Source organism: Phytohabitans rumicis (assembly GCF_011764445.1).
GTDB lineage: Bacteria > Actinomycetota > Actinomycetes > Mycobacteriales > Micromonosporaceae > Phytohabitans > Phytohabitans rumicis.
Genome location: NZ_BLPG01000001.1, coordinates 8425402 through 8480251, shown reverse-complemented (window position 1 = coordinate 8480251; position 54850 = coordinate 8425402). Strand labels below are relative to the sequence as shown.

Below are 54850 nucleotides of genomic sequence, written 5' to 3'. Positions count from 1 at the left end.
CTCGCCGCCGCGCAGCACCGTACGGGAGTCGACGAAGATCTGGATCCGGTGCTCGTCTTCCACCGCGACGGGCTCGGCTGGGACCGCTCCGATCGCGATCGTCCCCTCACCACCCTCGACCAGGTCGCGGACCACCTCCAGGAGCCGAAACGCGTGCGGGCTCAGCGAGTCGCCGGACAGCGGCACCGTGAAGGTGACGGTCAGTGCCGGTCGGGGGCGGCCGGAAACAGGTGCCTTCGCTGCGGGAGGGCGACGATGGTCATGGGGTACTCCTCGTGTTACGGGGTGTGTCGCCTCACGCCCGTTGTGCGGGCGGTGCGGCGTTGAAGATTGCGTAGACGTCCGCCGGGCCGAAGGACGGCAGCCCGGCCTGTCGCCACGCGGCGAACCCACCGGCGATGTCGGTGGCGCGGTGCAGGCCGAGATCCAGGAGGGCGGCCGCCGCGAGCGACGACGTGTAGCCCTCCTGGCAGAAGATGATCACCGGCAGGTCGTACCGGCCGGCGATGGGGAGCCGGGCGTCGCTGCGCGGGTCGAAGCGCCACTCCAGCACGTTCCGCTCGATGATCAGGGCGCCGGGGATCTCCCCGTTGGCGGCGCGCTGGGCGGCCGGCCGGATGTCGACCAGCACGGCACCGCGCCGGTGCGCGAGGTGGGCCGCCTCCGGTTCCACCCGGTGCAGCCGGGCCCGCGCCTCGGCAAGGATCTGGTCGATCCCCCGCCCACTGCTCGGACAGCTCAACGAAGTCCTCACCAGCTCACTCCCGCCTTCTCCACCTCGGCCACGCGCAGCTTGCCGCCGTCGAGGCGGTAACGGGTCATCGAGCGCAGCGCCGGGGCGTACGCGTGGATGCTGATCGCCGGCTCGGTGCCGTGGTTGGTGACGCCGTGTACGTGGTGCGCCCCGAACCGCCGCCCGGTCCCCGCCGGCAGCGTGGTGTGCGCCACCCGCCCGCCGCTCACCGTCCGCTCGACCAGCGTGCCGGAGACCACGACGAACGCCCCCGCGGAGCCCCCGTGGTCGTGCCAGTCCGTCTCCTGACCAGGCAGCCAGGTCAACAGCCAGACCTCGTGGTCCGCGGTGTCCGCCATCCGGGCGTACCACCGCTCCACCGGGTCGTACTGGGGTCGGACCGTCCACTGGCCGGGCTGCGCTGCCCAGTCCCGCGCGACGGAGAGCAAGTCGAGTCTCATGCCGCCACCCTACCCCATAAACCCCATCGGTCTAGTAGGGATGCGCTCACGAGTTTGGCGAATCTTGCGCCGGTGATCATGAAGTTAGCAGCACGGAGAGCGCTCCCTTTGTCGCTAACTCCATGATCACCGCAAGGGTGGCATGAGGGGGCGCCCCCGCTCACGCAGTGCGCGGGGGCGGGGGCGCCCCTGCTCAGGCCCGGAGCCCTACGCGCCGCCCTCGTTCAGGGTCACGGTCGTTGGTTGGAAGGAAGTCCCGGCCACGTCGGTACCGGACGACTTCAGGGAGTCGATGGCCTTCTGGACGTACTCGTTGGTGTAGGCCGTGCCCTCGGGCTGCTTGGTGATGACTGTCTGGCCGTCCTGGTTCTTGGTGGTCAGGGCCAGGTCGACGGTCTGCTTCCAGACGGTCTCGTCGAGCAGGCCGATGCCGTTCGGCGACGGCCAGATCAGCTTGTTGACCTCGTTCATCTGCCAGAGCTGGTGGCTCGCGCCGAGCTTGGAGCCCTTCTTCACGACCATGTCGCGGCACTCCTCGACGTTGTCCCGGCAGTACGCCCAGCCCTTGAGCGTGCCGGTGAGGAACTTCACCGCGGTCTGCTGGTACGCCGTGTCGTTGGCCAGCTTCTCGCTGTTGGCCCACACCGCGTCCTGGAGCATCGCGGTGCCGACGTCGTTCCAGTTGAGCACCGTGAAGTCGGACGGCTGGTAGAGCTGGCCGGTCTTCGGGTTCTTGGCCTCCAGCAGCTGGGCGTACTCGTTGTAGCTCATCGCCTGCGCGGCGTCGATGTCGCGGCGCAGCAGGGCCTGCATGTCGAACTGCTGCTGCACCAGCGTGACATCCTTGCCCGGGTCGAGCCCGGCCTTGGTCATCCCGGCGAACAGCTCGAACTCGTTGCCGAAGCCCCAGTTGCCGACCTTCTTGCCCTTGAGGTCGGCCGGCGCCTTGACGCTGCTGTCCGCGAACGACACCTGGTACGTCCCGGACCGCTGGAAGATCTGCGCGATCTCGGTGATCTGCGCACCCTGCTCCCGCGACGCGAGCGCCTTGGGCACCCAGGAGACCGCGAAGTCGGCCTGCCCCTGGGCCAGCACGGTCTGCGGCACGATGTCCACGCCGCCCTCCAGGATCTGCACGTCCAGGCCCTGCTCGGTGTAGAAGCCCTTGTCCACCGCCGCGATGTAGCCGGCGAACTGGGCCTGCACGAACCACTGGAGTTGCAGCTTCACCTTGGTGACGCCGCCGGTGGCGTCACCGCCGCTCGGCTCGTCCTCGTCGGCCGTGCCGCAAGCGCCGAGCGCGAGGACACCCGCGAGCGCCGCGCCTATCATCCTTCTCATCAAATCCTCCGGATTGGTTGAGTCATCCGGAACGGCTGGACCGCCACGGAGTGGCGAGCCGTTCCAGTCCGAGCGCGGCGGCGTAGAACACCAGGCCGAGCACGCACGCCCCGACCACGAAGGCCCAGGCGCGCGGGTACGCGGTGTTGGCCGCCGCCGAGGTGATGCGGGAGCCCAGGCCGTCCTGCAGACCGCCGAAGTACTCCGCGACCACCGCCGCGATCACCGCCAGGGAGGACGCCTGGCGCAGACCGGTGAAGACGAACGGGAGCGCGCCGGGCAGCCGTACCAGCCGGGTGAACGTCCAGCCGCCCGCCGCGTAGCTGTCCATCAGTTCCCGGTGTGTCGGGTTGACCTCGCGCAGCCCGCGCAGCGTGTTGATGAAGACGGGGAAGAACACCACGATCGCGACGACCATCCGGCGCGGGATGCTGCTGGTCGACTCGAACATGTTGTTGAGGATCGGGGCCAGCGCGATGATCGGCAGCGCGTTGAGCGCGGCGGCGACCGGCACCGACGCCTCGCCGAGGAACCGGAAGCGGCTGGACGCCATCGCGGCGAGGATGCCGACGACCGCGCCGACGACCAGGCCGACGAGCGCGTTCGCGCCGCTGGCCAGGCCGGTCTTCCAGATCACCTCGCGGCTGAGCCAGAACTGCTCCCAGATCGCCGAGGGCGCCGGCAGGATGAACGGCGCCACCTGGCCGGCCTTGACGATCAGCTCCCACAGCGCCAGCCCGCCGAGCCCGACGGCGATCGGCGGGAGCAGGCGCAACCCGCGACTCACGCCGAGACCTCGGCCTCATCGAGTACGGCCGCGGCGGCGGACGGGCGCCGCAGCGCCTTGCGGACCTTGGTGATGCCGGCGAAGAACCCGGCCGACTGGCGGGTTGCCTCGGAGCGCGGCCCCAGGTCGATCTCGATGACGTCGGTGATCCGCCCGGGGCGCGGCGACATCACGACCACCCGGTTGGACAGGTAGACCGCCTCCGGGATCGAGTGCGTGACGAAGACCGTGCTGGTGCCGGTGCGGGCGCAGATCCGCAGCAGCTCGTCCTGCAGGCGCTCGCGGGTCATCTCGTCCAGCGCCCCGAACGGCTCGTCCATCAACAGCAACGGCGGGTGTACGGCGAGCGCCCGCGCGATCGCCACCCGCTGCTGCATGCCGCCGGACAGTTGGGGCGGGTAGTGCTTGGCGAAGTCGGCGAGCCCGACCAGTTCGAGCATCTCCTCGGCCCGCTCGCGCCGCTCCTTGCGGCTGGCGCCACGCAGCTCCAGCGGCAGCTCCACGTTGCGCTGCACGGTCCGCCAGTCGAACAGGCCCGCCTGCTGGAACGCGATGCCGTACTCCTGGTCCAGCCGGGCCTTGCGGGCCGGCTTGCCGGCGACGGTGACCGAGCCGCCGGTCGGCGGGATCAGGTCGGCGACCAGCCGCAGCAGCGTGGACTTGCCGCACCCGGACGGGCCGATCAGGGACACGAACTGTCCACTCTCGACGGTCAGGTCGACGCCGGTCAGCGCGACGACCTCGCCCGGCCGGCCGGCGTTGAACACCTTGTCGACGCCCTTGAGCTCCACGGCCGCGGTCATGTTGTCACCCTCCGGCGGTTCACGGCGAACTCCGCTGCCGCGACCAGCGCGGCCACCGCGAGGCCGAGCAGCGCGGCGCCGACCATCGCGGTGTAGACCTTGGCCGGGTCGGCGGTCGCCTCCCGGGAGTACTCGATGACCAGCCGGCCGATGCCCCGCGGGTACCGGTCGAGATCTCGCCCACCACCGCGCCGACCACGGCCGCGGCGCCCGCGAGCCGCAGGGCCGGGAAGAGGTACGGCGTGGAGGCCGGCAGCCGCAGCTTCACCAGCGTGTGCCACCAGCTGGCGGCGTAGCTGTGCATCAGCTCCTCGGCCACCGGCGGCGGCGACTGGAGCCCGCGCAGCATGCCCACCGCCACCGGGAAGAACGCCAGGTACGCCGCGATCGTGGCGACCGACATCCACGGCTGCCACGGGTACGAGCCGAGCGACAGCTTCCCGCCCCAGCCGGCGATGGCCGGGGCGAGCGCGATCAGCGGGACGGTCTGGGACAGGATCACGTACGGCAGCAGCCCCCGCTCGACCACCCGGAAGCGCTGCATCACCACCGCCAGCACCAGCCCGATCAGCGCCCCGACGCCGAAGCCGACCGCCACGCTGCGCAGCGTGAACAGGCACGACTTGAGCACCACGAGCCCGATGGGGTCACCGCCGGCCAACTCGGGCTCGCCGAAGCGGCGTACCACGTCCAGCACGTGCGGCATCGCGGCGTCGTCGGCCCGCGGCAGCACCCGTACGCCGAAGACGCTGGTGCCGTCCGGGCTGCCGACCGCCTTGTACGCCTCCCACAGCAGCGCCGCGAGGACCACCGCCCCGACCGCGGCGACCACCGTGCGGACCCGCTGGTTCATGCGCGCGCCGGTGCGGTGCTGAACACCGGGATGACGTGCTCCCCGTACGCGGCGAGCGTGTGCTCCTTGTCGTCGTGCTGCAGGTACAGCGCGAACTGGTCCACGCCCAGCTCCTTCAGCTGCTGGAGCTTGGCCAGGTGCGCCTCGATCGGGCCGAGCAGGCAGAACCGGTCCACGATCTCGTCCGGCACGAAGTCGGTGTGCGTGTTGCCGGCCCGGCCGTGCTCGGCGTAGTCGTACCCCTGCCGGCCCTCGATGTAGTCGGTCAGCGCCTGCGGTACGGCTCCGGAGCTGCCGTAGCGGCCCACGATGTCGGCCACGTGGTTGCCGACCATGCCGCCGAACCACCGGGTCTGGTCGCGCTGGTGGGCCAGGTCGTCGCCGACGTACGCGGGTGCGGCCACGCAGAACTTGATGGCCGCCGGATCGCGCCCGGCCTTCTCCGCCGCGGCCCGCACCGACGAGATCATCCACGCGGCGATGTCCGGGTCGGCGAGCTGCAGGATGTACCCGTCGCCCACCTGCCCGGTCAGCGCGAGCGCCCGCGGCCCGTACGCGGCCACCCACACCTCCAGTGAGCCGTCCTTGACCCATGGGAAGTGCACCTCGGTCCCCCGGTACGCGGCGGAGCGGCCGTTGGCGAGGTCACGGATGACGTTCACGCACTCGCCCAGCTCCTTGACCGTGGTGGGCGGGTAGCCGAGCGTACGCAGCGCCGAGTCGCCCCGGCCGATGCCGCAGACCGTGCGGTTGCCGTACATCTCGTTGAGGGTGGCGAACAGCGACGCGGTGACGGTCCAGTCCCGGGTGCCCGGGTTGGTCACCATCGGACCCACGACCACCCTTTCGGTCTGGGCGAGGATCTGCGAGTAGATGACGAACGGCTCCTCCCACAGCAGGTGGGAGTCGAACGTCCACACGTGACTGAACCCGGCCGCCTCGGCCTTCTTCGCGAGGTCCACGACCGCGGACGCGGGTGGGTCACACTGGAAGACGACGCCAATGTCCATTGTGGTCGTCACCTCACCTTCGGGAAGCCGAGGTCCACCTCGGACGTCGCTGGATCTGGCCACCTCGATGTGACCACCTTCGTACGCGTGTAGAACTGCAACCCCTCCGGGCCGTACATGTGCAGGTCGCCGAAGAGGGACGCCTTCCAGCCGCCGAAGCTGTAGTACGCCACCGGCACCGGGATCGGCACGTTCACGCCGACCATGCCGCACACCGCGTCGTACTGGAAGCGCCGGGCCGCGCCGCCGTCCCGGGTGAAGATGGCCGTGCCGTTGCCGTACGGGTTCTCGTTGACCAGCTTGAGCGCCTCGTCGTACGTGTCCACCCGGACGACCGACAGCACCGGACCGAAGATCTCGTCGGTGTAGTACGCCGACCCCGTCTCCACGTGGTCCACAAGGGATGGTCCGAGGAAGAAGCCGGGCCCGACCGCGGCCGGCGCCTCCCGGCCGTCCACGACGACCTGCCCGCCTTCGGTCGCGAGGTAGGCGGCGACCCGATCGCGATGCGCACCGGTTATGAGCGGACCCATTTCAGCGTCCGGGTCGCTGGCCGGCCCTACCCGGATCTTGGCCAGGCGAGAAGCGATGGCCGGCACCAGCGCGTCGCCCGCGGCGCCGACCGCGACCACGACGGAGACGGCCATGCACCGCTCCCCCGCCGAGCCGAAGCCGGCCGACACGGCGGCATCGGCGGCCGCGGCCACGTCGGCGTCGGGCAGCACCACCATGTGGTTCTTCGCGCCGCCGAGCGCCTGCACCCGCTTGCCCGCCCGGGTGCCCGCCTCGTAGATGCTCCGCGCCACCGGCGTCGAGCCCACAAAGGACAGTGCCCGCACGTCCGGGTCGGCGATGAGGGCGTCCACGGCGGACTTGTCGCCCTGTACGACGTTGAACGCCCCGTCCGGCAGCCCGGCCCGGCGCAGCAGGTCGGCCAGCAGCAGGGACACCGACGGGTCCTTCTCACTGGGCTTGAGCACGAACGTGTTGCCGGCCACCAGCGCGTTGCAGAACATCCACATCGGCACCATCGCCGGGAAGTTGAACGGCGTGATGCCCGCGACGACGCCCAGCGGCTGCCGGATCGAGTACACGTCGACCCCGGTGGCCGCCTGCTCGCTGTAGCCGCCCTTGAGCAGGTGCGGCGCGCCCGCGGCGAACTCGATGTTCTCCAGCCCGCGGGCCACCTCGCCGCCGGCGTCCGCCACGGTCTTGCCGTGCTCGGACGACAGCAGCGACGCGATCTCCTTGCGGTTGGCGTCGACCAGGTCGCGGAACCGGAACATCACCTCGGCGCGGCGGGACAGCGACGCCGCCCGCCACCCGGGCTGCGCGTCGAGGGCGGCCCGCACCGCGGCGCGTACCTCCTCGTCGGTCGCCGCGACCACCTCGGCCTGGGTCTCGCCCGTGGCCGGGTCGTAGACCGGCAGCCGCCGGTCCCCGCTGCCGTCGACGAAGGCTCCACCGATGAAGTGCTTTACGGTACGCATCGCCATCACACCAGGTAGCTCGACAGGCCACGGGGCAGGTACTTACCGCGCCCCTTGGTGCCGTGGTACGCGCCGCCGGACACGATGACCTCGCCGCGGGACAGCACGGTGTCCACCTTGCCGGCGATCTCGTACCCTCGTACGCGGAGTAGTCCATGTTCATGTGGTGCGTCTCCACGCCGATCCGGGTGCGCCCGTTCGGGTCGTACAGCACGATGTCGGCGTCCGAGCCGGGCGCGATGACGCCCTTGCGCGGGTACAGGCCGAACATCCGGGCCGGCGTGGTGGCGATCGTCTCCACCCACCGTTCGAGCGACAGCTTGCCGTCGACGACGCCCTGGTACACCAGGTCGACCCGGTGCTCGACGCCGCCGATGCCGTTCGGGATCTTCGAGAAGTCGCCGAGCCCCAGCTCCTTCTGGTCCTTGAAGCAGAATGGACAGTGGTCTGTGGACACGACGGCCAGGTCGTTGCTGCGCAGGCCCTTCCACAGGTCGCGGTGGTGGTTTTCGTGCTTGCTGCGCAGCGGCGTCGAGCACACCCACTTGGCGCCCTCGAAGCCGGGCGCGCCCAGCTGGTCCTCCAGCGTCAGGTAGAGGTACTGCGGGCAGGTCTCGGCGAAGACGTTGCGCCCCGCGTCCCGCGCCGCCGCGACCTCCTCCAGGGCCCGGCTGGCCGACAGGTGCACGATGTAGAGCGGGCAGTCCTGGGCCACCTCGGCGAGCGCGATGGCCCGGTGGGTGGCCTCGGCCTCCAGGGCCTCGGGCCGGGTGATGCCGTGGTGGATCGGGTCGGTCTCGCCCCGGGACAGCGCCTGCTGGATGAGCACGTCGATGGCGATGCCGTTCTCGGCGTGCATCATGATCATGGCGCCGTTGTCCCGGGCCTTCTGCATCGCCCGCAGGATCTGGCCGTCGTCGGAGTAGAACACCCCCGGGTACGCCATGAACAGCTTGAAGCTGGTGACCCCCTCGTCGGCCACGAGCTGGTCCATGGCCTTGAGCGAGTCGTCGTCCACGCCGCCGAGGATCATGTGGAACGCGTAGTCGATGTGGCAGTTGCCGCCGGCCTTGGTGTGCCAGGCGGCGAGCCCGTCCTGGACGACCTCACCGGTGCGCTGCACGGCGAAGTCGATGATCGTGGTGGTGCCGCCGTGCGCCGCCGCCCGCGTACCCGTGTCGAAGGTGTCGCTCGCGGCCGTCCCGCCGAACGGCAGCTCCATGTGGGTGTGCGCGTCGATGCCGCCCGGGATGACGTACTTCCCGGTGGCGTCGAGCGTCTCGACGCCGGCGGGGCCGGCGCCCGGCGCGAAGATCGCGGCGATCGTCTCGCCGTCGACCAGCACGTCGGCCGGGACCGCGCCGCTGGGGCCGATCACGGTGCCCCCGGTGATCAGCAAAGTCATGGGGTTGCTCCTTCTCAGGGCTGGGTGAGCGGACCGTAGGCGTCGGGGCGGCGGTCGCGATAGAACGCCCACCTGTCCCGCACCTCGGCGAGCAGGCCGAGGTCGAGGTCGCGCACGATCAGCTCGGGCGCGTGCGCGTCGCCGGTCTCGCCGACGAACTTGCCCTCCGGGTCCACGAAGTACGACGTCCCGTAGAAGTCGTTCTCGCCGAGCGGCTCGATGCCGACCCGGTTGATGGCGCCGACGAAGTACTCGTTGGCCACCGCGCTGGCCGGCTGCTCCAGCTTCCACAGGTACGACGACAGGCCGCGGTGGGTGGCCGACGGGTTGAACACGATCGTGGCCCCGCCGAGCCCAAGGGCGCGCCAGCCCTCCGGGAAGTGCCGGTCGTAGCAGATGTAGACGCCGATCCGGCCCACGGCGGTGTCGAACGTGGGATAGCCGATGTTGCCGGGACGGAAGTAGAACTTCTCCCAGAAGCCCTTGACCTGCGGGATGTGGGTCTTGCGGTACTTGCCGAGGTACCGGCCGTCGGCGTCGACCACCGCGGCCGTGTTGTAGAGGACGCCGGGCTGCTCCTGCTCGTACATGGGCAGCACCATGACCATGCCCAACTCGGCGGCCAGGGCCTGGAAGCGCTCGGTGGTGGGGCCGGGGATGGACTCGGCGTACGAGTAGTACTCCTTGTCCTGCACCTGGCAGAAGTACGGCCCGTAGAAGAGCTCCTGGAAGCAGATCACCTTCGCACCCTGGGCGGCCGCCTGGCGGGCGTACTCCTCATGGGCCTTGATCATCGACTCCTTGTCGCCGGTCCAGTTCGTCTGGACGAGAGCGGCGCGGATGAGGTCTGCCATGATCGTCCCTCAACTTCTGCTGTTGGCTTTTCGCTGTCGATGGCGTAGGACTTTAGTGACACAGGTCCGGGCGGACAATGGCCATTTTGTTACAGGATATTGCGTAGGAGTAACATGCTCCAGCTCATCGCCGGTGCGGTCAACGACCGCACCGCGCGCGGCATCGCCGCCGCCGTGAGCCGCCTCGTCCACACCGGCGAACTGCCCGCCGGGTCCCGCCTGCCCACCGTCCGCTCGGTCGCCCAGGCGCTCGGCATCAGCCCCACCACCGTCAGCGAGGCGTGGCGCTCGCTCGCCAGCGCCGGCGCCATCCAGACCCGCGGACGCTCCGGGACGTTCGTGCTCACTCCGGCCCGTCCGCGCCAAAAGCTCCGGTACGCCCGGCTCACCGCCAACCCGGCCACGCTCCCGCACGACTTCTCCACCGGCGTACCCGATCATGATCTGCTCCCGGACCTGGCGCCCGCGCTGCGCCGGATCGGCGACACCCGGCTGACCACGTCGTACCTGGAAGAGCCGGTCCTGCCCGGGCTGGAGGCGGTGCTGCGGGAGCGGTGGCCGTTCGCGCCGCAGCAGCTCACCGTGGTCGACGGCGCCCTGGACGCGCTCGACCGGCTGGTCGCCGCGGTGGTCCGGTTCGGCGCGCACGTGGTGGTGGAGAACCCGACGTTCCCGCCGATTCTGGACCTGCTGGAGACGGTCGGGGCGGTGCCGGTGCCGGTCGCCCTCGACGCGGCCGGCCTCGCGCCCGCCGCGCTGGCGGCCGCCCTGGAGTGCGCGCCCACCGCCGTCTTCCTCCAGCCGCGCGCGCACAACCCGACCGGCGTCTCGATGACCCCCGCGCGGGCCGCCGCGCTCGCCGCGGTGCTCGCCGAGCACCCGGCGGTGGTCGTGATAGAGGACGACCACGTCGGCGACATCGCCACCGCGCCCGCCGTGTCGCTCGGCACCCACCTGCCCGACCAGGTGGTGCACGTGCGCAGCTTCTCCAAGAGCCACGGCCCCGACCTGCGCCTCGCCGCCGTCGGCGGCCCCGCCGGGCTGATCGCGGCCGTCGCCGACCGCCGCCTGCTCGGCCCCGGCTGGTCCAGCCGCGTCCTCCAAGCGGTGCTGCTCGACCTGCTCACCGACGCCGCGACGGTCAAGGCCGTGGGCGCCGCCCGCCTGGAGTACGGCCGCCGCCGCGACCTGCTGCTGTCCGCGCTCGCCACGCACGGCGTCGAGGCGTCGGCCGGCGACGGCATCAACATGTGGATCCCGGTACGCGACCAGCAGTTCGCCCTGCTGACCCTGGCCGCGCACGGCATCGGGGTGGCCCCGGGCGCGCCGTTCGAGGTGCATCCGCTCGGCAGCGACCACATCCGCGTGACGGTCGGCCTGGTCCGCGACGGCTTCGACGACCTCGCCGGCGTCCTGGCCGACGCCGCCGGCACCCGCCACCGAACCAGCGGCCCCCGCACCCACTCCCTACACCGCGGCACCCGCTAACCCCCGCCCTCCGCGCCCCCCGCCCCCCTTTTTCGCGTCGATCAAGGGCATACGGCCGTGCTTTGATCTCTTTTCCACGACCGTATGCCCTTGATCGGCGAGAGATCCCTTGATCGACGACGCAGCCGCGGACGGCCTGCGCGGCCGGCGCCCTCCGTGACTGGAACACCAGTGCTGTCAAAGAGCGCCCATAACAGCACTGGTGTTCCAGTCACGGGTGGCCGGCCGCCCGCGGCGTGGCGCCGGCCCCATAGGGGTCCCCATCGGCGGGCGGCGCGTGAGTAGGGCGTCCCCTGTTCACGCTATGGCGGGTACCGGGGCCCTACTCACGCGCGCAACTCACGTGCGCCACGCCAGCGCCAGCGGCGACGGGGCGAAGGCGACAGCGATGGCGGGGAGGTCAGGGGAGGTTGAGGAGGGCGGGCTGGTCGGCCAGGGAGCGGAGGTGGTCGGCGGGGGCGGCCAGCATGCGACGCCGGTCCAGGTCGAGGATGCCGGCGACGGCGGTGACGCCCGCGGCGAGGGTGCCGTCCACCCGCCGGATCTCCTGCGCCATCCGGAACGTCTTGCCCGTCCCCCACTCCAGCGCGCACGACACGTCGACCTCGTCGCCGGCGTGCAGCTCGGCGAGGTAGCGGATCGTCGTCTCCAGCACCACCGGGCCGGTGCGGCTGGCCTGCAGCTTCGCGGCCGTGACGCCGGCGGTCCGCAGCAGCTCCCACCGGGCGTGCTCGGCGTACTGCAGATAGACGGCCTGGTTCAGGTGGCCGAGCACGTCCAGCTCGTAGCCCCGTACCCCCACGCGCACAGTGAACACCCGCAACACCCTAAGGCGAGGCCCAGCGGCGGGCCAGTACGGCGCAGACGACGAGTTGGATCTGGTGGAAGAGCATCAGCGGCAGCACCATCAGCCCGACGCTGGCCGGCGTGAAGAGCACGGTCGCCATCGGCAGGCCGGTGGCCATGCTCTTCTTGGAGCCGCAGAACACGGCCGTCACCCGGTCGGGCCGGTCGAAGCCGAGCAGCCGGCCCGCCCAGTACGTCAGGCCGAGCACCAACGCCAGCAGCACCGACAGCACGCCGACCAGCGCCAGCAGCCGGCCGGGCGAGACCTCGTGCCAGACGCCCGCCACCACGCCGGCGCTGAACGCCGCGTAGATGACGAGCAGGATCGCGCCGCGGTCGGCGTACCCGAGGATGCGCTTGCGCCGCTCCATCCAGCCGCCGATCCACGGCCGCAGCGCCTGTCCGGCCGCGAACGGCAGCACGAGCTGCGCCACGATCTTGCCGATCGAGCCGGCCGAGACGGCGACCGCGCCGCCCAGCAGCACCGCGGCGAGCAGCGGGGTGACGACCACGCCGGCCAGGTTCGAGAACGACGCGCTGAAGATGGCCGCCGGCACGTTCCCGCCGGCGATCGAGGTGAACGCGATCGACGACTGCACTGTGGACGGTACGACGCTGAGGAACACCAACCCGTCGTACAGCGCGGGCGTCAGCATCCCGGCGGGGAGGAACGCCAACGCCAGCGCCAGCAAGGGAAAGAGGGCGAACGTCGACAGCAGCACCACCGCGTGCAGCCGCCAGTGCTTCGCCCCGGCCCAGGCTGCCGCGGGCTTGATGCGGGCGCCGTACAGGAAGAAGAGCAGCCCGACCGCGACGGTGGTCGCGGTGGAGACGGCGGTGGCGGCGGCGCCGCGCGCGGGCAGCAGCGCCGCGACGCCGACGACCGCCAGCAGAGCGATGAGGTACGCGTCGACGTAGCGCCTCAGAACCGACCCCAGTCGTCGGCGGCGGCTCGCCATACGTCGATGTTGCGCGGGTCGAGGGCCATCCGGCGAGCCCGGTGCGTGGTCTCGTGCTCCTCGACGGTCAGGACCCGGTGCCCGTCGCACAGCTCGTACCGCGGCCCGTGCACCGGGTCGAAGAGGTAGAACGCGATCGACGTGGACGCGGAGTGGTTGACCAGGTCGGAGGCGATCGGCACCTTCTTGTAGAGCGCGCGGGCGCGGGCCCGCATGACGTGGTCGAAGCTCTTCATCGTGAAGCACAGGTGCGCGACGTAGAACTGCTTGTTGCGTTGCAGCGCGAGGCTGTGGTGGTACCGGTCCTCGCCGCGCAGGAAGACCGTCACGTCGCCGACGTAGTCCGACGTCTGGAAGCCGAGCACCTTGGTGTAGAACTCCAGGCTCTCGTCGTACTTGTCGGTGGCCAGGAACGGGTGCACCAGGTCGACCGGGCGCAGCTCGAGGAGCGGCGGCTCGGCGTACTCGGTGAACTCGGTGAACAGCTCCACCACCAGCCCGTTAGGGTCGCGTACGGCGAAGCCCCGCTCGCACAGGCCCTTCATGCGGTCGGCGAGCGGCAGCACCTCAAGGCCGGCGGCGGTCACCCGGTCGTGCAGGTCGTCGAGGACCGCGGTGGACTCCACGCTGAACCCGACCGCGGTCGTCTCGGCGGCCTCCCGGCCGGGGGCGCTGACCAACTCGATGCTGTGGTGCTCGATGTCCGCGCGCAGGAACGCGTACTCCTCGTTGTGCTGTTCGAGTTGGAGCCCCACGTGGTACACGAGGAAGTCCGCGGTGGCGCGCAGGTCCGGCACCTCGATCCGGGCGTACTCCACGCCGTACGGCGCCCGGCGGCGCGGCTCAGTGGACATTGCTCTGACCTCCATAGTGGAAACTCACGATGGCCTGCCGCTCGATGACCGGCCGCCAGCGCTCCCGTACGAACTCCTCGTGTGACTGACTGCTCAGGTAGTCCAGCAGGTCCCGCTCGGTCTCGAAGTCGACGGCGAAGCCGTGCGTCATCGTGCTGTCGCGGGTGCTGACGTTGCGGCCCAGGACGAAGTCGCGCATGGCCGGATACCGGTCCGGGAACGACGACAGCTCGGCCAGCACGGCCGTCACCGTCTCCTCGGGTACGTCGTCCCGGAACGTGAAGAACAGCGTGTGCCGGATCATAGGATGAAGCTCAACCGGGCGCCGGGATCCATCGACTCCATCACCGGCACGGCCCGGCGCACCCGGAAGCGCAGCCCCTCCTCGGTCACCAGCAGCACGTGCTCGTAGCGGCCGACGTACGCGTACGTCCCGCCGTCGCGGTAGCGGTGGATGACGAAGTTGGCGGCGACCCAGACGGTCTCCTCGCCGCGCTCCAGGATGACCACATTGGACACCATCCGGTGGGTACGCGAGTGCGGGTTCTCGGCGTGCGCCATCCGGCTCTTCAGCCGCTTCACCCGGGCCCGGATCAGGTCGTAGTCGTCGCTGACGAAGTACCCGGCCGTGCTGCTGTCCCAGCCCTTGTTGTCGGTGGTCGGCACCTCGAAGCGGCCGCCCTTCTCGAACAGCGCGAACCACTCGTCCAGCCGCCACTCGTCCAGCAGCATGGCCTCCCGGTAGAGGAAGTCCTCGACGTCGGCGCGGGTGGTCATGCGGTGACCTCCGCCCAGTGCCGCCAGAAGCTGCGCATGGCGCCCTCGTCGATGGACCGGCCCTGGTTGCCCTGTTTCTCGTTGGCCATCCCGCGGGACATGTCGCTCCAGTCGTACTCGGTCTCGGCCGTCGCGACGATGCCGCGCTGCACCGCCTCGTACGCCTCGATGTCGTCCGGGGTGGCGAGGCCGCCCGGCCCGACGAAGCTCACCATGGTCTTGATCCGCAGGGTACGCACGTCGGCGGGCTCGTCGACCTCGACGAACTGCCACGCCCGCACGTCGGTGCGGCCCGGCTCCACCGGTTCGAGCTGCCGGATGGTCAGCGCCTCCAGGTCGAAGAGCAGCAGGTTGGGAAAGACGAAGAGGATCCGGCTGGCGTCGGCGATCTCGGCGGCCAACTCGGGCCCGAGCCGCGCCACCATCTCGGCCCGCTTGTCGATGGTGCGTTCCTTCTCCGCATCACCGAACCGCGGCTCCCACACCATCCCGATGCGTCCATTGTGGCCGGTCAGGATGAGCAGGCCGTGCCCGCCGCCGAGGTCGTACGCGTACTGGTCGTCGTCGGTCACCGCGAAGCCGGTCTCGCGCAGGTAGCCCACGAACGTGTTGTGCGTGGGCGCGAAGTGGTAGCCGTCCATGGCGTTCTCGACGGCCAGCTTCCAGTTGCCCTTGACGCTGTAGAGCTGCACACCGGGCAGCGTCGTCATGCCCTCCGCGCCGATCCGCGCGGTCAGCGACATGTAGTGCGCCGCCCGACCCAGGTGCGTCATGAGGTCCGGCACGTCGGGGCTGAAGGCGACGAACACGAAGCCCTCGTGGGTGGCGAGGCGCGGCACCTGCCGCAGCGCCATCCGCTCCTTGAAGGCCGGCACATCCGGGTACGCCTCGTCGTCCGGCAGCGCGTGCAGCGCCCCGGCGTTGGTGAACGCCCACGCGTGGTAGAAGCACTGGAAGAACTTGGTGTTGCCCTCCTCGTGCCGGCACAGGATCGTGCCGCGGTGGGTGCAGGCGTTGTAGAACGCCCGGACCACGCCGGCGGAGTCGCGGCAGAAGATGAGCGGGCGCCCGCCGAGGGTACGGGTCTTGAAGTCGCCCGGGTTCGGGATCTCGGTCTCGTGACCGAGGTAGAGCCAGGTGCTCCCCCAGATCCGCGCCTGCTCCCGCGCGAAGACCTCCGCGGACCGGTACGCCGACCGGTGTACCCGGAACGTGAGGGCGTCCCAGTCTTCTTCTACGACCACCATACGAGCGAGATCCTCTCAACAATCCGAGATAGCGTCTCGACATGTGATGCTGCTACGGTGCCATCACCAAGTCAAGGGTGGCCACGGCTCGTCCCCCGCGGTTACCCATTGTTAACACCCTCCGCTCCCGCCGCCTGGTTTCGGCTCCAATGCAGAGCAAGCAGACGATCAGAGCCAATTAGCAACGGAGGGAAGATGCTCCAGCCCAAGGAAGGGCGCATCGACGGTGCGCACTACCTGCGGTCCACGCCGGAAACCTGTTTGTGGGGCCGGCTGCCCAACCGGACACACGCCCCGGTCGCGCGGGTGGCGTCCGGTGACACCATCACGATCGACACCCTGAGTCACGAAGGGATCCTCGAAGACCAGGGGCGTGATCCGGTGGCGTACCTGGCCGGCTTCGGCGTCCCCGCCGACCGGGTCCTGACCGACTCCCGCGACCTGGCGGCCTCGGCGATGGCGCACGACTACGACGAGGACGGCCCGCACGTGGTGACCGGCCCGATCGCGGTCGAGGGCGCCGAGCCGGGCGACATGCTGAAGGTCGAGGTCCTGGGCCTGCTGCTGCGGGCCCCGTACGGCATCATCAGCAGCCGCCACGGGTACGGCGCGCTGCCCGGCGAGTTCCCGGAGACGCCGCCGGACACCGGGCCGGGGCCGAACCGGCAGTACCACAGCGTCTACACGTTCACCGAGGTCGTCGAGGAGGCCGGCCGGCTGCACGGCGTCATCCCGTACGGCCAGGGGCGGGCCGCCCGGTTCCCGCTGGCGCCGTTCCTCGGGCTGATGGGGGTGGCCGTGGACACCGGCGACCCCGTGCACTCCGTGCCCCCGGGCAGCTTCGGCGGCAACCTCGACATCAACGAACTGCAGGTGGGCTCGACGCTCTACCTGCCGGTGCAGGTGCCCGGCGCGGGCTTCTACGCCGGCGACCCGCACTACGCGCAGGGCGACGGCGAGGTGGCCCTGACCGCCCTGGAAGCACCCCTGCGCGCCACCCTCCGCCTGTCGGTCCTACCCAGGGCGGACGTCAAGGGGATGCTCGGCGACCCCTTCGCCGAGACCGCCACGCACTGGATCCCGGTGGGTCTGCACGAGGACCTGAACGAGGCCATGAAGCGCGCCGTCCGCGCCGCGGTGGCCTTCCTCGCGGAGTCGCAGGGCATGGACCGCGCGTCCGCGCTCGCCTACCTGAGCGCGGCCGCCGACTTCGAGGTGAGCCAGGTGGTCGACGCGGTCAAGGGCGTCCACTGCATGATCCGCAAGTCCGACTTCCGCTGAGGTTGAAGTGCAAGGAAGGGCACCTTGTTATGCAAAAAGCGATAACAAGGTGCCCTTCCTTGCACTCACGCCGGGTGCCAGGCGGACGCGAGGAAGTCGGCGCGCGGGGGTGTGAAGACGTCGACGTTCACGCATGGACCCTCGGTGGGCTCGATGTAGTGCGGGGAGCCCGCCGGCACCAGGAGCATCGAACCCGCCGACAACGAGTGCGGGACGCCGTCGACGTAGTACCGGCAGCGGCCCGCCAGGATGAGCACCAGCTGGTCGAAGTCGTCGTGCGAGTGCGGGTTGAGCGTCATGCCCACGGCCAGCTCGTGCCAGGCCAGCATCACCTGGTCGGTCGAGTACACCTTGCGCCGCACGCCGGGCCGGACCTCGATGGCCGGGATGTCGTCCCAGTTGACCGCGGTGCGGTAGAGCAGCTCATTCATCCAGTGCCTCCCTCAATGCCTTGCCCAGCAACTGCACGTCGGAGCCGATCACCACAAAGTCGCCGAAGGCGGCCGGCAAAGCGGACGCCCAGCCGCCGAACGCCACCCCGGCCGCGGCGGCCGCCGCGGAGACCGCCGCGATGGCCGGCGAAGGTGGCGAACCACCGAGGCTCACCGTCAGGTCCGTCGTCCCCACGAAGGCCACGTCCAGGCCGGGCATCAGTGCCGGCAGCGGGTCGGCGAACGTGGCCGTCTCGAACTGGCCCACCAGGAGCGGCGGGCACTGCGCCTCGGCGGCCAGGTACGCCGGCAGCCCGTCCGCGCCGTACCCGGCAGCGGGGTGGGACAGGCTGACGCTGCGGGTGCCGTGCGGGGCGTACCGGGTGGCGGCCACGAGGGCGTCCACGTCGGCGCGCCGCCGCACGGTGGACAGCTGGATGCCGGCCGCGCCCGCCTCCAGCAGCCGGTTGACCAGCCCGGGGTCGACCGCCGGCACCCGGACCAGCGCGGGCAGCCCGGTCGCGTACGCGTGCCGGACCAGCCCGGAGACCGCCGAGTACGGCAGTTGGGAGTGCTCGGCGTCCACCACCACGAAGTCGTACCCGGCCCGCGCGGCCAGGTCGACCACGTCGACGCTGGGCAGCTTGAGGAACGTGCCGACCACCCGCCGCGACCCGAGCGCGGTCTTTAGGGCAGCCCGCGCCACGGTGCCAACTCCACCCGCCGGCCGTGGTGCAGCACCGCGAGCGGCTCCAGCCGCGGCGCCTCGATCGAGCCGCCGGCCGCGTCGGGCAGCACCGTCGCGGCGGTGTCCGCGAGCACCGTCACGTGCGCCGGGCCGCCCTCGACCAGGGTGCCGTAGCCCTCGGCGTCCAGCCCCAGCACGCGCGCCGGCGCGATGGTCACCCGGGGCGCGATCTGCGCCATCGTCATGCCGAGCGCGCGCAGCTTCGCCATGCTGGTCACCAGGTCGAAGACCGGCCCGCGCCAGTTGCGGGCGCTGGTGTCGGAGGTGAGCAGGTCGGGCAGGAAGCCCTGGGCGATCGCCGGCCGGGCCACCGCGAAGCTCAGGTTGCTGCGCCCGTGCGCGGAGTCGAAGAGCACGCCGCGGGCCCGCGCGTCGAGCACCTCGGGCAGCACCCGGCCCGCGGCGTCCAGGATCCCGTACGGCTTGCCGGTGTAGCAGTGGCTCACGATGTCGCCGGGGCGCAGCATCTCCAGGACGTACGGCAGCGGCTCCGGGGTCTCTCCGATGTGGACCATCAGGGGCAGGCCCGCCTCGCCGGCCACGTCCAGCGAGGTCTTCAGCAGCGGCCGCCAGGCGTGGCCCACGACGTCCTCGGAGAGCCGGATCTTGAAGCCGCGCACCGTACCCGGGTTGCTCCGGGCCACCTCGATGGCGTCGTCCGGCACCAGCGTGTCCGGGTTGAGCAGCTCCCCGAAGCGAAAGTCGATCAGGCCCAGCACGGACACGTTGAGGAAGTTCACCAGGCGCATCTCGGACGGCGCCACCACGTACTTCTGGAAGGCCGCGAACGTCGAGGCCCCGACGGTGCCGGCGTCGGCGGCGGCGACCACGCCCCGGCGCAGGTGCGCCTCGTCCGGCGGCGCGCCCACCTTGGACACGTCGGCGAAGACGTGCGTGTGCGCCTCGACGAGCCCCGGCAGCACGTACGCCCCGGCGCAGTCGACGACCTCCCCGGCCGCGGAGGCCAGCGAAGGCCCGATCCGGGCGACCCGGTCGCCGGTCACCGCCACGTCGGCGACCCGGCTGGTCCCGGCCACCGGGTCGAAGACGGTGCCGCCGGCGAGGACGAGATCAAAACTCATACCTGTTGGCCCTTTCTATGAACGGAACCAGGTCCGCAGCGGCAGGACGCCCGGCACGCGTACCTCGACGACGTCCCCGGGGCGCAGGAAGACGCCCCGGTCCTGCCCGGTCCCTTCCGGTGTGCCGGTCAGCACCACGTCCCCGGGCTCCAGCGCGGCGAAGCGGGTGAGCCGGGCGAGCAGCTCCGGCACCGGGAAGATGAGATCCGCGGTCGTCGAGTCCTGGTGGAGCACGCCGTTGACGAAGGTCCGCACGGCGATGTCCGCCGGATCGGACACGGTGGTCAGGTCGCGCACCGAGGCGCCCAGCGCGCCGAAGCCGGGGAAGCTCTTGGCCAGCGTCGGGTTGCCGGTGGCCGTCATGACGTCCCGGGCGGTGACGTCGTTGGCCGCGCACACGGCGGCCACGTGGTCCCAGGCGTGTTCCGGCCGCAAACAAGTGGCCCGCCGCCCGATGACGAGCGCCACCTCGCCCTCGTAGTCCACCTGCGCCGAGGCCAGGGCCGCGGTCCCGCCGGGGGCGCAGGCGCCGCTGGCCGCCTTCAGGTAGAGGACGGGCTCATCGGGTACGGGCCGGCCGGTGCGCCGCGCCTTGGAGTGGTAATTCAGCCCGACGCCCCAGACGGCTCGGGTCGAGCCGAGCGGGGGTAGGAGTGTCGCGTCGGCTAGTGGCGCTCGCCCGCGTACCCGTGCGGCTTTTGCGGTTTCGAGCCCAACCCCGGCGGCGAGCAGGGCGGCGACGTCCGGCCATGGAAGGTCGAGCAGGGCGATCTCGTCGCCCTCGACCCGACCCACACCGTCGGCCGTCGCCACGAGGTTCACGAGGAGTGACCGTACGAGCCCGGCTCGGAGCGTGTCAAGATGCGTAACGACATCTCGCATTCCGTAGTAAGGCGGACCTCACTCGGCGCCGAGCTCCTGGGACAGCCGGGCGGCGATCCGCCGCAGCGTGGCCGCGGCCGCCACCTCCTCCGCGCCGGACAGCCGCACGCTGGTGCCGACCACGGCGATGGCGGCGACGACGTTCGTGCGCTCGAAGACCGGCGCGGCGAGGACCCGCACGCCGAAGTCCTCGGGCGAGTTGGCCGCGATGCCCTCCCGGCGCACCTCCTCGACCACCTTGCGCAGGTCCGCGGAGGACTTGAGCCGGCGCGCGATGCCGGGCGCCTCGGCCGCCGGCAGGTACGCGCAGAAGATCCGGCCCTGCGCCGACCGGGTGAGGTCGAGCTGCGAGCCGGTCCGGACGCTGATCCGCACGTCGCCGACGGTGTTGTCGGCGCAGCGCACGACCGTGGGGCCGTCGCCGTTCCAGACGCTCAGCACCGCGGTCAGATCGGTCTCGCGCATCAGCTCGTCCAGGTACGGCTCGGCGGCCGTGACGATCGGCAGGCCGGCGCGGGCGGCCGCCTCCAGCGCCAGGATCTGCGGCCCCAGCGTGTACCGCGCCGCCACCGGGTCGTAGCGCAGCAGGTTGGCGGCGCGCAGCGCGCGGGCGTACCGGTGCGCGGTGGCCTTGCTCATCCCCAACTCCGCGGTGATCTCGCCGAGGCTCAGCCGGGGCCGCTCCGGGGTGAACGCGCCGAGGATCGCGGCCGCCCGTTGGACGGTCTGGATGGCGGGCACATCGACGCTCATGCCGCGGACTCTACCGCTAGACAGCATGCGGGATACCATCTCGCATGTGGAGGTCCTCGTGGAGGCCATCGCGGAGCTGGCCGCGTTGGCGAGCCCGCGCGGCGCCGAGCGACCGCTCGCGGACCGGCTGGTCGCCTGGGCCCGCCACCGCTGGCCGGACCTGGGCTGGACCCGCGAGGGCGCCAGCCTGGTCGCCCGCTCCGGCACCGAGGGCTCGGAGCTGCTCCTCTACTCCCACCTGGACACCTCCCTGTCCGGCGACCCCGTGGCGGACAGCGGCGCCACCGGCCGCTCCACCCCCATCGCCCCCCTCACGCTCTCGAAAGATCACGCGAGCATCGCCGGGTTCGGCCTCGGCGTCGCGAAGGCGCCCGCCGCCGCTGCCATCATCGGGTACGCCAGGGCCGCCACACTCCTGCGCGACACTGGGCAACCGCACCGGCTCACCCTGCTGCTGGCCGGCGGCGGCACGCACTTCTCGCCCTTCGGGGTCCGGCCCTGTGGCCGGCGGAGCGGGCCGGGATCGACACATACCTGAGCCGCCATCCGCGTCCGGCGGCGGCCGTGGTCGCCAAGGCCGGGCCGGACGGCATCCTGCTCGCCGAGCCGGGCGCGATGTTCGTCCGGGTGCGGTTCACCGCGCCGTTCGTCCCGGTGCTGGCCCGGGCCACCGCCACCCCGGACGGCGGCCTGCTCGCGCACCTCGGCACCGCCGTCCACGCGGTCGAACAGTGGCGCGCGGACCACCTCGCCGCGCGCGCCGACCCCACCGGTGCGATCGCCGCCGAGGTGGGCATCGGGGCCGTGGCCGGCGGCCTGCCGGGCAAGCCCGACCTGCTGCCCGGCCGCCTCGACCTGCACCTCTACGTCGTCACGCTCCCGGGTGACGACGCTTCCTCGGTGGCGGACGAGCTGCGCGGGCGGCTGGACGGACTGATCCCCGGCACCGCCGTGGAGGTGGACGCGCACCTGGACCACCCGGCCGGCGCCACCCCGCCCGAGTCGCCGATCGCCCGGCACGCGGTCGCCGCGTGGACCGTCCGGCACGGCGCGCCGCCCCCGGCCATCACCGGCTGGAAGGGCTCGACCGACGGGGCGGCGCTGCGCGCGTACGGCGTCGACACCGTGCGGCTCGGCCCGGCGCCCCGGCGCGACCTGGACGACCCGCGGCGCGACGTGTTCGCGGTCGCCGACCTGGTCACGTACGCCGACCTGTACGCGGACATCGCCCAGCGCTACGCCGGCACCTCCTTGTAGCGGGCCATCGACAACCCGCTGTCCTACATGCCATGATGTCGTCTCGCACACTGAAAGGTCGGGCATGCAGGACGAGGCGGACAGCGGGTCGCCCGCGATCCAGACGGTCCAGCGGGCCGCCGTGATCCTCAGTGCCTTCACGGTCAGCCGGCCGCGGCTGAGTCTCAACGAGCTCACCGCCAGCCTCGGCACCAGCAAGGCGACCGCCCACCGTTATACCAAGGCGCTGCGCGAGAGCAACCTGCTGCGGTACGACGAGCGCGAGGCCCTCTACTCGCTCGGCCCGCAGATCCTGACCCTGTCGGCGGCGGCCCGCGCCGGGATGCCGGTGATCGGCGTCGCGGGCCCGCACATGCAGCGCCTGGTCCGCGAGGTCGACGAGACCGTGGTGCTCAGCGTCTGGGACGGCGACACGGCTGTCGTGGTACGCGTCGACGACAACACCGACCGGGTGATCCAGGTGAGCGTGCGCACCGGCTCCCGGCTGTCCCGCGCCGGCTCGGCGCAGGGCCGGGTGTTCTGCGCGCACCTGCCGCCGGACGAGGTGCCGGGCCTGGCCGAGCAGCTGGCCGAGTCGGCGGAGCTGCGGCACGAGGTGGAGAAGATCCGCGTCCACGGCATCTCGGCCAACACGCCCTCGGTGAACGGCGTCCGCACCCTCGCCGCGCCCATCTTCCGCGGGAGCGTGCTCATCGCCGCGATGGCGATCGTCGGCACCACGAGTTCGGTGCCGGAGGGCACCGATTCGCCCCTCGCCGAGGCACTCAAGCACGCCGCCGCCCTGGTCAGCGCGGAGCTCGCCTCATAAGATCGCGGGATGGCAAACCCCAAGGCAAGCGTTTTCCTGGATCCGCACTTCGCCGTCGGCGAGGTCAACCCGCGGCTCTTCGGCTCGTTCCTCGAACACCTCGGCCGTGCTGTCTACAGTGGAGTGTTCGAGCCCGGCCACCCCCGCGCGGACGCGGACGGGCTGCGCACCGACGTGCTGGAGTTGGTCCGCGAGCTCGGCACCACGGTGGTCCGCTACCCCGGCGGCAACTTCGTGTCCGGGTACCGCTGGGAGGACGGGGTGGGCCCGGTGGAGCGCCGCCCGCGCCGGCCCGACCTGGCCTGGCGCTCGACCGAGACGAACGAGTTCGGCCTGGGGGAGTTTGTCCGGTTCTGCCGGGTGGCCGGCGTCGAGCCGATGATGGCCGTCAACCTCGGCACGCGCGGCGTCCAGGAGGCGTGTGACCTGCTGGAGTACAGCAACATGGCGGGCGGGACCGCGCTGTCCGACCTGCGCCGCGAGCACGGCGACAAGGACCCGTACGGGATCCGCATGTGGTGCCTCGGCAACGAGATGGACGGCCCCTGGCAGGTCGGCTACAAGACCGCCGAGGAGTACGGCCGGCTGGCCGAGCTGACTGCCCGCGCGATGCGCATGATCGACCCCGACCTCGAGCTGGTCGCGTGCGGCAGCTCCGGCCGGAGCATGCCGACGTTCGGCGCGTGGGAGGCCACCGTCCTGGAGCACACGTACGACGTGGTCGACCTCGTCTCCTGCCACGCGTACTACTGGGAGGAGGACGGCGACGTCGACAGCTTCGTGGCGTCCGCGGCCGACATGGAGTCGTTCATCGACGGGGTGATCGCCACCGCCGACCACGTACGCGCGAAGCGGCACTCCAGCAAGCGCATCGACATCTCGTTCGACGAGTGGAACGTCTGGTACATGAACCGCAAGCCGGAGATCGAGCCGGAGCCGTGGGCGGTCGCCCCGCGGCTGCTCGAAGACGTCTACTCGGTCACCGACGCGGTCGTGGTCGGCAGCCTCCTGATCACCCTGCTGCGCCGGTGCGACCGGGTCGCGGCGGCGTCCCTGGCCCAGCTCGTCAACGTGATCGGCCCGATCATGACCGAGCCCGGCGGGCCGGCGTGGCGGCAGACGACCTTCTACCCGTTCGCCGACGCCGCCAGGTACGGCCGCGGCCGGGTGCTCCGGCTCGAGACCGAGGGCCCGACCCACGAGACCGCCAAGCACGGCACCGTGCCGCTCCTGCACGCCACCGCGGTGCAGGGCGAGGACGGCACGGTCACCGTCTTCGCGGTCAACCGGGACACCACCCGGCCGCTGACGCTGACGGTTGACGTCCGCGCGCTCGGCGCCCGGGGTCCGGTGTCGCACACCTACCTGGCCGACGCGGATCGGCACGCCCGCAATACTTCGGTCTCCCCCGACCGCGTCACGCCGCAGGCCGGCTCATCCGCCACTGTGGACGATGGGGTGCTGACCGTGGAGCTGCCGGCGCTGTCGTGGAACACGATCCTAATTGGACACAGCAGACTGTGACCATCTCCCCCTTCACCGGGCTGACGCGTGAGCACTGGGAGGCGGCGGCCGACGCGACGCTCGCCGCCGTACGGCCGTACGCCTCCCCGCGGCACGCGCTCATCGACCTGCCCGGCCCGGTCAGCATCTCCGGGCGCCGCAGCGACGGCCTGGAGGGCTTCGCGCGCACGTTCCTGGCCGCGGGTTTCCGCCTGGCCCACGGCACGCGTGGTGACCTGGCCCAGTGGTACGCCGAGGGCCTCGCCGCCGGCGTCGACCCCGACTCGCCGGAGCGCTGGCCCCGGGTCACCGAGGTCAACCAGGCCAAGGTGGAGGCGGCGTCGATCGCCATCGCGCTGCACGAGTCGCGGCACGTGCTCTGGGACGCTCTCGACGACCGGGTCAAGGAGCAGACCGTCGCCTGGCTGGCCGAGGTGATCGGCCAGCCGTACCCGGCGTGCAACTGGCTCTGGTTCCAGAACGTGGTCGAGGCGTTCCTGCGCTCGGTCGGCGGTCCGTGGTCGGCGGCGGACATCGAGGGCAACATCGCCACGATGGAGTCCTGGTACCTCGGCGACGGCTGGTACACCGACGGCGTCGAGGGTGGGGGCACGGCGCGCAACTTCGACTGGTACGCCGGCTGGGCGATGAACTTCTACCCGCTGTGGTACTGCCGGATGTCCGGCGAGCACGCCGACGGTGCACTGTGGACGCGCTACCAGGACCGGCTGTACGCCTACCTCGACGGCGCGCAGCACCTCTTCTCCCCGGGCGGCGCGCCGCTGCACCAGGGCCGGTCGCTGACGTACCGGCACGCCGCGCTGGCGCCGGTGTGGGCCGGGGCGGTGTTCGACGCCACTCCCCTGCCGCCCGGCCGCACCCGCCGGCTGGCCAGCGCCGTCCTGAGCCACTTCCATCACGACGGCCTGCAACCCATCGGCTGGTACGGCGAGCTGGACGCGATCCGGCAGCCGTACTCGGGCGGCGGCTCGCCGTACTGGTCCAGCAAGGGCTTCGCCGGACTGGTGCTGCCCGCCGACCATCCGGTGTGGACGGACGAGGAGCGGCCGCTGCCGGTGGAGCGGGAGGACGTCGCCATCACCCTCGCCGTACCCGGCTGGCTGGTGTCCGGCACGCGGGCCGACGGCGTCGTACGGGTCGCCAACCACGGCACCGACCACGCGGCCGACGAGGCGTTCAGCACCGACGAGCCGGGCTACTCGCGGCACGCGTACGCCACCCACGCCGGCCCGGAGTACGCCGGTCCCCGGTGGACAACCACGTGGCCCTGCTCGACGCGGACGGCAACCCGTCGCACCGCCGCCCCCTGACGCCGGTTCGCGTGCAGGGCCGGGTCGCGGTGTCCCGGCACCGGGCGCACTGGCCGGTCGGGGCGGCGCCGGAGCGTACCTGGCCGCCCCGCCAGCCCGACTTCGCGGAAGGCCCCTGGCTGACCACCGCGTCGGTGCTGCGCGGCGCGGTAGAGGTCCGCTTGGTCGTGGTGTCGGAGTCCGGCCCGTGGACGTTGCGGATCGGCGGGTACGCCCTGGCGGCGGACGAGCGGTTGGAGCTGACCGCCGACGGGGCCGCCCGCGCCGACGGGCTCGTCTCCCGGGTGGTCGGCCTGCGCGGCCTCCCGGTGACCCGGGTCGTGGAGCGCACCGGCACCAACGCGTACGGCGCGTACTCCGCGATCCCCGTGGTCGAAACGGACGGCCCGGCGGTCCCCGGCGAGCTGTACGCCGCCGCGGTGATCCTCGGCGCCGTACCGGTCGACGCCCTGCCCGAAGTCGCGGCGGACGGCACCGTGCTCTGGCCGGATGGCACCGTCGACCACGCCCCCCTACCCTCATGATCAAGGCGTCCCTCAAGTCGTCATGACGACTTGAGGGACGCCTTGATCACGGGCTGAGCGCTCAGCCCTTGATGCCGGTCTGTGCCACTCCCTCGACCAGCCAGCGTTGCAGGAATACGAACACCACGATCAGCGGGGCGATCGAGATCGCCGACGCGATGAACAGCTCGTGGATGTTGATGGTCTGGGCGGTCAGGAACGTCGAGAGCGCCACCTGCACCGTCCAGGAGTTCTGGTCCTGGCCGATGACCAGAGGCCAGAGGAACTGGTTCCACCCCGCGATGAACGTGATCACCGCGATGGCGGCGGTGAAGTTCAGCGAGTTGGGCATGACCACGCGCCAGTACGAGCCCCAGTAGCCCAGCCCGTCCATCCGGGCCGCCTCCTCCAACTCCCGCGGGAAGTTGAGGAAGTACTGCCGGAACAGGAACGCGGTGAAGCCGCTGAACAGCCCCGGGATGACCAGGCCACGCATCGACGAGACCCAGCCGAGCGAGGAGACCAGCACGAAGCTGGGCACGAACGTGACCGCGCTCGGGATCATCAGCGTGCCGAGCACCGCGTAGAACACCTTGTTGGCGTGCCGGTACGGGATGCGGGCCATGCCGTACCCGGCCATGGACGCCAGCAGCAGGGTGCCGATCGTGTGCAGCGTGGCCACGATGGTCGAGTTGACCATGCTGCGCAGGAACGGCACGTTCTGATCGTTGAACAGCTCGCTGAAGTTGCCCCACTGCAGGTCGGTCGGGAAGAGCTTCCAGTCCGGCGCGGTGATCTCCTGGTCGGTGGCCAGCCCGTTGCGCAGGATCAGGTAGAACGGCAGGAGGAAGAGCACCGCCGACAGGCTGAGCCCGAGGTAGACCCCTACCGTGCCGGCCCTTGATCTGGTGTTGTTCATTGCCTACCTTCCGTTCGCGACTGCGGGGCTCGCGGGCGAGCCGCCGTCGTCACGTCCAGGCCGTCGAAGCTCACTCCTCGCGCTCACAAGGCCCTCACTCCGCCGGCTTTCCGAACCCGAACAGCTTGCCCTGGAAGAGCGTCACGAAGATGATCAACAGGGAGAGGATCATCGCGCCCGCGCTGCCCCGGCCGTAGTCCTGGCTCGCGCCCAGCGCCGTGATGTAGAGCTGCTGCAGGGGCGTCCGGGCGTAGTTCACGACGTTGCCGAGCAGGTTGTAGAACTCGTCGAACGCCTGGTACGCCGCGATGAACAGCAGCAGCAGCACCGCGACCGACGTGTTGCGCAGCTGCGGCAGCGTGATGTGCCGGAACGTCTTCCACCCGGGCGAGGCGCCGTCGACCCAGGCCGCCTCGTACAGCTCCCGGGGGATGCGCTGCAACCCGGCCAGGAACAGGATCATGTAGAAGCCGACCTGGAGCCACAGCCGCACGGAGATGATCGGGAACCAGTACCAGGGTGGCTGCGCGACGGACAGCCACGGTATGGGGTCCTGCCCGAACACCTCCAGCACGGTGTTGGCCAGCCCGAAGCGGACCCCGTTGAAGATGGACAGCTTCCAGATCAGCGAGGCGACCACGTACGAGCAGGCCGTCGGCAGGAAGAACACCGACCGGAAGAACGCCTGCGCGAAGCGGATCCGGTGCACCATCAGCGCCAGCCCCAGCGACGCCGCGAACGTCAGCGGCACGATGAACGCCGCGAAGAGCGTGAACGTGATGAGGCTTTCCCGGAACGGCCCGCTGCTGAGCATGTCCTGGTAGTTACGCAACCCCACGAACTCGGTCGGGGTCACCGTGCTTTGCGAGTCGTAGAAGCTCAGCCAGAGGCTCCACAGGATCGGCACGTACACGAAGATCAACAGACCGACCGCGAACGGACCGACGAAGAGCCAGAAGACCAGGGCTTGGCTGCGCGCGCGGCGGCGCCGGACCGGTCTGGGGCGGTCCGGCGCCGCGGTCGCGGGCGATGTCTGGGGTGTCACCACAGACGTCATCGTCGACCTATCCGAACAGCGACTTCAACTCGGCGTCCACCTTGGACGCCGCGCCGGCCAGCTCGGACTTCGGGTCCTTGTTCTTCTGCACGATGTTGGTCACCGCGTCGGTGAACGTGGTCCGCATGGTCTGCGTGAACGCCGGGTCGTCCACCCAGCCGTACTGCTCGGTCAGCTTCAGCGTCTCGGCGGCCGGCCCGCTCTGCAGCTTGGCGGCCTTGGCGGCGAGGCTCTTGCGCGGCGGGATGTGGAAGCCGTAGTTGAGCGCCCAGTCCTCCTGGTACTCGGTGTTGTCGATCCACAGCCACTTCACGAACGCCTTGGCGGCGTCGACGTCCTTGGCCTTGGCGCTGACGAACGTGGACCAGCCGCCCAGGTAGATGGCCGGCTTGCCGGTGGCGCCGAACGACGGCGTCGGGATCACCCCGAAGTCGTCGCCGAGCGCCTTCTGCACGGCGGGCATGGCCCACAGGCCCTGCCGGGTGATCGCGCACAGGCCCTGGTTGAACGCGGACGGGTCCCACCACTCGGTGGGCGCGCCGAGCAGCAGGCCCTTGGTGGCCATCAGCTCGCGCACCTTGAGCATCGCGCTGGCGACCGCGTCGTTGTTGAAGTCGACCTTGCGGTCCGAGGTCAGGTACTGGTGGCCGGCCGCGGGCACGACGTGGTTGGCGGCCCAGGCGACGCCGCCGTCGTTGCCGATGAACAGGCCCTTGACGTCCTTGGTGGTGAGCGCCTTGGTGGCCGCGATCAGCTCGTCGATCGTGGTCGGCGGGGCGACGCCGGCCTTGTCCAGCATGCTCTTGCGGTAGAAGATCAGCTGCGGGTCGTCGATCATGCGGATGCCGTAGACCTTGCCGTCCAGCGAGTTGGAGAACAGGTCCGCTTCGCTGTAGTCGCTCTTGGCGTCGCCGAGGATGTCGTCCAGCGGCACGACCTGGTTGGACTTGGCGAGCTGGTAGTTGAAGTGCCACTCGAAGACGTCCGGGCCGTCGCTGGCCAGCAGGCCGCTGGAGATCTTGTTGTCGTAGTCGCCGGGGACCCACTGCATATTGATCTTGGCGTCCTTGTACGCGTCCGCGTACTTCTGCGCCGCCTGCTGCGTGCCGGCCTCGCCGTACTGGTGGTACCACTGCGAAATCGTCTTGCCGCTGCCGGACGAGCTGTCCTCGCGGCCGGTGTTGCCGCCGCAGGCCGCGAGCGCACTGGCCGCGGCCAGACCGCCCGCGCCGCGCAGGAACAGCCGGCGGTTGAACGCGTTACCTGTCGCCATGGAGCTTCAACTCCTTCGTCTCTCTTGCTCATCGGGGTGCACGAGGGCTACATCGAAGGGGGAAAATGTGGGCACATGAATCGTGTGTTTCGCGCCAGTTAAGTGAGGCGTAGCCTAGGTTTCCGCAACCACTTCGTCAAGGGCAAAGAATAAGTCCTTCTGACCCGTTGACGGCGGCTCGTACGGTGCGCACGATCTCTTGCCATGGCGTTCGAAATTGCCGCCCTCCCGGGCTTCGCCTTCGGGGGTGACTACAGTGCCGAGCAGTGGTCGGAGGAGGTCTGGACCGACGACGTGCGGCTGATGAAGGCCGCCGGGGTCAACCTGGCCACGGTCGGCGTCTTCTCCTGGGCGATGCTGGAGACCGCACCCCGCCGGTACGAGTTCGGCTGGCTCGACCGCCTGATGGACCTGCTCGCCGGCCACGGGATCGCCGCCGACCTGGCCACCGCCACCGCCACACCGCCACCGTGGTTCAGCCACGCCCACCCCGAGTCGTTGCCCGTCGGGCCCGACGGGCAACGCCTTTGGTACGGCAGCCGCCAGTCCTTCTGCCCCAGCTCACCGGCGTACCGGGCGGCCGCGGTGGCGCTGGTCGAGGCGTTGGCCACCCGGTACGCCGACCACCCCGCGCTGGCCCTCTGGCACGTCAACAACGAGTACGGCTGCCACATCGCCCGGTGCTGGTGCGACACCTCGGCGCTCGCCTTCCGCGCGTGGCTGCGCGACCGGTACGGCGACATCGACGCCCTCAACGCGGCCTGGGGCACGGCGTTCTGGTCGCAGCGCTACACCGCGTGGGACGAGGTCATCCCGCCCCGCAACACGCCCAGCTTCACCAACCCGACCCAGCAGCTCGACTTCTACCGGTTCTCCTCGGACGAGCTGCTGGCCTGCTACCGGGCCGAACGCGACACGCTGCGCCGCCTCTCCCCCGGCGTACCGGTCACCACGAACTTCCTCAACGACCGGTGGAAGGTCGACTTCTGGTCCTGGGTCGGCGAGGTCGACCTGGTCGCGATGGACCACTACCTGGTGGCCGAGCGCGCCGACCCGTACGCGGATCTGGCCTTCATCGCGGACCTGGCGCGGTCGCTCGCCGGCCGCCGCCCGTGGGCGCTGATGGAGCACGCCACCAGCGCGGTCAACTGGCAGCCCCGCAACCTGGCCAAGCCGCCCGGCCGGCTGCGCCGCGACTCCCTCGCGCACGTGGCCCGCGGCGCCGACGCGGTGCTGTACTTCCAGTGGCGGGCCTCCCGGGCCGGCGCCGAGAAGTGGCACTCCGGCATGGTGCCGCACGCCGGCACCGACTCCAAGGTGTGGCGCGAGGTGGTCGGGCTGGGCACCGAGCTGGGGGCGCTCGCCGAGGTCGCCGGCAGCGAGGTGGACGCCGACGTGGCGATCCTGCTGGACTGGTCCAGCGTCTGGGCGCAGAGCCACGAGAGCCAGCCCAGCGTCGACATGGACCCGGTGGCGCTCACCGAGGCGTGGCACGGCGCGCTGCGGGCCGCGACCGTCACGTGCGACTTCGCGCCGCCCGGCGCCGACCTGTCCCGGTACAAGCTGGTGCTGGCGCCCGCCCTGCACCTGGTGAGCGACGCCGACGCGGCGAACCTGGCCTCTTACGTGTCCTCGGGTGGGATCGTCGTGGTGGGCCCGTACAGCGGCGTGGTCGACGAGCACGACCACATCCGGCTGGGCGGCTACGGCGCCTGGCGGGACGTGCTGGGCGTACGCGTGGAGGAGTTCTTCCCGCTCGACGCCGGCCGCACCGTCGCCCTCTCCGGCGGCGGCACGGGTCGACTGTGGACGGAGCTGGCCGCGACGACCACCGCCGAGACGCTCGTGACGTACGCGGACGGGCCCCTGGCGGGCGGGCCGGCGCTGACCCGTAACCGGTACGGCGCCGGCACCGCGTACGGGCTGACCACCCACCTGGCCGGCACCGACCTGCGCGACCTGCTCAGCCGGGTGGCTCTTGCGGCGGGGGTGGTGCCGGTCGTACCGGATCCCCCACCCGGCGTCGAGGCGGTCCGCCGCAGCCACCCCGACGGCCGCGCGTACACGTTCGTGGCCAACGACAGCGACCTCCCCGTCGAAGTGACGGTCGACGGGGAGGTGCTCACCGGCGGTTCAGCGGTGGACGGCCGCGTCCGCGTCCCCGCCGGTGGCCTCGCGGTGGTGCGCCGCTAGCTGCTCAGGCGCCGGTACGCGCGCACGGACAGGGGGAAGAACACCGCGATCAGCAGCAGCGGCCACGCCACCGCCATGAGCACGGCGTGCTGGGTGATCCAGGAGTCGCCGCCCCAGCCCGGGTTGCCGAAGAGCTCCCGGGCCGCGGCGACGGTGGACGACAGCGGGTTCCACTCCGCGATCGCGCCGAGCCAGCCCGGCATCGTCTCCGGCGAAACGTACGTGTTGGACAGGAACCCGATCGGCCACACCAGCACCTGCAGGGCGACCAGCGCCTCCGGGCTGCGCAGCGCCAGCGCGAGGTAGATGCCCAGCCACAGCAGCGCGAACCGCAGCAGCAGGAGCAGCCCGAACGCCAGCATCGCCCGGCCGAGGCCCTCGTGCCACCGCCAGCCGACGGCCAGCCCGCACGCCACCATGACCGCCAGTCCCAGCGCCGAGTTGAGCATGTCGGCGGCGCTGCGGCCGACCACCACCGCCGAGCCGGCCATCGGCATCGCCCGGAACCGGTCGGTCACGCCCCGGGCCGCGTCGGCGGTGACCGCCGCGTACGTCGCCTCGATGCCGAACACCATGGTCATCGCGTACATGCCGGGCATGAGGAACTCGCGGTAGTCCCCACCGCCCGGCACGGCGATCCCGCCGCCGAATAGGTACCCGAACATCAGCACCATGAGCACGGGGAAGAGCAACCCGAACACGATCTGGACGGGCTGCGCGACCCAGTGGTTCAGGTCCCGCAGGGTGATCGTCCAGCCGTCCGCGAGCGCCCAGCGCAGTCTGGTCACGGGTGCACCTCCGTCAGTCGCAGGAAGACCTCGTCCAGGGTCGGGCGGCGCAGCGCGATGTCCTCGACCGCGACGCCCCGGTCGTCGAGCGCCCGGACCACCTCGGTCAGCGCGGCCACCCGGTCCTTCACCGGGGCGCTCACCCGGCGGGTGTCGTCGTCGATCTCCGGCTCGCCGGTCGCGACGCCCCGGACGACGGCCGCGGCCGCGCCGAGGTCCGCGGCCGCGTGCACCACCACGTCGATCCGGTCGCCGCCGATCCGGGACTTGAGCTGGTCCGGCGTACCCTCCGCGATGACCCGGCCGTGGTCGAGCACCGAGATCTGGGCGGCGAGCTGGTCGGCCTCGTCCAGGTACTGCGTGGTCAGCAGCACCGTCGTGCCGTCCGCGACCAGCGCGCGGACCACCTCCCACACCTCGTTGCGGCCGCGCGGGTCGAGGCCGGTCGTCGGCTCGTCCAGGAAGAGCACGGCCGGCGCCAGGATCAGGCTGGCGGCGAGGTCCAACCGCCGGCGCATGCCGCCCGAGTACTGCTTGACCGGCTTGCCCGCGGCGTCGGCCAGCCCGAACCGCTCCAGCAGGTGGTCCGCCCGCCGCCCGGCCTCCCGCTTGCCGAGGTGGAACAGCCGCCCGAACATCACCAGGTTCTGCCGGCCGCCGAGCACCTCGTCGACCGCCGCGTGCTGGCCGACCAGCCCGATCCGGGAACGCACCTGCGCCGGCTGGCGCGCCACGTCGTACCCGTCGAGGAGCGCCCGACCGGCGTCGGCCCGCAGCAGCGTGGCCAGGATGCGCACGGCGGTGGTCTTGCCGGCGCCGTTCGGGCCGAGCAGGCCGTGCACCGTGCCGGGCCGGACGGTCAGGTCGAAGCCGTCCAAAGCCCACAGTTCCCCATACCTCTTACGCAGTCCCTCCACCACAAGCACGCCCGTCTCCTAACTCTCTACGCCGTACAGAGTAGTACGGCCGAGATTATAGCTCTACGCTGTACGGAGTGACCACCGAATACACCGGCGGGGGCGACCCGAAGCGGAGCATGGAGCTGCTCTGGGGAATCCAGGAGCGCTCCCGGCGCGGCCCCAAGCCGCGGCTGTCCGTGGACCAGATCACGGCGGCCGCGATCGGGCTCGCCGACCGCGACGGCCTCGCCGCGCTGTCCATGCGGAAGGTCGCCGACCGGCTCGGCGTCACCGCCATGTCCCTCTACACGTACGTGCCGGGCAAGGCGGAACTGCTCGACCTCATGCTCGACCGGGTGTGCGGCGAGACCGCCAAGCCGGACGAGGTGCCGGGCGGCTGGCGGGCCCGGCTGGAGCTGGTCGCCCGCGAGAACTGGGCGCTGTACCTGCGCCACCCCTGGCTGCTGCACGTCGCGACGAACCGGCCGGTGCTCGGCCCCAACCTCATCGCCAAGTACGACTACGAGCTGCGCGCGGTCGACGGCACCGGTCTCGGCGCGGTCGAGACGGACATGGTGGTCACGCTGGTCAGCGACTACATCCACGGCGCGGTACGGGGCGCGCTCGCCGCCGCCGAGGTGCGCCGGCGTACCGGCAAGACCGACGACGAGTGGTGGTCGGAGTACGCGCCGCTGCTGGAGCAGGTCTTCGACGCCGAGCGCTACCCCACCGCGGCCCGCATCGGCGGCGAGGCGGGGGCCGAGTACCAAGCGGCCTCGGACCCCGCCCGCGCCTTCGAGTTCGGCCTCGCCCGCCTGCTCGACGGCGTGGCCGCGCTCATATCCGGTCGATGACTACGGGCGCTGCCACGCCTGGTTGGTGCCGCCGTGGCAGGTCCACAGGATCAGCAGCGCGCCGTTCGCGGTGCTCGCGCCGGTAACATCCACACACTTGCCCGACTGCTCCCCGACGAGCTGACCGTTGGCGTTCGTCCGCCATCTCTGGTTGACGCCGCCGTTGCAGTCGTAGATCACCGCCCGGGTGCCGTCCGCGGTGCCCTGCTGGTACGCCTCCAGGCACTTGTTGCCGTACACCCGCAGCTCGGACGCGGCGGTGTACGTCCAGCTCTGGTTCGTGCCGCCGTTGCAGGTGTAGATGGCCGTCTGGGTGCTGTTCGCGGTCGCGCCGCCGGGCACCTCCAGGCACTTGCCGGACGCCACGCCGGTCAGCGGGCTGGTGATCGAGCTGCTCCCGCCGCCGGTCTGGTTGAGCACGTACGTCGTGATGCTGCGCGCCGGCAGGGTCGCGCTGACCGTGCTGCCGGAGACCGTCGGGCCCGCCACCGAGGCCCAGTTCTCCGTGGCGCTGGTCCGGTACGCCGAGCCCGCGCTCACATTGGACTTCGCGTTGAAGTGGACGGTCAGCGACGTGCTGGCCGTGTTGACGTTGTTGACGACCAGGGTCCACTGTCCATTGTGGTCGAACGCGGAGACCTGCACGCCGCTCGGCGCACCGGTCACGTTGTAGCGCACCGCCCCGGGCCGGACGAACTTGCTGTACTGGCCGAGCGCGTAGTACCGCTTGGTCAGGTACAGGGACTGGTTGCCGTTGCTGGCGTAGTTCGGGTCGTAGTAGATCAGGCCGTCGCTCCAGCCGGACGAGTTGGCCGAGTTCTGGCAGCCGGGACTGGCGACCGGGTCGCACCCGATCCCGGACGCCAGCGCGACCCACCAGTGGAAGGCGCTGTCGTACGTGACGCTGAAGTCCCGGAAGATCTTCTCGGAGATGGCGAGCCCGCCGGTGATGGTCGGGTCGTACCCCTGGGCCCAGCCGCCGCCGATGCCGGTGAAGCAGCAGATCTCGCTCGCCCAGGTCTTCTTCCCGTTGGTCCGCCCCACGTTCATCGCCGCGGTGCGGGCCGCGTCGTTCGGGTTGTCGTACGTGTGGTGGGCCAGGTTCGACACGTACTGCGCGGTGCCGCTCTGACCGATCCACTGTGGAACCTCGGAGTTGAACCCGCTCACCGCGGACGACTCGTCCGCGCTGATCGCGGTCGTCAGGCCGCGCGAGGCGAGCGTGGCGCCGACGGTCCGCACGACGTCGTCCCGCTGGGCCACCGGCACCAGCATGCCCTCCTGGCCGCAGCCGCTGAAGCTGTTGGTCGGCTCGTTCATCGGGCTCAGGTAGTCCAGGTGCTGACCCAGCCCGTCGAAGTGCGCGGCGATGTCCGCCAGGTACGTGGCGTACGCCTGGGTGCTGCCGGAGACGAGCGTGCCGCCGCAGCTCTGCCCGTTGCTGGTCCACACGGACGGCGCGCTGTTGACGAAGCCGATCAGGTCCGGCACTCCGGCCTGCGCGGCGTACTGGAGGAACAGCCGCCCGCCGGGGTCGCGGTTCCAGTCGTAGGCGCCGGACGAGGTGCGGAAGGTCTGCGGCGCCCGGGCCGGGGTGGTGACCGCGGTCCCGCCGCCGCCGATGTTGTAGCGGTACGCGCTCAGCGCCAGGCCGCTTCCGGAGAAGAGCAGGTTCGCGACGTTCTGCTGGACGGACGGCGCGAAGTTCACCAGGTCGTTGGGCCACCAGGCGCCGGACGCGCCGATGTTGTCGATCGTCTGGGCGGGAGCCGGGGAGACCTCGGCCTGAAGCGCGGCGTGGGCGGGGCTGACCAGGAAGACCGAGCCGGCGAGGCCGAGGACGGCGGCCGCGGCCAGCTTTCGGGAGCGCGCATGGAACCTCCGGGGTTCTCAGATTTGGCGAACGAGCCCTCCCGCGGTGGTGCCGATGGCGGCGAGGAAGCGTTCAAGGGCAAACGTGGCCGCGCCGAGGCTGACCGGATTCCCCGCGATCCGGCACAGCGTGATCTCGGTGGCGGCGAGCGGACGGCTCAGGGCGTGCCGGGCCACCACGGCACGCACCTCGGTCAGCAGCGCGTCGCCGAGGCGTGCGGCGACCCAACTGCTCAGGACGATCACCTCGGGGTTGACGAGGTTGATCAGGTCGGCGACCGCGACGCCGAGGTAGCGGGCGGTCTCGGTGACCACCTTCGCGGCGACCGGGTCCCCGGCGGCCACCCCGCGAGCCAGCGCCTCGATCGTGGCGGTCTGGTCTTCGGTGTGCAGCAGCGGGCTGTTCGGGGCCAGGTCGCGCAGGTTCTGCATGATGCCGGGCGCGCCGACGTACGTCTCGACGCACCCGCGGCTGCCGCAGTGGCAGAGCCGGCCGTCGACGACGAGCGTGGTGTGCCCCCACTCGCCGGCGCTGTTGGTGGCACCCCGGTAGAGCGCGCCGCCGAACGCCAGGCCGGCGCCGACGCCCGTACCGAGGTTGACCACCACGACGTCGTCACGCCCCGCCCGGCGCCGAACCACAGTTCGGCCACCACGCACGCGCGCAACGGGTTGTCCAGGTAGAGCGGTAGGTCCAGGGACGCGGACAGCAAATTCCGCAGGGGTACGTCGTGCCAGTCCCAGTTCGGCGCGAAGACCGACACGCCGCCCTCCCGGTCGACCTGACCGGGCACGCTGACGCCGACGCCGAGCACCCGATCGGGCCCCACGCCGGCGCCGGCGAGCGCGGCCTGGACGCTGGAGGCGATGTGCGCCACCACCTGCTCGGGCTTGTTCTCCTGCGGGTGCAGCTCCTCCTCGACGCTGGCGAGCACGGTCAGCCCCGAGTCGAAGAGCTCGACGTGCACGTACGTCTCGGCCACGTCGATGCCGACCAGGACCCCGCCGGTCGGGTTGACCGACACGAGGCCGCGCGGGCGGCCCCCGCCGGAGTCCTGGAAGCCGACCTCGACCAGCAGACCCAGCTCCAGCAGCTCGCCCACCAGGTTGGAGACCGTGGCGAGGCTGAGCCCGGTGTCGCTGGCGATCTGTTGGCGCGAAACCGTGGACGCTCCGATGATGTGCCGCAGCACCTCGAAGCGGTTAGCTATGCGGATATCCCTGGACGTGCGTTTCATGAGGGTACGGTAACCCTTCGACAAAGTGTCAGACGATGTGCCTCGCCTTTACGGTGCGCTAATCCTCTGCCACTGCTGGTTGTTACCGCCGTTGCAGGTGTACTGCACCACCCGGGCGCTGTCCGCGGTCGAGTAGCCGGCCACATCGAGGCACTTGCCGCTGTGCCGCGCGGTGAGCCGGTGGTAACCGCTGCCCAGGTCGGTGATCTGCCACTGCTGGCTGGTGTTCCCGGACGCGCAGGCGGACTGCTGCACCTGCACGCTGTCGGCCGTCGAGGCGCCCGGGACCGTCAGGCACTTGTTGCTGTGCCGGGCGATCAGTTGGTAGTAGCCGGTGCCCAGGTCGAGCGCCTGCCACTGCTGGTTGGCGCCGCTGTTGCAGGCGTACTGCACGACGTTCGCCCCGTCGGCCGTGGACTGGCTGACCACGTCGAGGCACTTGCCGCTGTGCCGCGGCTTCGGGTACTCGTACGCGTACCCGGAGCCCGTGCCGCTCACCGCTCCGGTGGCGGCGTCGATGTTCACCCGCGGGTACCAGCTCATCGACAGCGACGTGTTGGACGGGAAGGTCAGCGGCAGCCAGACGTACTTGGAGTCGTTGACCTTGCCGCTCCAGGCGCCCGCCCACCGGTCGCCCAGGAAGAGGTACGACGTGGTGGACGTGCCCTGCACCGGCACCACGTACGCGGACTGCGAGCCGTACGCGATGCTGTTGCCGAACGTCGCCGGCGAGGTCCAGGTGCCCGCGACGCTGGTGGCGGTGGCGTACCTGGCCTGGTTCGGCGCCCAGCCGGTCGCGCCGGAGGTGACCAGGAAGTAGACGCCGTTGCGCTTGAACATCGCCGGCGCTTCCCGGTAGTTGCCGGGCCAGAGGGTCTGCACCAGGCTGGCCACGCCGAGGTAGTCGGAGGTCAGCCGGTAGATGTTGAGGTCCGCGTTGACCCGGGTCGACGAGATCAGGTACGCGGTGCCGTCGTCGTCGCGGAACACGGTCATGTCCCGCGAGTCGTACCCGAGGGGCCGGAAGCTCCCCCGGTACGTGTAGCTGCCGTCGACCGTGGACGAGGTCGCCACCGCGACGCGCGCCTGGCCGTAGTCGGAGCCGTTCTCCCAGTGCATCCAGAGGACGTACTGGCCGGTGCTGGAGTTGTAGATGACCTTGGGGCGCTCGATGTTGGCGACGTTGAGCTCGGCGGCCGAGCCCTGCGTCAGCACGTTGTTCCGGAACTCCCAGTTGCGGAGGTCGGTCGAGCGGTAGACGGAGACGTACCGGAAGGTGTTGTCGTCGTTGCGGTTCTCCCCGAACCAGTAGTAGTAGGACCCCACCTTGATCATCCCGCCGCCGTGGGCGTGCAGCAGGTTGCCGGAGGTGTCGGTGAACGGGACGCCGTTGGTGACCGTCACGGTCGCGGCCTGGGCGCTGCCGGCGAACATGAACGAGGCCAACAGCGCGAGGCTCGCCACCGCGGTGGCGAGCAGCGTACGAGGTGCCCTGGGCATAGATCCTCCAAGACCTGCGGTTTTACCGCCCGGACCCATTTTCGTAACGCTTATGATAAGCGCACGACATAGTCAGCGCGCTAGAGCCCTGTCGATATATTCCGATCTCGACTATCGACGGGTGTCGTCGTACCGCGCCCGCGCGGCGTGCACCTCGGGCATCTCGCCCTCGACGAGCTCGATCAGCTCCAGCAGCTTGAACGAGATCTTCTCGCCGATCGGCGTCAGGCTGTACTCGACGCGGGGCGGGATCGTGCCCTGCACGTCGCGCCGGACGAGCCCGTCGCGCTCCAGCGCGTGCAGGGTCTGGGCCAGCATCTTCTCGCTGATCCCGTCGACCCGGCGGCGCAGCGCGTTGAACCGGTACGCCCCGTCGGACAGGGCGGCCAGGGCGAGGATCCCCCACTTGCCGGCCACGTTCTCCAGGACCCCGCGGGACGTGCACGCACGCGCGAAGACGTCGGCGACGAGGTCCTCGATGGGGTCGGTGGCGGCCATATGCCCAGGCTACCCGCTTGGTGGGTGCCGGCCCTATGATCGTACTCACTCATGGTTGGCACTTTCCAAAAGTTAGTGCAGTCTTCGGGTGGCACTGCTTGAGCCTTAAAGGAGCCCTCCATGACCATCACCGTCACGGCCGCGACCGGCAACCTCGGTCGCCTCGCCATCCAGGCCCTCCTCGACCAGGGCGTACCGGCCGGCGACATCGTCGCCGCCGTGCGCAGCCCGGAGAAGGCCGCCGACCTGGCCGCCCAGGGCGTACAGGTGCGCGAGGCCGACTACTCGAAGCCGGAGACCCTGAGCACCGCGCTCGCCGGCACCGACAAGCTCCTGCTGATCTCGGGCAGCGAGGTGGGCCAGCGGATTCCGCAGCACACCAACGTCGTGAACGCGGCGGTGGCGGCCGGCGTCTCCCTGATCGTCTACACCAGCGCGCTGCGCGCCGACACCGCGGACCTGCCCGTCGCGCCCGACCACAAGGCCACCGAGGAGATCATCCGCAGCTCCGGCCTGCCGTACGTCTTCCTGCGCAACGGCTGGTACCTCGAGAACTACACCGAGAACCTGGCCCGGCCCTGGAGCACGGCGCGATCCTCGGCTCCGCCGGCGACGGCAAGGTCTCCGCGGCCACGCGCGCCGACTACGCCGCCGCGGCCGCCGCCGTCCTGACCGGCGACGGCCCCACCAACACGGCGTACGAGCTGGGCGGCGACCAGGCGTTCACGATGAGCGAGCTGGCGGCGGAGGTCGCCAAGCAGAGCGGCAAGGAGGTCGCCTACCGCGACCTGCCGGCCGCCGACTACGCGCAGGCGCTCGTCGGCTTCGGCCTCCCCGAGGTGTACGCCGAGGTGCTGGCCGGCTGCGACGTCAGCGTCAGCAAGGGCGAACTCTTCGTAGACACCGGCGACCTAACCCGCCTAATCGCCCGCCCCACCACCCCGCTGTCCACCGCCGTAGCCACCGCCCTGGCCTAACGCCGTCTCTGCCGCGTCTCCTTCTCGCCGCGTTGATCAGGGAATGGCTCGGGCGTTTCGCGGCGCGCCCAGGGAGCCAGTCCCTGATCAACGCGATCTCTACAACCACCCCCGTTCCTGGGCGCGCCGGATGGCTTCGAGGCGGTTGCGGGCACCGGTCTTGCGCAGGATCGCGGACATGCGGTTCCGGACGGTGCCGTGCGCCAGGTACAGCCGGTCGGCGATCTCCCGAGCCGGCAGGCCCTCGGCGGCGGCGCGCAGCACCTGCCGTTCCCGCTCGGTGAGCGGGTTGAGCGGCGGGTTGAGCACCGCCGCCGCGACCACCGGGTCGATGACGCGGTGCCCGGCGGCCACCGAGCGGACCAGCCGCACGAACTGCGCCGGCGACAGGTCCTTTCCGGTGAACCCCGCACCCCCGCGCCGAGCACCCGGCGCAGCGAGTCCGCGGTCCAGTGGCCGCTCAGGGCCAGCACCGCGACGCCCGGCAGCTGTACGCCCAGCCGCTCGACGACGGAACGCGTGTCGGCGCCGGTCAGGTCGACGTCGATCACGACGACGTCGGGCCCGACCCGGCGGGCGACCGCGAGGATATCCTCGTCGGCGGCGATGTCAGCCACGACGGACAGGTCGCGCTCGTTCGACAGCACGGCGCGCAACGCGGTGCGCAGTAACCCCATCGCCTCGACGATCATGATGCGGATCACGAGGGTGTTCTCCGATCTCAGGCAGAGTCGACTGTCCCTTGTGGACGGTGAATGGGCGCGCGGCGATCCCGCCGCGGCGGCGACTCAGCCAGGGATGGGGGTGACGCCGGGCAACCGGCCGGCGTAGACCGGAGTGGCGATAGGGTTGACAACCTGGGCGCGCACCTCGGGACGCGCCGGTGTCTCATCGGGCACCGCGAACGGTTGACCCGGCCCGGCGCTCAGTGCGGACGTCTGGGCACAGCCAGACGTCGTACACCCGCCAAGGCCCGGCGCCGGTGCCGGACCGGTAAGCGGACGCGCCACCGCGACCGCCGCGGGCACGCCGCGCACGGCGGCGGTTTCGGCGCGGCCGGACGCCAAGAAAGGCCCGACGGTGCGAGCGCCGTACGCCGGCCTCGCCGGAACGGGCCTGACGGACGGCTCAACCGGGACCGCCGCGTCCTCTTCGGACTCTTCGGACGGCTCCGGCGGGGCAGCGTCCACTGTAGGCTCGGCCGGCCCGCCGACCGGTGCGACGATCGTGGTGACGGTCCCGACCGCGCCCACCACGATCGTGTCCGCGGTGGTCACAACGGCTCCCACGGTGCCACCCAAGGCGGTGCCCACGACGCCGAGCGTCGCCCCGACGGCGCCACCAGCACCGCCCAGCCCGCCCACCACGTCCAGCCCGCCCACGACGTCGGTAGCCGTGCCGGCGGCGGAGTTCGCGGTGCCGACGACGGTGTCCACTGTGTCGCCTGCCGCGCCCGCGGTGTCCCCCGCCGTGGCCAGGACGGCGTCCACGGTGCCCGCCGCCGTCTCCACAGTGCCCGTCGCCGTTTCGACGGTGCCCGCCGCTGTTTCCGCGGTGCCCAGTGCCGTTTCCACGGTGCCTACTGCCGTCTTCGCGGTGCCCGCCACCGTTTCCACGGTGTCTGCCGGCGCCGTCAGGCGGAGGTCCGCTGCTTTCGTGGTGTCGTCCGGCACTGTGGCGGTGTGGCGTGCCACCTCCGCGGTGTCGCCTGCTGCCGTGCCGGTGTCGCCTGCTGCCGTAGCGGTATCAGCTGCCGCCGTGGCGGCGTCGGCTGCCGCCGTGGCGGCATCGCTTACCGCGTCCGCGAGGCCGCCGTCCTGGGCGAGCGGCGGCGCGGTCACAACATCCGGCACGGTCACGACGTCCGGCACGATGGCGATCACGTCTGTCACCGCGTCGAGGGTCTGGCCGAGGCCGCCATCGGCGTGCGCCGGCCGGTCCGCGAGCAGGAGCAGCACGTAGGTCAGGATCGCGGCGCCCGCCAGCACGAGGAGGCGTAGCGCGATCCGGACCACCATGGTGCTCTGCATGAAGACTCGGTCACCCTCCGCAATCGACGGATCAGCGGACGATATCAAGACATTGACAAGGTCGCATTCCCCGAACCGGGGCGTTCTCCCTGTTCACCCGAACGGTCCCGGTAGCCTTCCCGGGTGCCAGCGATCCTGATCTCGGGCGTGCCGGGAGCCGGCAAGTCCACGGTGCCCGCCTGCTGGCCGCCCGGTCTCCGCGTTCAGCGCACCCCGAGGGCTACGTCCTCGGCCACGATCTCATCGTCAACAGCCTCGTCCGCCGCAGGGCTCACCGCTCGACGAGGGCGACGCCCAGCTGCTGCACCGGCGCAGCATCTGCCTGCTCGCCGACGTGGTGATCTCGCCTGGCGTACTCGACACGTACCTTTCGCTGCTGGTCACCCGGCCGCTAGCCGCATCGAGAAAGACCTGGAAGCGGCGACGATCACCACCTGACCCCTAGGTCCTGAAGTGGTACGCGTTGCGGCGGGGTCGCTGTTGCGCGTCGACGTACACGGGCGGGATGAACTCGGGCAATCCGTCGGCGGCGAGCCGGACGGTCCAGTGGCCGCGGTGGATGATCCTATGATGCAGGCCGCACAACAGGACACTGTTGCCGTCATTACTTTGCTACTGGGTCCGGTTTCCCGCTGGTGCGCCATGCGCATGGTCTCGGCACGCAGCAGGCCGAGGCGCATCCCCACGCTCGGGTCGACGCGAGCGAGCCCACCGACGATCATGGCAAAGTTGCGCCGATCCGCCCGTGCGTGCCGATCTGAAGTAGTGCAGATACAATAGCGGCATGTCCGTGCAGACCTTCCCGTACAGCTCGTTCCTGCGAGGGCCCTCGCAGGTTCTCCCTTCGTTGGCCGACGCAGACGTCATCCTGGAACGCCGGGACGAGGAGAACCTGGTCCTGAGCAGGGCGGAACGGTTCGAGGCGGTCGCGACGGGGCTGCGGATCGCGGCGCGGTCGCTGGCCATCCTCGCCCGCCGCCACCGTGACCTCGCCGAAGAGGTACTCGCTGAGGAGTTGCCCTGGTTGACGTGGCTGCCGGCCGAGGAGCGCCTCACATGCGTGCGGGAGCTGCTCGCCGACCTTGTCGCCGGAGCCGATACCGGCCTGTTGGTGCCCTTCGCCCGCAATCTCGCCTCGTGGCGATCCACCGCGGAGGCATGGTCGGACCCGCAGTTGGCCCGTGAGCTGCAGGGGCCGTTCGACGGTGACGGCCCGGTGATCGAGCGTCCCACCCGGGACGCGGCGTGACCGGCCGCGGTGCAGAACTCTCCCGACCCAAGCCCTGGACGGTCCGTGCCGCCGACCGGCAGGCATATCAGGGTTGGCAGCGCCTGCTGGCCGCGGTGCCGGACAACCTCGACCGAGCGTGGGTCGCGTTGACCAGCGATCCGCGTCATGTCGACCAGCGCCAGCACTCGCTGAAGGGACAACTCGGAATGGTCAAGGTTGGTGGGGCGACGTTGGAACAGTGGCAGTACGAGGTCACCGGTGCCGGCCGGATCTGGTACGCCATCGACGATGACTCCCGCACGCTCTGGATTACGCGGGCGGGCGCCGGCCACCCCAAACAGACTGATACCCGCCGGAAGTGACGGCGGGCCGCTCGACTCGGTAACCGGCCAACTACCTACATCCGCTGAACCCAATAGCGAAACCTGGGCTTGTCCAACGTGGTCGGCCCACCATCGGCCCAGGCGCGAATGTGGTGGCCATGGCTCCAGCGCGGCGGCCGATCACAACCCGGGAACGCACATCCCCGGTCGCGGACTTCGAGGGCGCGGCGGAGGGATCCGTTGATGAGTCTGCGGGTGCGACCGAGGTCGAGGACCTGCCCGTCGCCGCCCAACACCGCGGGGATCAGCTGGGCGTCGCAGGCCATGCGGCGCACCTGCTCGGGGCTGAGCCGCCCGCCGGTGTCCAACGTCCCGACACCCAACTGCCGCTGCAGCAGGTCGAAGGACAAAGTGATCACCACGTGTGGACGGAATCCGCCGCTCTCCGGGAGCTCGTCGGTGCGCATCGCCAACTCGCACACCTCGACCAGCGCGTCCGCCCGGCGCTGCGCGGGGGTGCGGGGCTCGTCGTCGTGGCGGGGCGCGCACAGGGGTCGAGGGCGGCGTTGACGGTAGCGGCGCCGTCCTCGTCCAACCAGCCCGTGAGCCGGACGCGGCCGTCACCGTTACGGGTCAGCTGGAACGCCCGCGTCTGCCGAGCCCTCGCCTCCATCCGCTCCAGCGCGGCGCGATCGGCGGCTTCGGCGATCTCCGGCGCGACGTAGGTCAGGATCCGCTCGGCTCGCACTCGTCGGCCTGGGCGATCAGGATGGCTTCGGCTTCGTCGATCAGCTCCCAGGTCGGCGGGTAGGTCCCGGACCGCGGCCGCCACGATCGTGACTTGCTCCACGTTGACCGCACCGGTGACCAGCGCCGAATCCAGGGCGGGTCGCTCATCCACGGAACGGGCGAGATCGACCAGCCGTTTCGCCGCGTGGATGCTGATCCGCAAGTGTTCGCGTAGCCAGACGGCGGTGCTCGACGCGTGCTGGGCGCTGGGTAGGCCGCGGCCCTCGATGTCGCGGACGAGGTGCAGTTTTGCCGCGGCGAGGGCCTGCTCGACGGCGTGGACCGCATCCAAACAATCGACCAACGATTCGTCGGACAAAGGCCAAGAGCCGCGATGATAAAACCGCAAATATCGCGCCCCAGACCCAACCCCACCGCGACGGCTAAGGCTCGCCGAGATCGGTCAGGAATCGAGAAGCGCCGGTCACCGGGGCGCGGATAGCGTGGGCGCCTCGTCTTCTTCGGGAGGTCACATTGAACTGGAACATGCGGATTCGGCAGATCCACCGCTGGCTGGCCCTCGCCTTTACGGTGACCGTCATCGGCACCTTCGTCGCCTTGGCACAAGAGGATCCTGTCGTTTGGGTGTCCTATGTGCCGCTGCTTCCGCTCGCCTTGCTCCTATTTACCGGCCTGGACTTGTTCGTACTGCCGTATGCCGCCAAATGGCGCAGCCGACGAGCCCTTTAGGGCGTGTCTGGTCGCCGCCTGGACCTCGCCTCGCACCCACAAGATCCACCAGACACGCCTGGCGGCTGGCCCTGGACATGATCGACGAGGTGATCGGATGGCAGCTACAGCCGCCGCTGATCGTCGCCGACGCCGGGTACGGCGACGCCGCGCAGTTCCGCCAAGGCTTGGACGACCGTGATCTGGCCTACGTGGTCGGTGTTAACGGCACCCACACCGCCTTCACCGAACACACCCAGCGGACCGCACCCGCCATACAAAGGGGCGGGGCGGCGCCCACCACTGATCTACCGTGACCGTGCACCGACCCTGAAAGAACACGTCCTGGCCGCCGAACAACACAGCGCCCGCCGGATCCCCTGGCGCACCGGATCACGCCGCCGCGCCGGCAAAGCCCGCAAGATGACCGGCCACTTCGTGTTCCTACGCGTCCGCCCGGCCAGCCAGGTCCACCGCCGGGCAGCCAGCTTCGGTGACCTGCCCGTCCGCTGGCTGATCGCCGAATGGCCACCCGACCAACCCGAACCCACCCGGTACCGGCTATCGAACCTGCCCGGCGGACACCTCGTACCGGACGCTGGTCCGACAAGCCAAGCTGCGCTGGCGTATCGAACACGACTACCGCGAGGTCAAGACCGGCCTCGGCCTGGACCACTACGAAGGCCGCACCTGGCAAGGCTGGCACCACCACACCACCCTCGTGTCCGCCGCACACGGCTTCCTCACCCTGCAACGACTGAACCCAAAAGCCCCAGCGCCGGCCTGACCCTCTACGGCGTACTCCGACGCATCCAAACCATCCTCGTCCGACTCATCGGACGATGCCCCACCTGCGACACCCTCTTCCCCACCCGACAACCACGAGCCGGCTAACGTGACAAAGCACTACTAGCGGAAGCCGTCGCGGAATCGGCGGAAGAAGCCGCCCTCGCGCGGGAGCGGCGCGGCCGAGGGCGGGGCGGTGGCGCGCTGGCGGGCGATCGGCTGGTCGTAGTCCGTGCGGGCGATCGCGTCGACCACCTGGGGCTCCGCGAAGTACTCCGAGCCGTCGATGTGCGGTACGAAGCCGACCAGCACGCCGTTGCGCATGACCTGCGCCTCGAGTCCGGCGGTGCCGTCGGTGTCCCACAGTGCCTCGCGCCCGTCGGTCAGCGCCACCCGCACCCCGAACTGGGCCACACCGGCCCGCGCCAGGTGCGCCGGCACGCCCCGCTCGCGGAGCGCGTCAACGACCCGTTGGGCCCTGCTCTCGTCCATGCCACCCACGGTAGCCACGGGCCCTGAAAGATCACTGAAAGAAACCTATGAGCCCACTGGTCCACAAGCCCTCCACAATGAGCACATGCCTGGACCGGACGGATTCGACCATGCCACCCGCGCCGACGGCTCGGTGGTCATCACGCACCATGGGCGCGCCGCCACCACGCTGCGCGGTGGGCGGGCCGCGCAGTTCCTGGCCGAGGTCGAGGACGACGACCCGCAGGAGGTCATGGCGCGCTGGACCGGCAACTACCGCCGGGGCAACGAGCGCACCGCCCGCAACCACCCGCGCAACCGCTAGGGCGTGCCGGACGGGCGGGCGGCCAGGCCGCCGAGCAGGGCGCCCAGCGCGGCGCACAGCACGACCAGGCCGGTCCACATCTCGACGGGCCAGCGCACGCCGTCGGCCAGGTGCAGGCCGAGCAGGTGGCCGGACCACGCCGCCCCGGCGAAGACGGCGCCCGCGATCGGCAGCCGCAGGGCGGCGTCCGGGCCGCGCCAGGCGTCCAGGCGTACCAGGATCAGGTCGGCGACGGCGGCCGCGGCCACCGCGGCGATCGCCCCCGCGAACTGCGGGGCCGGAAACTCGAACATCACCATGATGAAGAGCGCCACGCCCGCGACCAGCGCGGTCGCCGCGCCGGGCGTCGCCCGCCGCCGATGCATCCACAGCAGGGGTACGCCGAGCATCAGCGTCGTCACGAGGTACGCGTCGACGCCTCGGACCGCGGCGATCATGTGCACGCCGTCCACCGTCGGGTCGTACGGCTGGGTGGGCGCGGCGAACCGGAACGCGACCGAGTGGGTGAGCAGGATCGTGGTGCCCATGACGGCGAGCGTCGCCGAGGCCACGCCGGTGGCGGCGCGCAGTCCGCCGCCGGCGCCGGACGCCCACCAGGAGCGCAGCGGGCTGCTCAGCATGAGGACGGCGCCGATGACGAGCAGCATGTGGCTGGGGCTGAACCCGGCGTTGAGGCCGACCTCGATGCCGAACGTCTCGTGCCAGATCATGTCGCCCAGGCCGCCCACCAGGAAGATCAGCACGCCGATCGCGCCCACCCGGTAGCCGGCCGGCCAGCCGTCGCGCCACCAGTACGGGGCGCGGGCGCGCCGGGAGTAGGCGAGCCAGAAGGTCCACCCCGCGGAGCCGGCGAACCCGCTGTACAGCAGCGCGTGCCAGGGGGTGAAGAAGCCTTCGAGCGTCTCGATGACGTTGGCGTGTGCCCAGCCATCGGACAGGGCGCCGCCGACGAAACAGGCGCCGAGCAGGACGGTGATGAGGTCTTCGCGCGGGGTCGCCACCTCGCGCACGGTCGGCCGGACGGTCAACGAAGCAGTCATCGGAAACCTCCCCATAGAGAAGCTTCCCAATAGACCGCTAATGATCGCTAGGCGCGATCGGCCATTCCTCGAACCAGCGGCACCGGCCGTCCCCGGCGAACCGCAGGATCCACAGGTCCCGCCACTCCTGGTTGACCGGCGGGCCGTACCGGACCTGGAGGCGGACCACGGCGGTGTCGCCGTCGACCGCGACCACCTCGTGGCTCATCTCGAACGCCTCGTCGGGCCCGTCCCGTTCCTCCTCCCACATGGCGCGGATCGCGGGCAGCCCGACGACCGGCCGGTGGTACGGCCCCTGCAGGTAGCTGGCGTCCGGCGTGAAGAGCGTGGCGACCACGTCGGTGCCCGGCGTGCGCCACGCCCGCTCGTACGCCTCGACCCACTCGGTGACTCCCATGAGGGTCACTCTGCCAAAGATGTCCCCGCGGGCAGGGGCCCCTCGGCCAGGTACGCCAGGAGCGTCTCGCGCAGCGCGACGGCGGCGTGCGTCGGCGGCGACTCGCGGCGGTGGGCCAGGGCGATGGTCCGCCGTACGCCGGGCGGGGCGAGCGGGGTGGCGCGCAGTCCCGGCCGGCTGGACAGCACCATGCTGGGCACCAGCGCCACGCCCAGTTCCGCCTCGACGAAGCTGAGCACGGCGTCCATCTCGCCGCCCTCGACCGCGAACGACGGGACGAACCCGGCCCGGCGGCACGCCTCCAGGGTGACGTCGCGCAGGTCGTACCCCTTGCGGAACATCACGAGTGGACGGTCCCGCAGGTCCGTGATGCGCAGCGGGGCCGTAAGCGGCATGACCGACGCGACGACGAGGCTCTCGCGCAGGATCGGCTCGGCCCGCAGGGCCGGGTCGGTGCCGTGCTCCGGCAGGACGATCAGCGCGAGGTCGAGCTCGCCCTCGGTGAGGTGGCGGACCAGGTCCTGCGAGCCGCCCTCCTCGACCCGCAGGTCGATGCCCGGGTACGCGGCGCGGTAGCGGCGCAGCACCTGCGCGACCAGCGACGTGGACAGGCTCGGGGTGGCGCCGATGCGCACCCGGCCGCGGCGCAGGCCGACCAGTTCCTGCACCTCGCGGCGCGCGGTCTCGACGTCCGCGAGGATCCGCTTGGCCAGCGGCAACAGCGCGGCGCCCGCCGGGGTGAGGGTGATGTTGCCCCGGGTACGGTCGAACAGCGGCGCGCCGATGTCGGCTTCGAGGCTGTGAATCTGCTTACTGAGGGTGGGCTGCGCCACGCCCAGCTCGTCGGCGGCCCGGGTGAAATGTCGGTGATTGGCCACGGCCGCGAAGTATCGGAGCTGCTGGAGCTGCACCTTCATAGCCTATGGCTATCGGTACTGCATCGACCATGTATTGGACGCATCGACGCGGCCGTCCTAGCGTCGCGTACGTGGTCGTAATGGCGCCGCTCCGCTCGACGGTCGGCAAGAAAGCCCTGATGGCGGTCACCGGCATCCTGCTGGTGCTCTTCCTCGTGGCGCACATGCTCGGCAACCTCAAGGTGTTCGTCGGCGCGGAGTCGTTCGACCACTACGCGCACTGGCTGCGGGAGATCGGCTCGCCGGTGCTGCCGGAGTCCTGGTACCTGTGGCTGCAGCGGGTGGTGCTGACCGCCGCGGTGCTCGGCCACATCTGGGCGGCCACCGCGCTGGCGCTCAAGGCCCGCGCCGCCCGCCCGGTCCGGTACGCCCACCGGCGCCCCGTCCAGGGCAGCTACGCCGCACGGACCATGCGCTGGGGCGGCGTGATCATCCTGCTCTTCGTGATCTACCACATCCTCGACCTGACCACCGGCACGCTGAACCCGGTCGGCGACCGGCAGCACCCGTACGGCAACGTGGTCGCGGACTTCGCGCCGGAGCGCTGGTACGTCACGCTCTTCTACGTCCTCGCCGTGGTCAGCGTGGGCTTCCACCTGCGCCACGGCCTGTTCAGCGCGCTGCGTACGCTCGGCCAGCGCACCGCCGCCGGGGAGCGGCGGGCCCGCGCGGTCGCGTTCGGCTTCTCCGTCGCGCTCTGCGCCGGCTTCCTGGCCGTACCCCTCGCCGTCACGGTTGGAGTGGTGAAGTGATGTACACCGAGGGCTCCCCGGTCGCCGACACCAAGGCGCCGGACGGGCCGATCGAGACCCGCTGGGAGCGCCGCCGCTTCGGCGCGCGCCTGGTCAACCCGGCCAACAAGCGCAAGCTCACCGTCATCGTGGTCGGCACCGGGCTGGCCGGCGGCGCGGCTGCCGCGACGCTCGCCGAGGCCGGTTACCGGGTCAAGTCATACTGCTACCAGGACAGCCCGCGGCGGGCGCACTCGATCGCCGCGCAGGGCGGCATCAACGCGGCCAAAAACTACCGCAACGACGGCGACTCGATCCACCGCCTCTTCTACGACACCGTCAAGGGCGGCGACTTCCGCTCCCGGGAGTCCAATGTGCACCGCCTGGCGCAGGTCTCCGTCGAGATCATCGACCAGTGCGTGGCGCAGGGCGTGCCGTTCGCCCGGGAGTACGGCGGGCTGCTGGACAACCGCTCGTTCGGCGGGGCGCAGGTGTCCCGCACCTTCTACGCCCGCGGGCAGACCGGGCAGCAGTTGCTGCTCGGGGCGTACCAGGCGCTGGAGCGGCAGATCGCGGCCGGGAACGTCGAGATGAACGCCCGGCACGAGATGCTGGAGCTGATCGTGGCGGACGGCCGGGCCCGCGGCATCGTGGTCCGCGACCTGGTCACCGGCGAGATCACCACCGAGTTCGCGGACGCGGTGGTGCTCGCCTCCGGCGGGTACGGCAACGTCTTCTTCCTCTCCACCAACGCCAAGGGCTGCAACGTCACCGCGACCTGGCGGGCGCACCGCAAGGGGGCGCTGTTCGCCAACCCCTGCTACACGCAGATCCACCCGACCTGCATCCCGCAGTCCGGCGAGCACCAGTCGAAGCTGACCCTGATGAGCGAGTCGCTGCGCAACGACGGCCGGGTGTGGGTGCCGCTGCGCGCCGGCGACGGAAGGGCACCCGGCGACATCCCCGAGGCCGAGCGGGACTACTACCTGGAGCGCATCTACCCGTCGTTCGGAAATCTGGTCCCCGCGACATCGCCTCCCGCGCCGCGAAGAACGTGTGCGACGAGGGCCGCGGTGTCGGGCCCGGCGGGCTCGGCGTCTACCTGGACTTCGCCGACGCTATCGCGCGGCTCGGCCGCGCCGCGGTGCAGGCCAGGTACGGCAACCTCTTCGAGATGTACGAGCGGATCACCGGCGAGGACCCGTACGCGGTGCCGATGCGCATCTACCCGGCCGTGCACTACACGATGGGCGGCCTGTGGGTGGACTACGACCTCCAGTCGACGGTCCCGGGGCTCTTCGTGATCGGCGAGGCGAACTTCTCCGACCACGGCGCCAACCGGCTCGGCGCGTCCGCGCTCATGCAGGGCCTCGCCGACGGGTACTTCGTGCTGCCCAACACCATCAACGACTACCTGGCCGACGGACCGTTCCCGACGATGGACGTGGCGCATCCGGCGGCGGTGGCCGCCCGCGCCGAGGTCGAGGACCGCGTCACCAGGCTGCTCGCGGTCGACGGGGACCGCACGGTCGACTCGTTCCACCGCGAGCTGGGCCGGATCATGTGGGACCACTGCGGGATGGAGCGCACCGACGAGGGGCTGCGCAAGGCGATCGAGCAGATCCGGGCGCTGCGCGAGGAGTTCTGGCGGCGGGTGCGGGTGCCCGGCAGCGACTCATCTTTGAATCAAGCGCTGGAACGCGCGGGCCGGGTCGCCGACTTCTTCGAGCTGGCCGAGCTGATGTGCATCGACGCGCTGCACCGTACGGAGTCGTGCGGCGGCCACTTCCGGGCGGAAAGCCAGACCGAGGACGGCGAGGCGCTGCGCGACGACGAGCACTTCAGCTACGTGGCGGCCTGGGAGTGGACCGGGTCCGAACCGGTGCTGCACAAGGAAGACCTGACCTTCGCGTACGTCAAGCCGAGCCAGCGGAGCTACAAGTGAACCTCACTCTACGGATCTGGCGGCAGACCGGGCCGGACGAGAAGGGGCGGATGGTGAAGTACCACGTCACCGACGTCTCGCCGGACATGTCGTTCCTGGAGATGCTCGACGTGCTCAACGAGCGGCTCACGCTCGACGGCGAGGAGCCGGTCGCGTTCGACCACGACTGCCGCGAGGGCATCTGCGGCATGTGCGGGCTGGTCATCAACGGAGTCGCCCATGGGCCGGAGAAGGCCACGACGACGTGTCAGCTCCACATGCGACAGTTCAAGGACGGCGACACCATCGACGTGGAGCCGTGGCGGGCGCGGGCCTTCCCCGTGGTACGCGACCTGGTGGTGGACCGCTCCGCGTTCGACCGGGTGATCCAGGCCGGCGGCTACATCACCGCGCCGACCGGCAGCGCCCCGGACGCGCACGCGATGCCGGTGCCCAAGGGCGACGCGGACGCGGCGTTCGAGGCGGCCACCTGCATCGGCTGCGGCGCCTGCGTGGCCGCCTGCCCGAACGGCTCGGCCATGCTCTTCACCGCCGCGAAGGTCACCCACCTCGGGCTGCTCCCCAGGGCCAGCCCGAACGGTACGACCGGGTGCTGGACATGGTGGCCGCGCACGACGAGGCCGGCTTCGGCGGCTGCACCAACACCGGCGAGTGCACGGCCGTGTGCCCCAAGGGCATCCCGCTGGAGGCGATCGGCCAGCTCAACCGTGATTTCTTGAAAGCTAGTCGCCGGGCAAGGGTCGCTTGAGGTAGTACCGGTGCACCTCGGTGGTGCCCTCCAGGTTGTTGACGTCTTCCTCGGTGGAGACCAGCTCCCACCCACGGACGCCGGCCCTGTTCAGGTGCGAGATGGCGGTGTCGCCGAGCGCCGAGACGTCCTGCCGGCTGCCGTCCGGCGAGTACCAGGTGTACGTCATCCGCCACTCCGATGCCCCGGCCGCCTCGCGGCGGCGGACCAGCAAGGCGTACTCCCATCTGACCATCCGTCCATTATGGGCCCTGCTGGCCAGCGCTCGCTCCGCTCGCGCGGGCCCGAAGTCCTAGGAGGCGGCGCCTTCCCTCGTCGCTTCGCTCCTCAGTCCAGGCGCCGCCGGCCTCAGGGCCGCTCCAGCGCGACCGTCGGCAGTCGCCGCGCGACCGGGCCGGGCAGCCACCACGCGCGGGCGCCGAGCAGGTACATCACGGCGGGCAGCAGCAGGCAGCGGATGACCACCGCGTCGAGCAGGATCGCCACCGCGAGCCCGAGGCCGAACTGCTGCAGCATCCGGTCCGGGCTGAGCAGGAACGCCCCGAAGACCACCACCATGATGGCCGCCGCCGCGGTCACCACCCGGCCGGTCGTCGCCAGGCCCTCGCGGACGGCCGCACCGGCGTCGCGGCTCCGCTCCCACTCCTCGTGCATGCGGGACAGCAGGAACACCTCGTAGTCCATCGACAGCCCGAACACGATCGCGAAGATCATGACGGGCACGAACGCCTCGATCGGCCCCGGCTGCGCGCCGAGCAGCCCGTGCTGGAACACCAGCGTGATCACGCCCATCGAGGCGCCCACGCTGAGCAGGTTGAGCACGGCGGCCTTCACCGGGATCAGCAGCGAGCGGAAGACCACCATCAGCAGCAGCGCGGACAGCCCGACCACGACCGCCAGGAACAGCGGCAGCCGGCCGGCGATCGCGTCGGCGAAGTCCTCCGCCGCCGCCACGCTCCCGCCGACCAGGAACGTCGCGCCGGTCTGCCGGGCCAGCGGCGGCAGCACGTCGTCGCGCAGCCGGACGACCAGGTCGTGCGTCCGCGCGTCCTGCGGCTTCGACGCCGGGAAGACGAGCACGGTGGCGACGCCGCCGCCGGCCGGGAGCGGTCCGACCGTGTCGGCCACCCCTGCTGTGGTACGGCTGGCGGCCGCGGCCGCGGCGGCTGCCTCCTCGCTGCCCTCCACGACCAGCACGAGGGGACCGTTGAAGCCCGGCCCGAAGCCCTCGGCGAGCAGGTCGTACGCCTGCCGGCTGGTGGTGGACGGTGCGTCGTTGCCGGCGTCGGCGAAGCCGAGGCGCATGCCCAGGGCGGGCGCGGCGACGGCGAGCAGGGCCACGAGCGACAGCGACGCGGCCGCCCACTTGCGGCGCCGCACCCCCGTGGCCCAGCGCCGCCAGCGCTCCCCTCCCGGTGGGAGCGCTTGGCGGCCCGCTTCCGTACCCCCTTCTCGATCCGGCCGCCGGCGATCGCCAGCAGGGCGGGCAGCAGGGTCAGCGAGGCCACCATGGTCACCAGGACGGTGACGGCGACCGCGACGGCCACGCCCCGCAGCGAGCCCAGCCCGAGCGCGACCAGCCCGAGCAGCGCGATGATCACGGTGCACCCGGCAAAGAACACCGTCCGCCCGGCCGTGTCGAGCGCCGTCCGCGCCGCGGCTGCAAGGAAGGGCCCCTATTAACGTTTTCTGCATAGGAAGGGTCCCCTGCTAACAGGTCACGGACCAGCTCGGACCGGTAGCGGGAGAAGACCAGGAGCGCGTAGTCGATGCCGACGCCCAGCCCGACCAGGATCATCAGCGGCGGGGTGAAGTCGGCGATGGTCGCGACGTGCGACGCGAGCACCACCAGCCCGATCGAGCTGCCCACCGCGAAGACCGCGATGACGATCG

The 54850-nt window shown here is 71.0% G+C and carries 55 protein-coding genes and 8 pseudogenes (2 of these 63 running past the window's edge); 20 read left to right on the top strand and 43 right to left on the bottom strand.

Annotated features, from left to right (window positions below; translation table 11 throughout):
• The 11 genes and pseudogenes from Prum_RS54125 to Prum_RS38355 form a co-directional block, all read right to left on the bottom strand.
• Positions 1-393: the 5' portion of a winged helix-turn-helix domain-containing protein gene (locus Prum_RS54125; protein WP_371871323.1), read on the bottom strand. It extends 276 nt beyond the left edge of the window; 393 of the gene's 669 nt are visible here — the first part of the coding sequence; its start codon is at positions 391-393; its stop codon lies off the left edge, out of view.
• Entirely contained in the window at positions 296-754 is a 459-nt protein-coding gene (locus Prum_RS38400) for a rhodanese-like domain-containing protein (protein WP_371871322.1), read from the bottom strand. Before Prum_RS38400 ends, Prum_RS54125 begins: the two co-directional genes overlap by 98 nt.
• Positions 751-1194, bottom strand: coding sequence for a cysteine dioxygenase (locus Prum_RS38395; protein WP_173081666.1), 444 nt, complete (start codon positions 1192-1194; stop codon positions 751-753). Before Prum_RS38395 ends, Prum_RS38400 begins: the two co-directional genes overlap by 4 nt.
• Before the next feature lie 207 nt (positions 1195-1401).
• Positions 1402-2535, bottom strand: coding sequence for an ABC transporter substrate-binding protein (locus Prum_RS38390; RefSeq protein WP_173081664.1), 1134 nt, complete (start codon positions 2533-2535; stop codon positions 1402-1404).
• Between the two features lie 22 nt (positions 2536-2557).
• A complete protein-coding gene (locus tag Prum_RS38385) occupies positions 2558-3322 on the bottom strand; it encodes an ABC transporter permease (RefSeq protein WP_246278377.1) in 765 nt (254 codons plus the stop codon).
• Positions 3319-4125, bottom strand: coding sequence for an ABC transporter ATP-binding protein (locus Prum_RS38380; RefSeq protein ID WP_173081662.1), 807 nt, complete (start codon positions 4123-4125; stop codon positions 3319-3321). The genes Prum_RS38385 and Prum_RS38380 overlap by 4 nt, the downstream gene beginning before the upstream one ends.
• Positions 4126-4144: 19 nt before the next feature.
• A complete protein-coding gene (locus Prum_RS38375; RefSeq protein ID WP_246278376.1) occupies positions 4145-4978 on the bottom strand; it encodes an ABC transporter permease in 834 nt (277 codons plus the stop codon).
• Entirely contained in the window at positions 4975-5988 is a 1014-nt protein-coding gene (locus Prum_RS38370) for a TIGR03842 family LLM class F420-dependent oxidoreductase (protein WP_173081660.1), read from the bottom strand. The genes Prum_RS38375 and Prum_RS38370 overlap by 4 nt, the downstream gene beginning before the upstream one ends.
• A gap of 8 nt (positions 5989-5996) precedes the next feature.
• On the bottom strand, positions 5997-7478 hold the full coding sequence (locus Prum_RS38365; RefSeq protein ID WP_173081658.1) for a CoA-acylating methylmalonate-semialdehyde dehydrogenase: 1482 nt from the start codon (positions 7476-7478) through the stop codon (positions 5997-5999).
• A gap of 187 nt (positions 7479-7665) precedes the next feature.
• Positions 7666-8883, bottom strand: a pseudogene (gene hydA / locus Prum_RS38360) (dihydropyrimidinase); the annotation flags it as partial.
• Positions 8884-8897: 14 nt separating this feature from the next.
• The gene (locus Prum_RS38355; protein WP_173081656.1) at positions 8898-9737 is read right to left on the bottom strand and encodes a nitrilase-related carbon-nitrogen hydrolase; all 840 of its coding nucleotides are present in this window, start codon (positions 9735-9737) and stop codon (positions 8898-8900) included.
• Between the two features lie 114 nt (positions 9738-9851).
• On the opposite strand from Prum_RS38355, the gene Prum_RS38350 reads away from it, so the two are divergent.
• Positions 9852-11225 (top strand): aminotransferase class I/II-fold pyridoxal phosphate-dependent enzyme, encoded by a 1374-nt coding sequence (locus tag Prum_RS38350; protein ID WP_173081654.1) that lies wholly within the window; start codon positions 9852-9854, stop codon positions 11223-11225.
• Between the two features lie 400 nt (positions 11226-11625).
• On the opposite strand, the gene Prum_RS38345 is transcribed toward Prum_RS38350, so the two are convergent.
• The 6 genes from Prum_RS38345 to Prum_RS38320 are packed head-to-tail and all read right to left on the bottom strand — an operon-like array spanning position 11626 to position 15908.
• Positions 11626-12042, bottom strand: coding sequence for an acyl-CoA thioesterase (locus Prum_RS38345; RefSeq protein ID WP_246278375.1), 417 nt, complete (start codon positions 12040-12042; stop codon positions 11626-11628).
• Between the two features lie 10 nt (positions 12043-12052).
• Positions 12053-13030: a bile acid:sodium symporter family protein gene (locus Prum_RS38340; RefSeq protein WP_173081650.1), complete on the bottom strand. Its 978-nt coding sequence runs from the start codon at positions 13028-13030 to the stop codon at positions 12053-12055.
• Entirely contained in the window at positions 12994-13884 is an 891-nt protein-coding gene (locus tag Prum_RS38335) for a VOC family protein (protein ID WP_173081648.1), read from the bottom strand. The genes Prum_RS38340 and Prum_RS38335 overlap by 37 nt, the downstream gene beginning before the upstream one ends.
• On the bottom strand, positions 13874-14188 hold the full coding sequence (locus Prum_RS38330; RefSeq protein ID WP_173081646.1) for a Dabb family protein: 315 nt from the start codon (positions 14186-14188) through the stop codon (positions 13874-13876). Before Prum_RS38330 ends, Prum_RS38335 begins: the two co-directional genes overlap by 11 nt.
• Positions 14185-14661: an aromatic-ring-hydroxylating dioxygenase subunit beta gene (locus tag Prum_RS38325; RefSeq protein ID WP_173081644.1), complete on the bottom strand. Its 477-nt coding sequence runs from the start codon at positions 14659-14661 to the stop codon at positions 14185-14187. The genes Prum_RS38330 and Prum_RS38325 overlap by 4 nt, the downstream gene beginning before the upstream one ends.
• On the bottom strand, positions 14658-15908 hold the full coding sequence (locus Prum_RS38320; RefSeq protein ID WP_173081642.1) for an aromatic ring-hydroxylating oxygenase subunit alpha: 1251 nt from the start codon (positions 15906-15908) through the stop codon (positions 14658-14660). The genes Prum_RS38325 and Prum_RS38320 overlap by 4 nt, the downstream gene beginning before the upstream one ends.
• Positions 15909-16103: 195 nt before the next feature.
• Between Prum_RS38320 and Prum_RS38315 the strand changes: the two genes are divergently transcribed.
• Entirely contained in the window at positions 16104-17189 is a 1086-nt protein-coding gene (locus Prum_RS38315) for an acetamidase/formamidase family protein (RefSeq protein WP_173081634.1), read from the top strand.
• Positions 17190-17254: 65 nt separating this feature from the next.
• Here Prum_RS38315 and Prum_RS38310 read toward each other — a convergent pair whose 3' ends face one another.
• From Prum_RS38310 to Prum_RS38290, 5 genes are all read right to left on the bottom strand, one after another.
• Positions 17255-17620, bottom strand: coding sequence for a cupin domain-containing protein (locus Prum_RS38310; protein ID WP_173081632.1), 366 nt, complete (start codon positions 17618-17620; stop codon positions 17255-17257).
• Positions 17613-18326: an HpcH/HpaI aldolase family protein gene (locus Prum_RS38305; RefSeq protein ID WP_173081630.1), complete on the bottom strand. Its 714-nt coding sequence runs from the start codon at positions 18324-18326 to the stop codon at positions 17613-17615. Before Prum_RS38305 ends, Prum_RS38310 begins: the two co-directional genes overlap by 8 nt.
• Complete coding sequence (locus tag Prum_RS38300; RefSeq protein ID WP_173081628.1) at positions 18308-19450, bottom strand: amidohydrolase family protein; 1143 nt, start codon at positions 19448-19450, stop codon at positions 18308-18310. Before Prum_RS38300 ends, Prum_RS38305 begins: the two co-directional genes overlap by 19 nt.
• A 15-nt stretch (positions 19451-19465) precedes the next feature.
• Positions 19466-20272, bottom strand: coding sequence for a fumarylacetoacetate hydrolase family protein (locus Prum_RS38295; protein WP_173081626.1), 807 nt, complete (start codon positions 20270-20272; stop codon positions 19466-19468).
• Positions 20273-20350: 78 nt separating this feature from the next.
• Positions 20351-21085, bottom strand: a complete 735-nt coding sequence (locus tag Prum_RS38290; RefSeq protein WP_173081624.1) for an IclR family transcriptional regulator — start codon at positions 21083-21085, stop codon at positions 20351-20353.
• 46 nt (positions 21086-21131) lie between these two features.
• Here Prum_RS38290 and Prum_RS38285 point away from each other — a divergent pair, with 46 nt between their 5' ends.
• The 6 genes from Prum_RS38285 (at position 21132) to Prum_RS50155 (ending at position 26508) form a co-directional block, all read left to right on the top strand.
• Entirely contained in the window at positions 21132-21623 is a 492-nt protein-coding gene (locus Prum_RS38285; protein ID WP_173081622.1) for a hypothetical protein, read from the top strand.
• 26 nt (positions 21624-21649) lie between these two features.
• Positions 21650-22342 (top strand): zinc-binding metallopeptidase family protein, encoded by a 693-nt coding sequence (locus Prum_RS38280; protein ID WP_173081620.1) that lies wholly within the window; start codon positions 21650-21652, stop codon positions 22340-22342.
• Between the two features lie 64 nt (positions 22343-22406).
• Positions 22407-23150 carry an IclR family transcriptional regulator gene (locus Prum_RS38275; protein ID WP_173081618.1) on the top strand — a complete coding sequence of 248 codons (744 nt, stop codon included), beginning with the start codon at positions 22407-22409 and terminating at the stop codon, positions 23148-23150.
• Between the two features lie 9 nt (positions 23151-23159).
• On the top strand, positions 23160-24674 hold the full coding sequence (gene arfA / locus Prum_RS38270) for an arabinosylfuranosidase ArfA (RefSeq protein WP_173081616.1): 1515 nt from the start codon (positions 23160-23162) through the stop codon (positions 24672-24674).
• Positions 24671-25984 (top strand): DUF2264 domain-containing protein, encoded by a 1314-nt coding sequence (locus tag Prum_RS38265; protein WP_218577572.1) that lies wholly within the window; start codon positions 24671-24673, stop codon positions 25982-25984. Before arfA ends, Prum_RS38265 begins: the two co-directional genes overlap by 4 nt.
• Positions 25924-26508 (top strand): hypothetical protein, encoded by a 585-nt coding sequence (locus tag Prum_RS50155; RefSeq protein WP_218577571.1) that lies wholly within the window; start codon positions 25924-25926, stop codon positions 26506-26508. The genes Prum_RS38265 and Prum_RS50155 overlap by 61 nt, the downstream gene beginning before the upstream one ends.
• 61 nt (positions 26509-26569) lie before the next feature.
• Here the strand turns inward: Prum_RS50155 and Prum_RS38260 are convergent, their stop codons facing one another.
• The 3 genes from Prum_RS38260 to Prum_RS38250 form a co-directional block, all read right to left on the bottom strand.
• A complete protein-coding gene (locus tag Prum_RS38260) occupies positions 26570-27406 on the bottom strand; it encodes a carbohydrate ABC transporter permease (RefSeq protein ID WP_173081614.1) in 837 nt (278 codons plus the stop codon).
• A 94-nt stretch (positions 27407-27500) separates the two neighbouring features.
• Positions 27501-28454 carry a carbohydrate ABC transporter permease gene (locus Prum_RS38255; protein WP_218577570.1) on the bottom strand — a complete coding sequence of 318 codons (954 nt, stop codon included), beginning with the start codon at positions 28452-28454 and terminating at the stop codon, positions 27501-27503.
• 16 nt (positions 28455-28470) lie between these two features.
• Complete coding sequence (locus tag Prum_RS38250) at positions 28471-29736, bottom strand: ABC transporter substrate-binding protein (protein ID WP_173081610.1); 1266 nt, start codon at positions 29734-29736, stop codon at positions 28471-28473.
• Between the two features lie 204 nt (positions 29737-29940).
• Here Prum_RS38250 and Prum_RS38245 point away from each other — a divergent pair, with 204 nt between their 5' ends.
• Positions 29941-31929 carry a beta-galactosidase gene (locus Prum_RS38245; protein WP_173081608.1) on the top strand — a complete coding sequence of 663 codons (1989 nt, stop codon included), beginning with the start codon at positions 29941-29943 and terminating at the stop codon, positions 31927-31929.
• On the opposite strand, the gene Prum_RS38240 is transcribed toward Prum_RS38245, so the two are convergent.
• Both Prum_RS38240 and Prum_RS38235 read right to left on the bottom strand, forming a co-directional pair.
• The gene (locus tag Prum_RS38240) at positions 31926-32717 is read right to left on the bottom strand and encodes an ABC transporter permease (protein ID WP_173081606.1); all 792 of its coding nucleotides are present in this window, start codon (positions 32715-32717) and stop codon (positions 31926-31928) included. The genes Prum_RS38245 and Prum_RS38240 overlap by 4 nt on opposite strands.
• Positions 32714-33643 (bottom strand): ATP-binding cassette domain-containing protein, encoded by a 930-nt coding sequence (locus tag Prum_RS38235; protein WP_173081604.1) that lies wholly within the window; start codon positions 33641-33643, stop codon positions 32714-32716. Before Prum_RS38235 ends, Prum_RS38240 begins: the two co-directional genes overlap by 4 nt.
• 68 nt (positions 33644-33711) lie before the next feature.
• Between Prum_RS38235 and Prum_RS38230 the strand changes: the two genes are divergently transcribed.
• Positions 33712-34470, top strand: coding sequence for a TetR/AcrR family transcriptional regulator (locus tag Prum_RS38230; RefSeq protein ID WP_246278374.1), 759 nt, complete (start codon positions 33712-33714; stop codon positions 34468-34470).
• Here the strand turns inward: Prum_RS38230 and Prum_RS52645 are convergent, their stop codons facing one another.
• The 4 genes and pseudogenes from Prum_RS52645 to Prum_RS38210 all read right to left on the bottom strand — a co-directional run bounded on the left by Prum_RS52645 (position 34471) and on the right by Prum_RS38210 (position 39578).
• The gene (locus Prum_RS52645) at positions 34471-36225 is read right to left on the bottom strand and encodes a glycoside hydrolase (RefSeq protein WP_281369145.1); all 1755 of its coding nucleotides are present in this window, start codon (positions 36223-36225) and stop codon (positions 34471-34473) included. It abuts the gene before it with no gap.
• Positions 36226-36360: 135 nt separating this feature from the next.
• Positions 36361-37580 (bottom strand): annotated as a pseudogene (locus tag Prum_RS38220) (ROK family protein).
• A 48-nt stretch (positions 37581-37628) separates the two neighbouring features.
• Positions 37629-39080 carry an RICIN domain-containing protein gene (locus tag Prum_RS38215; RefSeq protein WP_173081602.1) on the bottom strand — a complete coding sequence of 484 codons (1452 nt, stop codon included), beginning with the start codon at positions 39078-39080 and terminating at the stop codon, positions 37629-37631.
• A 111-nt stretch (positions 39081-39191) separates the two neighbouring features.
• Positions 39192-39578: a winged helix-turn-helix transcriptional regulator gene (locus Prum_RS38210; protein WP_173081600.1), complete on the bottom strand. Its 387-nt coding sequence runs from the start codon at positions 39576-39578 to the stop codon at positions 39192-39194.
• A 120-nt stretch (positions 39579-39698) separates the two neighbouring features.
• On the opposite strand from Prum_RS38210, the gene Prum_RS54685 reads away from it, so the two are divergent.
• Positions 39699-40250 carry an NAD(P)H-binding protein gene (locus Prum_RS54685; RefSeq protein ID WP_308785407.1) on the top strand — a complete coding sequence of 184 codons (552 nt, stop codon included), beginning with the start codon at positions 39699-39701 and terminating at the stop codon, positions 40248-40250.
• 56 nt (positions 40251-40306) lie between these two features.
• Entirely contained in the window at positions 40307-40555 is a 249-nt protein-coding gene (locus Prum_RS54680) for a Rossmann-fold NAD(P)-binding domain-containing protein (RefSeq protein ID WP_308785406.1), read from the top strand.
• Positions 40556-40654: 99 nt separating this feature from the next.
• Here the strand turns inward: Prum_RS54680 and Prum_RS52640 are convergent, their stop codons facing one another.
• From Prum_RS52640 to Prum_RS38195, 3 genes and pseudogenes are all read right to left on the bottom strand, one after another.
• On the bottom strand, positions 40655-40927 hold the full coding sequence (locus tag Prum_RS52640; RefSeq protein ID WP_246278372.1) for a response regulator transcription factor: 273 nt from the start codon (positions 40925-40927) through the stop codon (positions 40655-40657).
• A gap of 92 nt (positions 40928-41019) precedes the next feature.
• Positions 41020-41232, bottom strand: a pseudogene (locus Prum_RS52635) (response regulator); the annotation flags it as partial.
• A 111-nt stretch (positions 41233-41343) separates the two neighbouring features.
• Entirely contained in the window at positions 41344-42585 is a 1242-nt protein-coding gene (locus tag Prum_RS38195; protein WP_173081598.1) for a hypothetical protein, read from the bottom strand.
• 784 nt (positions 42586-43369) lie between these two features.
• Between Prum_RS38195 and Prum_RS38190 the strand changes: the two genes are divergently transcribed.
• Positions 43370-43834 (top strand): hypothetical protein, encoded by a 465-nt coding sequence (locus tag Prum_RS38190; protein WP_173081596.1) that lies wholly within the window; start codon positions 43370-43372, stop codon positions 43832-43834.
• Entirely contained in the window at positions 43831-44178 is a 348-nt protein-coding gene (locus Prum_RS38185) for a hypothetical protein (protein WP_173081594.1), read from the top strand. The genes Prum_RS38190 and Prum_RS38185 overlap by 4 nt, the downstream gene beginning before the upstream one ends.
• A 35-nt stretch (positions 44179-44213) precedes the next feature.
• Here the strand turns inward: Prum_RS38185 and Prum_RS38175 are convergent.
• A pseudogene (locus tag Prum_RS38175) lies at positions 44214-45220 on the bottom strand (HNH endonuclease signature motif containing protein).
• A gap of 151 nt (positions 45221-45371) precedes the next feature.
• Between Prum_RS38175 and Prum_RS55840 the strand changes: the two are divergent.
• Positions 45372-46384, top strand: a pseudogene (locus tag Prum_RS55840) (IS701 family transposase).
• Between the two features lie 122 nt (positions 46385-46506).
• Here Prum_RS55840 and Prum_RS38160 read toward each other — a convergent pair.
• A complete protein-coding gene (locus Prum_RS38160) occupies positions 46507-46875 on the bottom strand; it encodes a hypothetical protein (protein ID WP_173081586.1) in 369 nt (122 codons plus the stop codon).
• Between the two features lie 85 nt (positions 46876-46960).
• Between Prum_RS38160 and Prum_RS38155 the strand changes: the two genes are divergently transcribed.
• Positions 46961-47179 (top strand): hypothetical protein, encoded by a 219-nt coding sequence (locus Prum_RS38155; RefSeq protein WP_173081584.1) that lies wholly within the window; start codon positions 46961-46963, stop codon positions 47177-47179.
• On the opposite strand, the gene Prum_RS38150 is transcribed toward Prum_RS38155, so the two are convergent.
• Genes Prum_RS38150 through Prum_RS38140 form a run of 3 tightly spaced genes read right to left on the bottom strand, consistent with a single transcriptional unit; the run spans position 47176 to position 49533 of the window.
• Positions 47176-48219 (bottom strand): hypothetical protein, encoded by a 1044-nt coding sequence (locus Prum_RS38150; protein WP_173081582.1) that lies wholly within the window; start codon positions 48217-48219, stop codon positions 47176-47178. The two genes, Prum_RS38155 and Prum_RS38150, sit on opposite strands and share 4 nt — an antisense overlap.
• 37 nt (positions 48220-48256) lie before the next feature.
• A complete protein-coding gene (locus Prum_RS38145) occupies positions 48257-48616 on the bottom strand; it encodes a YybH family protein (protein ID WP_173081580.1) in 360 nt (119 codons plus the stop codon).
• Positions 48617-48621: 5 nt separating this feature from the next.
• Positions 48622-49533 (bottom strand): LysR family transcriptional regulator, encoded by a 912-nt coding sequence (locus Prum_RS38140; RefSeq protein ID WP_173081578.1) that lies wholly within the window; start codon positions 49531-49533, stop codon positions 48622-48624.
• Positions 49534-49652: 119 nt separating this feature from the next.
• Between Prum_RS38140 and Prum_RS38135 the strand changes: the two genes are divergently transcribed.
• The 4 genes and pseudogenes from Prum_RS38135 to Prum_RS38125 all read left to right on the top strand — a co-directional run bounded on the left by Prum_RS38135 (position 49653) and on the right by Prum_RS38125 (position 52957).
• A complete protein-coding gene (locus Prum_RS38135) occupies positions 49653-50285 on the top strand; it encodes a succinate dehydrogenase cytochrome b subunit (RefSeq protein WP_246278687.1) in 633 nt (210 codons plus the stop codon).
• Positions 50285-51142, top strand: a pseudogene (locus Prum_RS52625) (FAD-binding protein); the annotation flags it as partial. The gene Prum_RS38135 and the pseudogene Prum_RS52625, both read left to right, overlap by 1 nt.
• 38 nt (positions 51143-51180) lie before the next feature.
• Positions 51181-52209 carry an FAD-binding protein gene (locus Prum_RS52620; RefSeq protein ID WP_246278371.1) on the top strand — a complete coding sequence of 343 codons (1029 nt, stop codon included), beginning with the start codon at positions 51181-51183 and terminating at the stop codon, positions 52207-52209.
• Positions 52206-52957: pseudogene (locus Prum_RS38125) on the top strand (succinate dehydrogenase/fumarate reductase iron-sulfur subunit). Before Prum_RS52620 ends, Prum_RS38125 begins: the two are co-directional and overlap by 4 nt.
• Here Prum_RS38125 and Prum_RS38120 read toward each other — a convergent pair.
• The 4 genes and pseudogenes from Prum_RS38120 to Prum_RS50135 all read right to left on the bottom strand — a co-directional run.
• Positions 52932-53192, bottom strand: a complete 261-nt coding sequence (locus tag Prum_RS38120) for a hypothetical protein (protein ID WP_173081573.1) — start codon at positions 53190-53192, stop codon at positions 52932-52934. The pseudogene Prum_RS38125 and the gene Prum_RS38120 sit on opposite strands and share 26 nt — an antisense overlap.
• A gap of 113 nt (positions 53193-53305) precedes the next feature.
• Positions 53306-54337 (bottom strand): MMPL family transporter, encoded by a 1032-nt coding sequence (locus tag Prum_RS50140; protein ID WP_246278370.1) that lies wholly within the window; start codon positions 54335-54337, stop codon positions 53306-53308.
• A 101-nt stretch (positions 54338-54438) separates the two neighbouring features.
• A pseudogene (locus Prum_RS54120) lies at positions 54439-54579 on the bottom strand (MMPL family transporter); the annotation flags it as partial.
• Positions 54555-54850: the 3' end of an MMPL family transporter gene (locus Prum_RS50135; protein WP_218577568.1), read on the bottom strand. It continues 601 nt past the right edge of the window; the window shows 296 of its 897 coding nt (coding positions 602-897); its start codon lies off the right edge, out of view — the gene reads right to left on this strand; it ends in the stop codon at positions 54555-54557. The gene Prum_RS50135 and the pseudogene Prum_RS54120, both read right to left, overlap by 25 nt.

What these genes read in the sequence shown, in the direction of transcription:
- arfA (WP_173081616.1), top strand. Translation starts at nt 23,160, where the DNA reads ATGGCAAACCCCAAGGCAAGCGTTTTCCTGGATCCGCACTTCGCCGTC.
- Prum_RS38210 (WP_173081600.1), bottom strand. Translation starts at nt 39,578, where the DNA reads ATGGCCGCCACCGACCCCATCGAGGACCTCGTCGCCGACGTCTTCGCG.
- Prum_RS38365 (WP_173081658.1), bottom strand. Translation starts at nt 7,478, where the DNA reads ATGCGTACCGTAAAGCACTTCATCGGTGGAGCCTTCGTCGACGGCAGC.
- Prum_RS38370 (WP_173081660.1), bottom strand. Translation starts at nt 5,988, where the DNA reads ATGGACATTGGCGTCGTCTTCCAGTGTGACCCACCCGCGTCCGCGGTC.
- Prum_RS38260 (WP_173081614.1), bottom strand. Translation starts at nt 27,406, where the DNA reads ATGAACAACACCAGATCAAGGGCCGGCACGGTAGGGGTCTACCTCGGG.
- Prum_RS38335 (WP_173081648.1), bottom strand. Translation starts at nt 13,884, where the DNA reads ATGTCCACTGAGCCGCGCCGCCGGGCGCCGTACGGCGTGGAGTACGCC.
- Prum_RS38395 (WP_173081666.1), bottom strand. Translation starts at nt 1,194, where the DNA reads ATGAGACTCGACTTGCTCTCCGTCGCGCGGGACTGGGCAGCGCAGCCC.
- Prum_RS54680 (WP_308785406.1), top strand. Translation starts at nt 40,307, where the DNA reads ATGAGCGAGCTGGCGGCGGAGGTCGCCAAGCAGAGCGGCAAGGAGGTC.
- Prum_RS38250 (WP_173081610.1), bottom strand. Translation starts at nt 29,736, where the DNA reads ATGGCGACAGGTAACGCGTTCAACCGCCGGCTGTTCCTGCGCGGCGCG.
- Prum_RS38350 (WP_173081654.1), top strand. Translation starts at nt 9,852, where the DNA reads ATGCTCCAGCTCATCGCCGGTGCGGTCAACGACCGCACCGCGCGCGGC.
- Prum_RS38155 (WP_173081584.1), top strand. Translation starts at nt 46,961, where the DNA reads ATGCCTGGACCGGACGGATTCGACCATGCCACCCGCGCCGACGGCTCG.
- Prum_RS38300 (WP_173081628.1), bottom strand. Translation starts at nt 19,450, where the DNA reads ATGAGTTTTGATCTCGTCCTCGCCGGCGGCACCGTCTTCGACCCGGTG.
- Prum_RS38145 (WP_173081580.1), bottom strand. Translation starts at nt 48,616, where the DNA reads ATGGGAGTCACCGAGTGGGTCGAGGCGTACGAGCGGGCGTGGCGCACG.
- Prum_RS38215 (WP_173081602.1), bottom strand. Translation starts at nt 39,080, where the DNA reads ATGCCCAGGGCACCTCGTACGCTGCTCGCCACCGCGGTGGCGAGCCTC.
- Prum_RS38160 (WP_173081586.1), bottom strand. Translation starts at nt 46,875, where the DNA reads ATGGACGAGAGCAGGGCCCAACGGGTCGTTGACGCGCTCCGCGAGCGG.
- Prum_RS38150 (WP_173081582.1), bottom strand. Translation starts at nt 48,219, where the DNA reads ATGACTGCTTCGTTGACCGTCCGGCCGACCGTGCGCGAGGTGGCGACC.
- Prum_RS38340 (WP_173081650.1), bottom strand. Translation starts at nt 13,030, where the DNA reads ATGGCGAGCCGCCGCCGACGACTGGGGTCGGTTCTGAGGCGCTACGTC.
- Prum_RS38330 (WP_173081646.1), bottom strand. Translation starts at nt 14,188, where the DNA reads ATGATCCGGCACACGCTGTTCTTCACGTTCCGGGACGACGTACCCGAG.
- Prum_RS54685 (WP_308785407.1), top strand. Translation starts at nt 39,699, where the DNA reads ATGACCATCACCGTCACGGCCGCGACCGGCAACCTCGGTCGCCTCGCC.
- Prum_RS38310 (WP_173081632.1), bottom strand. Translation starts at nt 17,620, where the DNA reads ATGAATGAGCTGCTCTACCGCACCGCGGTCAACTGGGACGACATCCCG.
- Prum_RS38290 (WP_173081624.1), bottom strand. Translation starts at nt 21,085, where the DNA reads ATGAGCGTCGATGTGCCCGCCATCCAGACCGTCCAACGGGCGGCCGCG.
- Prum_RS38120 (WP_173081573.1), bottom strand. Translation starts at nt 53,192, where the DNA reads ATGGTCAGATGGGAGTACGCCTTGCTGGTCCGCCGCCGCGAGGCGGCC.
- Prum_RS38325 (WP_173081644.1), bottom strand. Translation starts at nt 14,661, where the DNA reads ATGACCACCCGCGCCGACGTCGAGGACTTCCTCTACCGGGAGGCCATG.
- Prum_RS38195 (WP_173081598.1), bottom strand. Translation starts at nt 42,585, where the DNA reads ATGCAGAGCACCATGGTGGTCCGGATCGCGCTACGCCTCCTCGTGCTG.
- Prum_RS38245 (WP_173081608.1), top strand. Translation starts at nt 29,941, where the DNA reads ATGGCGTTCGAAATTGCCGCCCTCCCGGGCTTCGCCTTCGGGGGTGAC.
- Prum_RS38390 (WP_173081664.1), bottom strand. Translation starts at nt 2,535, where the DNA reads ATGAGAAGGATGATAGGCGCGGCGCTCGCGGGTGTCCTCGCGCTCGGC.
- Prum_RS38140 (WP_173081578.1), bottom strand. Translation starts at nt 49,533, where the DNA reads ATGAAGGTGCAGCTCCAGCAGCTCCGATACTTCGCGGCCGTGGCCAAT.
- Prum_RS38355 (WP_173081656.1), bottom strand. Translation starts at nt 9,737, where the DNA reads ATGGCAGACCTCATCCGCGCCGCTCTCGTCCAGACGAACTGGACCGGC.
- Prum_RS38190 (WP_173081596.1), top strand. Translation starts at nt 43,370, where the DNA reads ATGTCCGTGCAGACCTTCCCGTACAGCTCGTTCCTGCGAGGGCCCTCG.
- Prum_RS38320 (WP_173081642.1), bottom strand. Translation starts at nt 15,908, where the DNA reads ATGGTGGTCGTAGAAGAAGACTGGGACGCCCTCACGTTCCGGGTACAC.
- Prum_RS38135 (WP_246278687.1), top strand. Translation starts at nt 49,653, where the DNA reads ATGGCGGTCACCGGCATCCTGCTGGTGCTCTTCCTCGTGGCGCACATG.
- Prum_RS38375 (WP_246278376.1), bottom strand. Translation starts at nt 4,978, where the DNA reads ATGAACCAGCGGGTCCGCACGGTGGTCGCCGCGGTCGGGGCGGTGGTC.
- Prum_RS38315 (WP_173081634.1), top strand. Translation starts at nt 16,104, where the DNA reads ATGCTCCAGCCCAAGGAAGGGCGCATCGACGGTGCGCACTACCTGCGG.
- Prum_RS38380 (WP_173081662.1), bottom strand. Translation starts at nt 4,125, where the DNA reads ATGACCGCGGCCGTGGAGCTCAAGGGCGTCGACAAGGTGTTCAACGCC.
- Prum_RS38275 (WP_173081618.1), top strand. Translation starts at nt 22,407, where the DNA reads ATGCAGGACGAGGCGGACAGCGGGTCGCCCGCGATCCAGACGGTCCAG.